We start from the raw sequence: 57,541 nt of genomic DNA, 5'->3' as shown, positions 1-57,541 counted from the left end.
CGGTGAAGATCCTGCCCGTTACGGCACCAACAAAGTGTCGCGCATCAAGCAGGTGGCGTCCGGCCGCTTTGGCGTAACCCCTGCCTACCTGGTTAACGCCGACGTGATCCAGATTAAGGTCGCTCAGGGTGCAAAACCGGGTGAAGGCGGTCAGCTGCCGGGTGATAAAGTCACCCCGTACATCGCCAAACTGCGCTACTCGGTGCCGGGCGTGACGCTGATTTCCCCGCCGCCGCACCACGATATCTACTCTATCGAGGATCTGGCGCAGCTCATTTTCGACCTGAAGCAGGTCAACCCGAAAGCGATGATCTCCGTGAAGCTGGTTTCCGAGCCGGGCGTCGGCACCATCGCCACCGGCGTGGCGAAAGCCTATGCGGATCTGATCACCATTGCCGGCTACGACGGCGGCACCGGCGCAAGCCCGCTCTCCTCCGTGAAATATGCGGGCTGCCCGTGGGAGCTTGGTCTGGTGGAAACCCAGCAGGCGCTGGTGGCTAACGGCCTGCGTCACAAGATCCGTTTGCAGGTGGACGGCGGTCTGAAAACCGGCCTCGACATCATCAAAGCGGCGATTCTGGGTGCGGAAAGCTTCGGCTTCGGTACCGGCCCGATGGTTGCGCTCGGCTGTAAATACCTGCGTATTTGCCACCTGAACAACTGCGCAACCGGCGTTGCAACCCAGGACGAGAAGCTGCGTAAGAATCACTATCACGGCCTGCCGTTCAAAGTGACTAACTACTTTGACTTCATCGCCCGTGAAACCCGCGAGCTGATGGCGCAGCTGGGCGTGAAGCGTCTGGTGGATCTGATTGGCCGTACCGACCTGCTGAAAGAGCTGGAAGGCTTCACCGCCAAGCAGCAGAAGCTGGAGCTGTCTAAGCTGCTGGAAACGGCTGAGCCGCATCCTGGCAAAGCGGTTTACTGCACCGAGAACAACCCGCCGTTCGACAACGGCGTGCTGAACGCGCAGCTGCTGCAACAGGCGAAGCCGTACGTGGACGAGAAGCAGAGCAAAACGTTCTGGTTTGATATCCGCAACACCGACCGTTCTGTCGGCGCGTCCCTCTCCGGCTACATCGCGCAAACGCACGGTGACCAGGGGCTGGCATCGGATCCGATTACCGCGCACTTCAGCGGTACCGCGGGCCAGAGCTTCGGCGTGTGGAACGCCGGCGGCGTTGAGTTATACCTGACCGGCGATGCCAACGACTACGTCGGCAAAGGCATGGCGGGCGGTCTGCTGGCGGTGCGTCCTCCGGTCGGTTCAGCCTTCCGCAGCCATGAAGCCAGCATCATCGGCAACACCTGTCTGTACGGTGCGACCGGCGGTCGTCTGTTTGCCGCGGGCCGTGCGGGCGAACGTTTTGCGGTGCGTAACTCCGGTGCCATCACCGTGGTGGAAGGCATTGGCGATAACGGCTGCGAATACATGACGGGCGGAATTGTGTGCGTCCTGGGTAAAACCGGCGTGAACTTTGGCGCCGGCATGACGGGCGGTTTTGCCTACGTGCTGGATGAAGACGGTGAGTTCCGCAAGCGCGTGAACCCGGAACTGGTGGAAGTGCTGGACGTTGATTCGCTGGCCATTCATGAAGAACACCTGCGCGGTTTGATTACCGAACACGTGCAGCATACCGGTTCTTCGCGCGGCGAAGAGATCCTGGCGAACTGGCCAGCGTTCTCTGCGAAATTCGCGCTGGTTAAGCCGAAGTCCAGCGATGTTAAAGCCCTGTTGGGTCACCGTAGTCGTAGCGCAGCAGAGCTGCGCGTGCAGGCGCAGTAAGGAATTCAGATGAGCCAGAACGTTTACCAGTTTATCGACCTGCAGCGTGTTGATCCGCCAAAGAAACCGCTGAAGATCCGTAAAATTGAATTTGTTGAAATCTATGAGCCGTTTTCAGAAGGCCAGGCCAAAGCACAGGCAGACCGCTGCCTGTCCTGCGGTAACCCTTACTGCGAATGGAAATGTCCGGTCCATAACTACATTCCGAACTGGCTGAAGCTGGCCAACGAAGGGCGTATTTTTGAAGCCGCCGAGCTGTCTCACCAGACCAATACACTGCCGGAAGTGTGCGGCCGCGTGTGTCCTCAGGATCGCCTGTGCGAAGGCTCCTGTACGCTGAACGACGAGTTTGGTGCGGTGACCATCGGCAACATCGAACGCTATATCAACGATAAAGCGTTCGAGATGGGCTGGCGTCCGGATATGACCGGCGTGCGTCAAACCGACAAGCGCGTGGCGATCGTCGGCGCGGGTCCGGCAGGCCTGGCCTGTGCGGACGTGCTGACACGCAACGGCGTGAAGGCGGTGGTTTTTGACCGTCATCCGGAAATCGGCGGTCTGCTGACCTTCGGCATCCCGGCCTTCAAACTGGAAAAAGAGGTGATGACCCGCCGCCGTGAAATCTTCACCGGCATGGGCATTGAGTTCAAACTCAACACCGAAGTGGGCCGCGACGTGCAGCTCGACGATCTGCTGAAGGATTACGACGCCGTGTTCCTGGGCGTGGGTACCTATCAGTCCATGCGCGGTGGTCTGGAGAACGAAGATGCGCCAGGCGTGTACGACGCGCTGCCGTTCCTGATTGCTAACACCAAACAGCTGATGGGCTACGGCGAAACTGCCGACGAGCCGTTTGTCAGCATGGAAGGTAAACGCGTTGTCGTGCTGGGCGGCGGTGATACCGCGATGGACTGCGTGCGTACGTCCATTCGTCAGAACGCGGCGCACGTCATCTGTGCTTACCGTCGTGACGAAGAGAACATGCCGGGCTCTAAGCGCGAAGTGAAAAACGCGCGTGAAGAGGGCGTGGAGTTCCAGTTCAACATCCAGCCTCTGGGCATTGAAGTGAACGCCAACGGAAAGGTGAGCGGCGTGAAGATGGCGCGCACCGAGATGGGTGCGCCGGATGCGAAAGGCCGTCGTCGCGCGGAGATCGTGGCTGGCTCTGAGCACGTGATCCCGGCCGACGCCGTGGTGATGGCGTTTGGTTTCCGCCCTCACAGCATGGAGTGGCTGGCGAAGCACAGCGTAGAGCTGGACTCACAGGGCCGCGTGATTGCGCCGGAAGGCAGCGACAACGCCTTCCAGACCAGCAACCCGAAAATCTTCGCCGGTGGCGATATCGTTCGCGGTTCAGACCTGGTGGTGACGGCAATTGCCGAGGGCCGCAAGGCGGCTGACGGGATCCTGAACTTCCTGGAAGTGTAATACCGGTTGAACATGCGGTTTATCATCACCGCATGTTCGCCCCCCCCTTCTTTCCCCCCTTCAATTCCAGGCTTATTCCTTCTGCCTGAGATTTATTACGAACCATGACATGATGAACCTTTATCAACGGTCCGTAACTCTCTTTAAATCGTGAACGCAATCGTATATCCACAACAAATAAATGGTTAAGTGTTGAAGCAGAAGTTCATATAACGCAGTAATAGAAGAGCGGCGTAATATCTGCGCCGTAAACAAAAGGGATTTGAAATAATGGTCAAAAAACATGCCTATGTAGAATATCGCCCTAAATCAACGAGTGAGGATGAAGACGTTATCCATCATGTGGTGATTGTTGACGGCAAAGAGATACATACAGAGAAAACGCAGGAAAAGGCTGCTGATTGGGCTTTGGAACAGGGTTATGCGGTTCATGTCGCCCGCGAGCGCCATCTTAAGGACTTAGATCAACCGCCTTTGTTCCGTGTATACCCCTAGGGCAATTAGATGTTCCTTGTAATACACCAAGGGATTAAAGCCTAAATATGCGCTATTTAAAAGCCCTTCGGGGCTTTTTATTATGTCTTTAACCGGAGTGATTCTTAGGGGCAAACACAATCGAAAATGTGACATTTATGTCCGGACATTTCGATAATAACATTCACTAACAGCATAGATATCTGAATTAACATTCACAGCTAATATCATTGCATTCTCAAATATGAAACGACAACTAGTGTCATCTAAATAACTTGTCTGATCCTGGGCCGGCACCTCTTTGCCGCTGATATATTGCTACTACATACGGAAATGAAGATATGAAATTCGATAAAATCGTCACCGGGCTACTCTTTGCCATTTTGTTTTTCAGCGTCGGTAATGCTGTCGCCAAAGCCAACGCGCTCTCCGATACTCAGGTTAAAAACGAAATTATTGCGGAGTCTATCGCTGATTATCCCGGCGTATGTGCTTGCCCTTTTAATCAGGCCCGAAATGGCAGTTCATGCGGGCGTCGCAGTGCATGGAGTAAGGCTGGTGGCTATTCCCCAATTTGTTACCAGAATGAAGTCACCGCTGAAATGATAAAAGAGTGGCGGGAACGTAACAGCTAACCGCTATAAGCAGAAAGCAAAACAGGCCCGTCGGGCCTGTTTGTTTATTTCACAACGCGCAGTGCGGGACGACCACCGCGCGGTGGCGGTTCATCATCGGGACCCTCGTCGTCGTCCTGACGATCGGGCTTGTCGCCATCAATCACAGACATTACCGGGTCGCTTTCGCGTTCATCGGATGCCTCATCGTCATTCAGGCTGGCAACCTCTTCATCATACGCCGCTTCCGGCTCGAACATGGTGCCTGCACCGTTTTCACGGGCGTAGATAGCCAGAACCGCAGCCAGCGGAACGGAAACCTGACGCGGCACGCCGCCGAAACGCGCATTAAAGCGCACTTCGTCGTTTGCCAGCTCCAGGTTACCCACTGCACGTGGCGCAATATTCAGTACAATCTGTCCGTCGCGTGCGTATTCCATTGGAACCTGCACGCCCGGCAACGTCACATCCACAACCAGGTGCGGCGTGAGCTGGTTATCCAGCAGCCATTCATAGAAGGCGCGCAGCAGATACGGACGGCGTGGGGTAAGTTGTGACATTTCCACAGTCATTAGCCTCGGCCGAGACGCATTTCACGTTCCGGTTCAGTTAAAGATGCCAGGAAAGAGTCGCGCTCAAATACGCGAGTCATATAGCCTTTCAGCTCTTTTGCGCCAGGGCCGCTGAACTCAACGCCCAGAATTGGCAGACGCCACAGCAGCGGGGCCAGATAGCAATCCACCAGGCTGAACTCGTCGCTCAGGAAGAACGGTTTCTGACCAAACACAGGGGCAATTGCCAGCAGCTCTTCACGCAGTTGCTTACGCGCAGCGTCGGCTTCAGAAGCGGAACCGCTGGTAATGACGTTCATCAGCGAATACCAGTCTTTTTCGATACGCTGCATGTACAGGCGGCTTTCACCACGTGCAACAGGGTAAACAGGCATCAGCGGCGGATGCGGGAAACGCTCATCCAGATATTCCATAATGATACGGGATTCCCACAGGGTCAGCTCGCGATCCACCAGCGTCGGTACGCTTTGGCTCGGGTTGAGATCGATCAGATCCTGAGGCGGGTTATCCTTTTCCACATGCTCGATCTCAAAACTGACACCCTTCTCGGCCAGCACGATACGAACCTGATGGCTATAAATGTCAGTAGGACCAGAAAACAGCGTCATTACCGAACGTTTGTTGGCAGCGACAGCCATGAAAACCTCCAGGTATATTCAGAATTTTTACTGCTACCAGCCCAACGGGGCCAGCCAGATGAAGTATCGCCCATCCCAGAGAAGACACATTGTTCAAGAATCGAACAAAAATCGAGTATTCACCGATATTTGGGCAGAAAATTGGATGATAGTTTACCAGATTTTGATGGCTTTGTGGTGAGGGGATGCCGGAAATGTGGAAAAAGAGAAGATATATGAAATGTTACTGTGGATAACCTGCGCATTATCCATAAAAAAACCCGCCGAAGCGGGTTTTTCGCCAATCGTTCTGCGTAAGCAGAATGGATTAACGTTTGGAGAACTGTGGACGACGACGTGCTTTACGCAGACCCACTTTCTTACGTTCAACCTGACGAGCGTCACGAGTAACGAAGCCAGCTTTACGCAGTTCAGAACGCAGGGACTCGTCGTACTCCATCAGAGCGCGGGTGATACCGTGACGGATCGCACCTGCCTGACCGGAGATACCACCACCTTTAACGGTGATGTACAGATCCAGTTTTTCTACCATATCAACCAGTTCCAGCGGCTGGCGAACTACCATGCGGGCAGTTTCGCGACCGAAGTATTGTTCCAGAGAACGCTGGTTGATTACGATTTTACCACTGCCCGGTTTGATGAAAACGCGAGCTGCGGAACTTTTGCGGCGACCAGTGCCGTAGTATTGATTTTCAGCCATTGCCTATAATCCCGATTAGATGTCAAGAACTTGCGGTTGCTGTGCCGCGTGGTTGTGCTCGTTGCCTGCGTAAACTTTCAGTTTACGGAACATAGCACGACCCAGCGGGCCTTTTGGCAGCATGCCTTTAACCGCGATTTCAATCACACGCTCAGGACGGCGGGCAATCATCTCTTCAAAGGTCGCTTCTTTGATACCACCGATGTGGCCGGTGTGATGGTAGTACACTTTGTCAGTACGCTTGTTGCCGGTAACAGCAACTTTGTCAGCGTTCAGAACGATGATGTAATCACCGGTATCAACGTGCGGAGTGTATTCCGCTTTATGCTTACCGCGCAGGCGACGAGCCAGTTCAGTAGCCAGACGGCCCAGAGTTTTACCGGTCGCGTCAACAACATACCAGTCGCGCTGTACGGTTTCTGGTTTAGCTGTAAAAGTTTTCATTAAAAGCTTACCCAAATAATAAGTTACACGTTGGTGAACACCCAAACGTTTAGTCAGTTGAGGTTCACACGACAAAGTCCGGCAAACCTACCCCTTCGAATAGCACATGCCGACACATAGAAAGTTTCGGGAAAAAAACCTTCTCGTAACGTGGGGTCGCAAGATTATAGAGAAGTTGAGGTCAAAGATCGACCCTTAAATGTGATTTGGAATGGGTTTTTCGGGAGGCGCGTTTGTGCGGTCTGGTGCCCTCACCCTCAGCCCCTCTCCTCGCGGGAGAGGGGCGCATTGATTAGGGCTTATGCTCACGCTTGAGATACTCTTCGCTCTGCATCTCTTGCAGGCGCGAGAGGCAGCGCTGGAACTCAAACTTCAGCCGCTCGCCCTGGTAGATCTCATATAAAGGCACCTCGGCGCTGACGACAAGCTTGACGTGGCGCTCGTAAAACTCGTCCACCAGCGCAATGAAGCGCCGCGCTTCGCTCTCCATCAGCCGCGTCATCACCGGCACATCCAGCATCATCACGGTGTGGAACAGGCGCGAAAGCGCAATATAGTCATGCTGGCTACGGGCATCCACGCAGAGCGTCGCAAAAGAGACTGCCAGCGTCTGGTTTTCTACGCCAAGGGTAGGTAACGGGCGATGGTTAATCTCCAGCGTCGGTGCGTTTTCGCGTTTTGCGCCCGCCAGCGCCAGCCAGAGTTTATCCATCTCGCGAGCGGTATCGGCGTTTAACGGCGAAAGCCACAGGTGCGCCTGCGTTAACGTGCGCAGACGATAATCGACACCGGCATCGACATTCATGATGTCGCAATGCTGTTTGATAGCATCAATAGCCGGCAGGAAACGCGCCCGCTGCAGGCCGTTGCGATAGAGTTCATCCGGCGGGATATTCGACGTGGCAACGAGCGTGATCCCGCGGGCAAACAGCGCTTTCATCAGCCCGCCTAACAGCATGGCGTCGGTAATGTCAGAAACAAAAAACTCATCGAAGCAGAGCACGTCCGTTTCCGCCTTGAACCTGTCAGCCACAATCTCCAGCGGATCGCTTTTGCCCTGCAGCGCTGTAAGCTCTTCATGCACCCGCAGCATAAAGCGATGGAAGTGGAGGCGCTGTTTACGCTCCCCCGGCAGGCTGAGATAAAACAGATCCATCAGCCAGGTTTTTCCGCGACCGACGCCGCCCCACATATATAAACCGCGCACCGGAGCCTGAGCCTGCGGCGCTTTTTTGCCGAGCAGTCGGCCAAACGCCGCTTTGAGCCCACCACTCTGTTCTACTTCAGCAGGTTTTGCCGTGAGCGCCTGATAAATCATCTCCAGACGGTTTACCGCCTCACGTTGAACGTCATCAGGCTGATGAGTACCCTCATTCAGGGCCAGTTGATATCGCGATGCAGGGGACAGGATTTGCATAATCTTATTGTTATTCCTTCAATTAATGCTCATCAGCAGGCGTGACTGATGAAAAAAAGGCCGTTCTACACTACGCGATGATACGTCAGGATTCCACTTCTGCGGAAATAGCGGTTATAGTGGCATTATCAGGCACAGGCAGGAGCCGAGCCAACACCCTACGGAACAACAAGACAACGGGAGAAGTTCATGACCTGGGAATATGCGCTAATCGGTTTAGTCGTCGGCATCGTGATCGGTGCTGTGGCCATGCGTTTCGGTAACCGCAAATTGCGTCAGCAGCAGTCACTGCAGTACGAACTGGAAAAGAATAAAGCAGAGCTGGAAGAGTATCGCGAAGAGCTGGTCAGCCACTTTGCCCGTAGCGCCGAGCTGCTGGACAACATGGCTACCGACTACCGTCAGCTGTATCAGCATATGGCGAAAAGCTCCAGCAGCCTGCTGCCGGAAATGACCGCGGAGACTAACCCGTTCCGCAACCGTCTGGCCGACTCAGAAGCGGGTAACGATCAGGCTCCGGTTCAGATGCCACGCGACTACTCTGACGGCGCGTCCGGCCTGCTGCGCGGTGGCGCAAAACGCGATTAATCGCACAACATAAATATATTTTACGGGCGCATCTCTTGCGCCCGTCCTTTCTTCCCGTCCCCAGCTATTATTTAGTCAAACACCTCATTGTTCAGCGGTATAAAATTCAATAACATCATCATGATTTTTGGCCGTTCTTCTTTCATTCCAGGATACGAGAGTCAGCATCAATGAAGAAAAAAAACCAGCTGTTGAGCGCTATAGCGTTAAGTGTCGGGTTATCTCTCTCGGCGTCCTTCCCTGCCGGTGCGGCGCTGCCTTCGCAGGTGCCGGGACAGGCAGCCACTCCCAGCCTCGCGCCGATGCTGGAAAAAGTGTTGCCCGCGGTCGTGAGCGTTCAGGTAGAAGGCACGGCGGTTCAAAGCCAGCGCGTACCGGAAGAACTGAAAAAATATTTTGGCGATGAGTCCCCCAACCAGCAGGCTCAGCCTTTTGAAGGCCTGGGCTCTGGCGTCATCATTGATGCGGCTAAAGGCTATATCCTGACCAACAATCATGTCATCAGCCAGGCCGATAAAATCAGCGTCCAGCTGAACGATGGTCGTGAATTTGATGCCAAACTGATTGGCGGCGATGATCAGAGCGACATCGCGCTATTGCAGGTGCAGAACCCGAGCAACCTGACCCAGATTGCCATTGCGGATTCCGACAAGCTGCGCGTCGGTGATTTTGCCGTCGCCGTGGGCAATCCCTTTGGTTTAGGTCAAACCGCCACCTCCGGCATAGTCTCGGCGCTGGGACGCAGTGGCCTGAATCTGGAAGGTCTGGAAAACTTCATCCAGACCGATGCCTCAATCAACCGGGGCAACTCCGGCGGGGCATTACTCAACCTTAACGGCGAGCTGATTGGCATTAACACGGCAATTCTGGCTCCGGGCGGCGGCAGCATTGGGATTGGCTTTGCGATCCCGAGCAATATGGCTAAAACGCTGGCACAGCAGCTAATCCAGTTCGGCGAAGTCAAACGTGGACTGCTGGGTATTAAAGGCATGGAGATGAGCGCGGATATCGCGAAAGCGTTCAATATCAACGTGCAGCGCGGTGCGTTTGTCAGTGAAGTGCTGCCAAACTCCGGCTCGGCAAAAGCAGGCATAAAATCGGGCGATGTGATCGTCAGCCTTAACGACAAGCCGCTGAGCAGCTTTGCTGAACTGCGTTCGCGTATCGCCACCACCGAACCGGGGGCCAAAGTGAAGCTGGGCCTGATCCGTGACGGTAAGCCGCTGAACGTCGAAGTGACGCTGGATAAAAGCACCTCGTCCTCTGCCAGCGCGGAGCTTATCGCCCCGGCGCTGCAAGGGGCAACGCTAAGCGATGGGCAGTTGAAAGACGGTACGAAAGGCATTCGCCTGGACACCGTCGAGAAGAGCAGCCCTGCCGCGCAGGCCGGATTGCATCAGGAAGATGTCATCATTGGCGTGAACCGCAATCGCGTGCAGTCCATTGCCGAACTGCGCAAGGTGCTGGAGAGCAAACCGGCGGTCATTGCCCTGCAGGTCATGCGTGGCAATGAGTCTATCTACATTCTGTTGCGCTAAGCATTTGCGATCCCGGACATCACCGCTGCGTGTGATGTCCGGATAACTCATGTTATGCTGCAAATCGTTCCTTTTTTCACGACACGCGCATCATGCTTTTAAAGCTCTTACGTTCCATTGTCATCGGTTTGATTGTCGCAGGCCTGCTGCTACTGGCGATGCCGTCTTTGCGTCAGTTTAATAAGCTGTCTGCCCCCCAGTTCGACAGCACGGATGAAACGCCGGCGACCTATAACCAGGCCGTTCGCCGTGCCGCCCCTGCCGTGGTTAACGTTTATAACCGCGGCCTCAACAGCTCAGCACATAACCAGCTTGAGATCCGCACCCTTGGCTCCGGGGTGATTATGGACGAGCGCGGCTACATTATTACGAACAAACACGTGATCAACGATGCCGACCAGATCATCGTCGCCCTGCAGGATGGCCGCGTGTTTGAGGCGTTGCTTGTGGGTTCAGACAGCCTGACCGATCTGGCCGTGCTGAAGATTAACGCCACGGGCGGATTGCCGGTCATTCCGATCAACCGTAAACGTACGCCGCACATCGGCGATGTGGTGCTGGCGATCGGTAACCCGTACAACCTGGGCCAGACCATCACGCAGGGAATTATCAGCGCGACCGGTCGAATCGGCCTCAACCCGTCAGGACGGCAGAACTTCCTGCAGACGGATGCATCAATCAACCACGGCAACTCCGGCGGCGCGCTGGTCAACTCGCTGGGCGAACTGATGGGCATCAACACCCTCTCGTTCGATAAAAGCAACGACGGCGAGACGCCGGAAGGGATCGGCTTTGCTATTCCGTTCCAGCTGGCGACCAAGATTATGGATAAGCTGATCCGCGACGGACGCGTGATCCGCGGCTATATCGGTATCGGCGGGCGCGAAATTGCGCCAATGCATACTCAGGGCGGCGGTATCGATCAGATTCAGGGCATCGTCGTCAACGAGGTGGCACCGGGTGGCCCGGCGGCTAACGCGGGGATTCAGGTTAATGATGTCATCGTGTCGGTCAACGGCACGCCGGCAGTCTCTGCGCTGGAGACGATGGACCAGGTGGCCGAAATTCGCCCTGGCTCGATCATCCCTGTGGAAATCATGCGCAACGATAAGAAAATGACGCTGCACGTGACGATTCAGGAATACCCGGCAACAAATTAGCCCCATAAAAAAACCGAAGCACTAACTGGCTTCGGTTTTTTTGCCGGGTGGCGCTAACGCTTACCCGGCCTACGGGAGACTCTTCGTTTTACTTGTTAACGAACTCTTCACCCAGAGTGATATCTTTCTTCAGCGTGTCCAGCATGCCTTCCATCGCGTTTCGCTCAAACGCGCTCAGCGTACCGATAGGCTTACGCTCTTCAATACCGTTTTTGCCCAGCAGCAGCGGCTGAGAGAAGAAGCGGGCATGTTCGCCGTCGCCTTCAACGTAAGCACATTCAACAACGCCTTTCTCGCCCTGCAGGGCGCGAACCAGTGACAGACCGAAACGTGCAGCCGCCTGGCCCATAGACAGGGTTGCAGAACCGCCACCCGCCTTCGCTTCCACCACTTCGGTGCCCGCGTTCTGGATTCGTTTGGTCAGGTCAGCCACTTCCTGCTCGGTGAAGCTCACGCCCGGGATCTGCGACAGCAGAGGCAGAATAGTCACGCCAGAGTGGCCGCCGATAACCGGCACTTCCACTTCTGTTGGCTGTTTGCCTTTCAGCTCAGCAACGAAGGTGTTGGAGCGGATGATATCCAGCGTGGTCACGCCGAACAGTTTGTTTTTGTCGTACACACCTGCTTTCTTCAGCACTTCGGCTGCGATAGCAACGGTGGTGTTCACCGGGTTAGTGATGATACCGATGCATGCTTTCGGGCACACTTCAGCGATCTGCTGCACCAGGTTTTTCACGATGCCCGCGTTGACGTTGAACAGGTCTGAACGATCCATGCCTGGCTTACGCGCCACGCCTGCAGAAATCAGGACCACGTCAGCACCCTGCAGCGCAGGACGCGCATCTTCACCGGAGAAGCCTTTGATTTTTACAGCGGTCGGGATGTGGCTCAGGTCAACCGCCACGCCTGGGGTTACCGGAGCAATATCGTACAGGGAGAGTTCTGAGCCTGAAGGCAGTTGGGTTTTCAGTAGTAGGGCAAGCGCCTGGCCGATACCACCAGCAGCGCCGAGGACTGCGACTTTCATCCTAAACTCCTTATTATGGTTAACTTAAGTATCTGTAAATCCGTTGCCGCGACCTTAAATCAGCATGTCTTTAATTACAATTTTCGAAGCTAAAGAATTTGAGGTCACACGACTTTATCTCTCACCAGAAAGCTATCTGACGACAGATGGCAACGAATTAAGAGGTGGTTACAATACACCCTGCCACGCCACCAAAACAACATCATTTTGATAACATTTAATTTACTTTTAAGCTTATTTGCGCGGCGTGACCCAGGCATGTTTTCTGATAACGAAATCTGATAAAATCACTCCCTTTCATAACATTATTTCAGCCTGCCGTTGAGCAGATAATTTGCATAAAAATTCATCCACATGCATAATAATGTTGTTTCTTTCGTCATATTCCGGGTGACTTATGCGAAGCTCGTCTAAGCAAGAAGAATTGGTAAAAGCGTTTAAGGCGCTACTTAAAGAAGAGAAATTCAGTTCTCAGGGAGAAATTGTTCAGGCGCTGCAGGAACAAGGCTTCGATAACATCAACCAGTCGAAAGTCTCCCGCATGTTAACCAAGTTTGGCGCGGTGCGTACCCGCAACGCCAAGATGGAGATGGTCTATTGCCTGCCGGCTGAACTTGGCGTGCCGACCACCTCCAGCCCGCTCAAGAATTTGGTTCTGGATATCGACTATAACGACGCCGTTGTGGTCATCCACACAAGCCCGGGTGCCGCGCAGCTGATTGCCCGCATGCTGGACTCGTTAGGTAAAACAGAGGGTATTCTCGGCACCATTGCCGGTGATGACACCATCTTTACCACCCCGGCTAGCGGTTTCTCCGTGAAGGATCTCCACGAAGCGATTCTGGTTCTGTTCGAACAGGAACTGTAATGCGCCCTCCCCCGTAGCGCCGCTGCGGGGATCATTCTGCTCTCGCATCATTTCCCCCTTTATTTCACTGCCCTTGCTTTGACGATTAGTGCTTTTTACCACTCATTAACATTCATCCAGTGAATAGCAATCCCGCAAATCGCACAAAAAATCAAAATGCATTATCCCTATGATTTTCTTATAAATACCAACACAAATTGCTCATAAAACACCCAACATTATGCAATTAGGTTATAAAAAAAAGCGTGTTTAACACGTAATAACAATGGAAACCATTAGTCTGGTATTAATTTTTTACGTTATTAGTGTATACTTGATTTTGTGATGAGGGTCACGAAACAAGACCCCACTAAAAAATTCGACGAGGTAAGAATCATGAAAATCAAAACTACTGTAGCGGCGCTGAGCGTCCTGTCTGTCCTGTCCTTCGGTGCTTTCGCGGCTGACGCTATTAATGCTGACCAGGCGCAATCCCGTGAGGCAATCGGTACGGTTTCTGTCGGCGCTGTTGGCACGTCTCCAATGGACATGCATGAGATGCTGAACAAAAAAGCGGAAGAAAAAGGTGCGTCATCCTATCGCATTATCGAAGCGCGTTCCGGTGACCACTGGCACGCCACCGCCGAGCTGTACAAATAAGTTTAAGTAATCACTGAAGACATAACTCTCCACTCAACGGCACCAGGCATAAAAATAGCAGTTCAACCCTTCTCGCCGTTGAGCAAAAAACCTGTTCAGGAGTAAAGACTATGAAAACCAAATTGATCATCGCAACCCTGGGTCTGGCATCCGCTCTCTCTTTCGGCGCAAGCGCAGCCGTACAGCAAGTGAATGCCGATCAGGCACAAAATCTGCAGCCAATGGGCAGCGTCTCCGTGACGTCAGTCACCGGCTCCCCGATGGACATTCGTCAGGAACTTGCCGCCAAAGCTGAAAAAGCAGGCGCCAGCAGCTATCGCGTCACCGAACTGAATCAGGGTGACCACTGGCACGCCACGGCTGAACTGTATAAATAAACCCTCGTCGTATCTCATCATACGACTTGCCCCTGGCCTCGTGGTCAGGGGCTTTTTTCATTTAATGCCGCGCGTTAAAGCGAAGCTGTCCTTCAAGCTCTTCCTCCGCTTCATCGAAGAGTAATATCAGCGCGCCGAAACGTCTGCGCAGCTTATCGGGCAGATGGATGAACTCAATCTCCAGCGGTAGCGGCAGCATGCTGCCGGTGACCACGTCCCACAGCGTATCCAGATTGGTCACGCTTTCCCGTTCAAGATCAAACGCCCGGATAAATTCCCGATAAAAGTCTTCCTGACTGTCGATTTCGTCAAAATCAAAAGTATAGGTTTTCATTGCCAGCCACCCAGTCCAGGCGGGCGGCAGATGCCGCCCAGTCTATTATAATCCCCCGATATGCAGGGTTTTAACTTCCAGATACTCTTCCAGCCCCAGCACGGATCCCTCACGTCCAAGACCGGACTCTTTTACGCCGCCGAAAGGCCCCAGCTCGGTGGAAACGGCGCACTCGTTAATGCCAATCATCCCGCTCTCAATGGCCTGTGAAACGCGGAAAACCCGGGAAAGGTTCTGGGTGTAGAAATAAGCGGCCAGCCCGTAAGGCGTGTTATTCGCACGCTGGATAACTTCATCTTCCGAGGTGAAGCGGAAACACGCCGCAACCGGACCAAACGTCTCTTCTTCTGCCAGCTTCATGCCTTCGTGACAGTCGCCCAGCACGGTTGGCATCCAGAAATTACCGCCCAGCGGATGGGGTTTGCCGCCCGCCAGCACGGTCGCCCCTCGTGCGACAGCATCTTCAACATGCTCACGGACCTTGTCGACCGCGGCGGATTCAATCAGCGGCCCGACGACGACGCCGTCCTCAAGGCCATTCCCCACCTTAAGGGCATTAACCGCATCTGCGAGCTTATTCACAAACTTGTCGTAGACGGTTTCCTGAATGTAGAAGCGGTTCACGCTGACGCAGACCTGCCCGGCATTGCGGAATTTATTGGCGATCGCGCCTTTTACCGCAGCCTCGATGTCGGCATCCTCAAAGACGATATACGGAGCATTTCCCCCCAGCTCCATCGAGACTTTTTTCATGGTTTCTGCGGCGTTGCGCACCAGCGTTTTGCCGACGGAGGTCGAACCGGTAAAGGAGATTTTACGCACGTCGTGGCTGGCCATGATCGCATCGCTGATTTCATGGGTATTTCCGGCCACCGCGTTGAGCACACCGTCGGGCACGCCCGCCTGTTTTGCCAGCGTCAGCAGCGCAAAGGCGCTGAGCGGCGTGTTATTGGCCGGTTTGATGACACCGGTACACCCGGCTGCCAGCGCCGGGCCTAGCTTGCGGGTGAGCATCGCCATCGGGAAGTTCCACGGCGTGATGGCCGCGACCACGCCGATGGGTTCACGGGTCGCCAGAATGCGCGAGCCGGGCTTGATTGGCGGAATAATCTCACCGTTCGCGCGCTTGGCCTCTTCGGCAAACCACTGGATAAAGCTGGCGGCATACTCCACTTCCCCTTCCGCCTCTTTCAGGGGCTTGCCCTGCTCGGTGGTCATTAGCCGCCCGAGCCAGCTTTTATTTTCAATAATCAGTTCGTACCAGCGGTACAGAATCGCCGAACGCTCTTTCGCGGTTTTGGCACGCCATGCCGGGAAGGCTTTGGTGGCCGCTGCGATCGCTTCTTCGGTTTGCGCTTTACCCGTTTTCGCAACTTTAGCGATGACCTCACCGGTCGCGGGGTTCAGCACATCAAACGTTGTGTTCAGCGTTTTCCAGATGCCGTCGACCAGATAGCCGGTCTGAAAAAGGGTGTTGTCCTGAAGCGCCTGAGTCGTCATGTGTCCTCCCTTCCTGAATGTAAGTACGTGCTGGAATAAGTATAGCCACAAAAAAACCGGCGCTTTTGGCGTCGGTTTTTTACTTCAGTCAGTTATCCGTGAGGGCATTCTGGTAGCGATGCAGCATAAACACCAGCCGCCCTACCGGCTCGGTCACCTGTGGAGGCGCTTGCCAGTGCTTGAGCTTTTCCTGATAAATATCCAGTTCTTCAAGCAGTTGGGTAAAGTAACGACGGCGTTTGTCGTCACTGCTGGCGGAAAGCACATGGTCGGCGGTACGACGCAGCTGACGGTGGAAGGCCGAGAGATCGTCGTTGATCGGCACCGGCGCGTTGCGCAGACGCTGGTGCGCGATGATCATGGTTAACGCCAGGCGGAACTTCGCTATGTCGCCCGGGAACTTGTTCAGCAGTAAAAACAGCTGCTGGTAGAGCGCGGGCAGGTGGTTCTCTTTACGACGCGCGGTATTGGTAGTCATCGACGACACGGCAGCCGATACAAACTGGTTCAGCAATACGCGCCCCGTCCGCGCCTGCGAGTTATCCCGGACCAGCAGAATCACCATCATCGCCAGGAAGCAGCCCACCAGCTGACCCAGCGCGCTGTCGAGGAACTGGCTGAAGTGGAAGGTCATCGGGTTATCCAGCACGATGATGTTAATCGTACTCGCCAGCGCCCCCAGCGATCCCAGGCGGCGCTTTTGCACTTCAATGCCGATAAAGAACGCCATCACCGCCAGGCTAATACAGAGCAGCAGCATGCTCTGCTGCGTCGACGGGATGATGACCAGGAAATAGAGCGCGCCTATCGGCAGCGCGGCGATGGTGCCGTAGAGGAAATCAATGGCGACCATGCGCGGGTTAGGCAGACGCATCGCCAGTGCGGTCACGACGGCAATCATCACCATCGCGCCGCTGCCGGACGTCCAGCCCGTCCACAGCCAGAACAGCGTGCCGAGCATACAGGCAAGCGTGGTACGCCAGAAGTTGACCATCGCGTGATGGCGCTCGGCAGACTCCGCCTTGATCACCACTTCGCCCTGGAGCACCTCTTCTTCCGCCGCGCTGATTTTGGTGTTACCGATCACGCCGCGCTTAAGCAGCAGATAGCGCGTTGCGGCCCCAACCCAGGTGTAGATCGTCACCGGCGTCTCGCGCTCCCCGGTCCAGGCAATCACCCGGCGCATGCGCTTAAGCTGCTTATGCACGTCCTGTACGGTCTCTACCGGCTCGGCAAACAGCTCACGGAACGTGTCGGTGACCGCTTCCGGGCGGGTGTTCTGGATAAGATAGGTTTCGCACGCCTGGGTAATCAGCGTTAAGGAGACGGTATTCAGGGCTTTAAGGCGACGATTCGCCCGCGCCCAGCGAGACGACTCCATATTGAGGTTGCTGCGCATCCCTTCCAGCGCCTGCGTACGACGAACCAGCCCGCTCCAGGCTTTATCCACCTCTTCGCTGTCGCCGTGTTTAATGCACAGCTGCATCAGCTGGTACTGGGCAACGATCAGCGCGTCCAGCTCGCGATCCACCTCTTGCTTGATCGAGCGCGGGGAGAAAAGCAGGTCAGCCACGATCGCGCAGACAATACCAATCACAATCTCGCTGCAGCGCTCCACGGCAAACTGCGGCGCGAGCAGCGGTTCGCTTTGGATGGTGATGACAATGATCAGCGCGGTATAGCCCGCCAGCCCCCAGGCGTATGAGTTCTCCACTTTTACCAGAGACGAGACCCAGGTGCAGAAGCCCGCCCAGATGCAGCACACCATTAGCATCAGCAGCGGCGTGCGGATCATCAGAATAATAATGGTCAGCGCCGCGAAACAGCCGATAAACGTCCCGATGATACGTAGCATCCCGCGATAGCGGATCGCACCAGAGTAGGGTTCTCCACCCGCGGCGAAGGCAGGGCCCGCCGCGACAATCGCGGCGGTCAGCACCGCCCAGCGAGGGGTTTCAAGCTGGAAGTGGAAGCCAACGAACAGCGCCAGCACGATGGCGCACGCCAGCTTCACGGCGAAGCGAATGTGCTGACTGGCGATGGAAAAGATACCCATGGCGTTTAACCAAACTCGCGCAGGCGATGGGCAATTTTACGGAAGAGGGAGTCCTGGCTGGCATCCCGATCTTTTTCTCCGGTGATCACCACCGTCGCCGTGGTACCCGCTGGCCACAGGTTGCCCTGCTGCTCATCCAGATGAATACGTACCGGCACGCGTTGCGCCAGACGCACCCACTCCAGGTTAGAATCCACCGTCGCCATCCCTTTGGCATCGTTAGAGCTGCTGGAGTTGGTTACCCCTGCGGCGACGCTATCGACGGTACCTTTAAAGACGCGGTTGCTGCCAAGCGGCGTGACTTCTGCGCGATAACCCGGACGAACACCCTCCAGCTTGGTCTCTTCCATATAGGCGAGCACGTAGAAGGAGTTCTGTTTAACCAGCGCCACGGCGGTTGAGCCACGGGTGATAAACTCCCCGGCATAGACGTTCAGGTTGGTCACCCAGCCATCGGCCGGCGCGCGGATCACGGTACGCTCCAGGTCGAGCTTCGCCAGATCGCGCGTTGCCTGCGCTTTCGCTAACTGGTGCAGCACGGTTTGCAGCACGTTGTTGGACTGGTCAATCTCTTCGCGGGACATGGCCTGAACGCCAAGCTGGTTACGACGGCCTGCCTCACGGCGTTTCTCTGCGGCCAGCGCCTGGTAATAGGCCACGTCTGCTTCTGCTTCCTCCAGCGCCTTCTGGTAACGAGGCTGGTCGATGGTGAACAGGACCTGATCTTTCTTCACCAGCTGGTTATCGTGAACGTTAACCGCCGTGATAAGGCCGGCCACGTCGGGGGCAATTGCCACCACATCGGCGCTAAAGCGCGCGTCACGCGTCCACGGTGATTCGGTGTAATAAACCCAGGCGCGAAAAATAGCGATGAACGCGAGGATAACCAGCGCCATGGTAATGGCGGTGCGGGAGATTTTTCTTGTTAGCGTTTTCACATCAACCTCAGACAAACATGCGCGATATCAGGTAAAACAGGCAGCAATACAGCGCGGTATTGAACAATGCAGGGTGCCAGACGAAATCGTAGATCCCGGTCGGGACCAGCACCTTGCGCACCAGCCAGAAGATCGCCAGTGATAAAAGAAGCTCGAAAAATATCGGTGGGAACGACAGACCGAACACCACGATAACGGGAAACAGACTCATGTTGACCTTGATAAGAGAGAGTGCAGGCTTCAGAATTTTTTAGCGCACGCCATCGCAGGAGAGCTAGAAACGCAGGGCGAGAATGGCGCAGCCGTTATGTAATTAATAATATATTAACGTAACTGTTATGCTGTTATCTATCATATGTGATCTAAATCACTTTTAAGCCAGAGTGAACAATGGAACGTTTAAAACGCATGTCCGTCTTCGCCAAAGTGGTTGAACTCGGCTCATTTACCGCCGCTGCGCGCCAGCTTCAGATGAGCGTCTCATCCATCAGCCAGACGGTGTCCAAACTGGAAGATGAGCTTCAGGTTAAGCTGCTCAACCGCAGCACCCGCAGCATCGGGTTGACGGAAGCCGGTAAAATTTACTATCAGGGCTGTCGCCGCATGCTGCATGAAGTGCAGGATGTGCACGAGCAACTCTATGCCTTTAACAACACGCCCATCGGCACGCTGCGTATAGGGTGTTCTTCAACTATGGCACAAAATGTTCTCGCTGCCATGACGGCGGACATGCTGAAAGAGTACCCTGGGCTTACCGTCAATCTGGTGACGGGCATCCCTGCCCCAGACCTGATCGCCGATGGTTTAGACGTGGTGATCCGCGTTGGTGCGTTGCAGGACTCCAGCCTGTTCTCGCGTCGCCTCGGGAGCATGCCGATGGTGGTCTGTGCCTCGAAGAGCTATCTGGCGCAGTACGGTGTGCCGGAGAAACCTGCCGATCTCGCTAACCACTCCTGGCTGGAGTACAGCGTCCGCCCCGATAATGAATTTGAGCTGATTGCTCCGGAAGGGATCTCCACCAGGCTGCTGCCGGAAGGCCGGTTCGTCACCAACGATCCGATGACCATTTCGCGCTGGCTGGTGGCCGGCGCCGGGATCGCCTACGTGCCGCTGATGTGGGTGATCAATGAGATCAACAGCGGCGTGCTGGAGATCCTCTTCCCGCGCTATCAGTCCGATCCACGCCCGGTCTACGCCCTATATACCGAGAAGGACAAGCTGCCCCTCAAAGTACAGGTGTGTATTAACTATCTGACCGACTATTTTGTCGACGTAGCAGAGCTGTTTCAGGGAATGCGGGGAAGAAGAAAGGAATAAGTAATTAATTTCTGAAATATCCGCGCCATTAATATTTCAGGATGAAGCCGGCCTTCATCCAGGAATATTCTTTAGCTTCTATCAGGAATAGAGAATTGACACTGCCGCCGCCTGCCCTTTACCTTATAAACAGTCTGGCATTCAGACTGTTATTATTTTGTTGCTGATTTGAATAATAAAATGTATTCCGCAGGATGACGTTAAACAAGGAAACGAAATGAATCTATTTGAACAAACACCGCCGTCACGCAGGCGCTACGGACTCGCCGCGTTCATTGGCTTAATTGCAGGAATTGTCTCCGCGTTTGTCAAATGGGGAGCCGAGGTACCACTCCCGCCACGCAGTCCCACCGATTTATTTACCGGCGCATGCGGCCCTGAGCAATTAATAAGAGCCGCAGGCCAGATAGATTGCTCCCGCAATTTTTTAAATCCACCCTATGTTTTTTTACGCGACTGGCTGGGCGTAGTTGATCCTAACGCAGCAGTTTATACCTTTGCCGGACATATATTTAACTGGGTCGGCGTAACGCATATTATTTTCTCAATCGTCTTCGCGGTTGGGTATTGTGTCGTTGCTGAAGTCTTCCCGAAAATTAAACTCTGGCAGGGTTTGCTGGCGGGTGCATTGGCACAGCTTTTTGTTCACATGCTCTCCTTCCCGCTGATGGGGCTGACGCCACCGCTGTTTGATCTGCCCTGGTATGAACACGTGTCAGAGATCGTGGGTCATCTGGTCTGGTTCTGGTCGATCGAAATCATTCGACGTGACTTGCGTAACCGCATTACTCACGAGCCGGATCCGGAGATCCCGCTGGGTAACTTACGTTAAAAAAATGGCGCTACATCTGTAGCGCCATTTTTTATGTTTGCTCAGGTCAGGCCGTGCCGCCCACCGTCAGATTATCCACTTTCAACGTTGGCTGACCCACGCCAACCGGCAGGCTCTGGCCTTCTTTACCGCAAACACCCACGCCGTTATCCAGCTTCAGATCGTTACCAACCATGGAAATCTGCTGCATCGCTTCAATGCCGGAGCCAATCAGCGTCGCGCCCTTCACCGCTTTGGTCACTTTGCCCTTCTCAATCAGGTACGCTTCTGAAGTCGAGAAGACAAACTTACCGGAGGTGATATCCACCTGGCCGCCACCAAAGTTTGGCGCAAAGATACCGTAATCCACGGATTCGATAATCTCCTGCGGCGTGGATTTGCCCGGCAGCATATAGGTGTTGGTCATGCGCGGCATCGGCAGGTGCGCGTAAGATTCACGGCGGCCGTTACCCGTTGGCGCTACGCCCATCAGGCGCGCGTTGAGTTTGTCCTGCATGTAGCCTTTCAGCACGCCGTTTTCGATCAGCATGTTGTACTGGCCTGGCGTACCTTCATCGTCGATAGAAATCGAGCCGCGGCGGTCAAGCATGGTGCCATCATCTACTACGGTGCAAAGCTCAGAGGAGACGAGCTGTCCGATCTGGCCGCTGAACACGGACGTCCCACGACGGTTAAAATCGCCTTCCAGACCGTGGCCCACCGCTTCGTGCAGCAGCACGCCCGGCCAGCCTGCGCCCAGCACCACCGGGAATGTCCCGGCCGGCGCCGCAACAGCATTAAGATTCACCAGCGCCATGCGCACGGCTTCTTTAGCCCACGCGTCAGCGCGCGCTTCGCCGTCAACATCACCCAGGAACCAGTCATAGCCGAAACGACCGCCGCCGCCGCTTGAGCCGCGCTCGCGTTTGCCGTTGTCATCGACCTGCACGCTGATGGAGAGACGCACCAGCGGACGCACATCGGCCGCCAGCGTACCGTCCGTTGCCGCCACCAGAATCAGTTCATACACACCGCTCAGGCTGGCGGAGACTTCCTGAACACGTTTGTCGGCAGCGCGGGCCACTTTGTCCACGCGGCGCAGGATGTCCAGCTTCTCTTCACGGCTCATGCTCTGCAGCGGGTCGATGCTGGTATAAAGCGCGGAGTGCTGCACTTCACCCAGGGTTTTCACGCGACCGTCGCCGGCATCGCGCACAATGGTACGCGCGGCCTGAGCGCTCTGCTCAAGCGCGGCCAGGCTAATCTGGTCGGCATAGGCAAAACCGGTTTTTTCGCCGCTGATGGCGCGCACGCCGACGCCCTGGTCAATGTTATATGAGCCATCTTTGATGATGCTGTCTTCTAAAACCCAGGATTCGTGATAGCTCGACTGGAAATAGAGATCGCCGTAGTCGAGACGGCGTTCGGTCAGTTGACCAAGAATGGAGAACAGGTCCTGATGGCTCAGGCCGTTCGCTGCGAGCAAATGTTCACTTACCAGGTTCAGACTCATCGTATTGCTACTCGTTCGTTGCCGCCCGTGGCGGTATAAAGATCGTATTTATTGAGAGTGAGGCAATTACCAGCCCACGTCAAATCATTGCTGTGCATCTTTGCGCGGCTGGCGCAGCACCTCGTTAATCTGCGGTTTATCCACCGGACCGGTAATGCGGTAGCGCAGAATGGAGACCTTGCTCCACAGCGGCCCCAGCACTTTACTGGCGGCAAACACCGCCGCACCGACAATCGGGTTAACCACAAAGGCCGCCGCCACGCCCACGCTGGCGGAAATTTCCGGCGCCACCACGGCTTCCATATCCAGTTCGCGACGCACGAGGTTGACTGAGCCTTTCATGGCGATGTCCGCTTCCAGCCCATCCACCAGCGTGTCGTCCGTGTGCAGAACGCCGTCCTTGATCCACGCCGTACTGCGGATGGAATCGTAATAGAAACCTTCGCTGAAGGTGTCGCTGAAATCGAAGCGCAGCTTGCGAAGCAGCGCATCAAAACTCAGCAGACGCAGGATCTGCCCGGCGCGCCCCGTGCTCACGTCGGCGATCTCACCTTTGCCAAAGTGTGTTTTCAGAATACCGTTCAGTGACGCTTCGTCCGGTGTCCACGGCGCGGCACGCCAGTGAAGATCGTAATTAACGTTAAACGAGGAGCCGCGCAGCGGCGTGCTGATGCCAAAGAAGTTGGCTGCCGCATCCAGCTTGTTGCCTTTAATGTCGCCCTTCAGAGACGTGCGCTGCTCGCCCGGGTTATTCACCCACTCTCCACCCGCCGTCATGCGGCCAAAGCCGGTGTCGATCAATCCGCCGGAGAGCTTGAGCGTATTCCCCTGGATGGCAAAATCACCGTCGATACGGCCATATTTTTGCCCCCACAGCCAGCACTCCGCGCAGCGCAGCTGCAGATCGGGCCAGCCGCTAAAATCGACGCGGGTAGTATTACTCAGCGGCGATGTATTCGCCGGTTTATCTTTACTCGCAGCAGCCGGGTTGTAGTAGAGATAGCGGATCGCTGCCTGCCACGGCGCGTTATTGCGCATGGTCAGCGTGCCGTTGATCTCCCGGCCCTGCGCCTCCACTTTTGAGCCGTTAGCGGTTGGCTGGGAGACAATGCTCAGATTGTTCCACTGCTGTCCGCCCAGCATCAGCGACGGTGTGCGTACGGTAATGGTCTGGGGGAACTGGGCGGCCTCATCAACGTTTTGCCCAACGCCTTTCTGGAACAGCGCCAGCCACTCCGCGCCGTCCATCGGCGGGAGATTCAGCTCAACGCCCGCATGCTCAGGCAACGGCGGCGTGGTTTTGCTGTCCGTCGTCCAGATGGCTTTGTCGAGGGTAAGCTTGCGGTTAAGCAGCCAGCGGCTGTTAAAGTGGTTTGTTCCGCCCGCGCTTCCGGTCAGCGCGAAGCTGTCCAGATTGCCATCCACGTTAAGCTTCACCGGCAGCGGCTGTCCCGCCTGTTTATCCAGCGGCGCAGGCAGCTGGCTTTGAAGATTCTTCAGGTCACCCGTAATGTCGACCTTATAGTGTGCACCCGCGTGATAAGGCAGGTCGATTGCCACTTTGCCCTGCCAGGCGACCGCGCCCGCTACTGACGCCTCAATCGGCTTCGGCAGGACGTCCATACGCGACGGCTGCCAGTTGCCGTCCAGATTAACGGCCACCTGATAAGCCTTTTGCCCCTCGGCTGTTGAGAAGTCGATATTCACCGGCTGATTAAACCAGCTGGCGGTCAGCGGCTCGCTTTTCAAATTACCGTTCACAAAGCTGAACTGTCCGCTGAGGTCTTTCAGGGTGCTATCAAGCGGTTTAATGTACAGGCTGTTGTTCTTCAGACGGACGTCACCTTTGGCGGTGGTCATTTCACCGTCCAGCGGGATATCAAGATGTAAGCGAGCATTCACATCGCCATCGAGCTGGAGCTGCTGAAGGGTCGCCGCCAGCGACTCTTTGAGTGGCGTCTCCTCAAAGTACGGCCCCACCGCTTTCCCCGGGCCGTTGATGTCGGCATCAATCAGCAGCTTCTCTTTTGAGTAGTCCGGGATGTTGGCCGTCAGGTTGCTGGCCGTTACGCCTCCCAGCGCAACGCTGTCCGCCTTCATCCATAATCCGTCGTTGAGGAAGTTAAGCTCGATATCCAGGTTTTTCAGCGCGGGCCAGCCCGGCTGGAACGCGAAGGTGGCGTCGTGCAGCGGCACCAGCACCTGGAACTGCCCCTCATTATGTTTGTACGGGAAAAGATGCGGGTTACCGCCGTAGACCAGCGTGGCGTTTTCCGCCTGACCGCCCTGAATTGCGCCGCTCAGATAGTCGACCAGCGCTTTACCCATCAGATTTTCCGGGAAATAGCGCCAGGCCTGAGAACCGTCATCGGTACTGATCCCGGCCAGAATGCCCAGCCACGGTTCGTCACCCTGCGGCTGTAAATAGCGGAAGTCACCCCGCGCGTGTACCGCTTTGGCTTTGACGTCGATATGGCGACCATCAAGCTGGAAGCCCTTATCGTTACGGAGCCAGTTAAGCACCGCGCTGCCCTGCTCAATTTCCAGCGGCGCGCGGAAGACCGTCTCGTAAGGCATTTTTGCGTTGTGCATATCAGCCGTGAGCCTGCCGTTCTCCACGCTGCCTTCCAGCTTGCCGCTGAAATGCTCCGCGCCCGGCAGCATCTTCCACTGCTTCCAGGCAAGATCTTTCCATGTTGCCTGGAAACGGGTTTTTTCCGTCGCCTGAAGCGGGATATCCAGCGCCAGAGAATCAATTTTTCCGCTCGGCTGCGTTGCCAGCCAGATCTCGCCCAGGTCCGGAGAGAGCTTTGCCGCCATGGAGCGCAGGCCTTCAATGGCCGCCAAATCCAGGTTACTGGCGCGGATGCGCAGCTCATCGCTGCGTTTACTCGCCGCGCCGCCCACGTCCTGCTCCGGCATCCAGGCCAGCGTCAGCGCACCGCGCGGCCACGGCTTGCCGTCCATCGTGATGCGCGTATCCGGGATGGCGAACTGCCAGCCCTCTTTTTCCTGCGTCACGTGCGCGGTGAGGTTATCGACGGAAAGCTGATGCTGCTGTCTTTCACCCTTCCAGCTCGCGCCCCCTTGCTTCAGCCAGATATCGCCGCTGGCAAATTTCCCTTTCGTCAGGGTCATCCAGCCCTCAAGGCTGAAACGGGCGGTTTCCAGCTGCATGTTTTGCTGCAGCCAGTCGCCGAGCCAGGGCTTTACATCCACATCGTCGGCCTGCAGCCACACTTTGCCGTTGTTTAACAGGCCGTCATCGTCACGCAAGTCCATACGCACCTGCATGACGCCGTGCTGGCCGTTCAGGCTGGAAAGATTGACCTGCCCCTCGGCGCGGTGTCGATCCTTGCCGTTAAGCCAGGTCAGCTGCGGGATCGCCAGTTCGGCGCGCTGGCCAGAAAGGGTAATAAAGCTCACTTCGCTGTCGCGCAGATCGAAATGATCGAACTGGCGGAGGAAGAGATCGCTGAAGCGGTTGGCTTCCAGGCCCTGATTGTTATCACCGCCCGTCAGCGGCGTATTGGTCAGAAACTGGAGTTGATAAAAGGTGAGATCGCGAAACTGCCAGCGCAGATGCAACAGGCTTTGCCAGACGTCCAGCGCCAGGGTTACGCGTTTGATTTTGAGATGACCGCCATCTTTCAGGCTGGCGTTGATGTCACGGACATCCAGCGTCGGGCCAAAATTCTGCCAGCTGGCGCTAACCTGGCTTACGTCGACCGGCACGCCGGTAGTGGATTCGATTTTCGCCAGCAGCTGCGGACGCCAGCTGTCCAGATGCGGTAAAACGAGGCGTAGCCCGCTCACGAGCAACGCGACAATCACGACCAGCGTTGCCCCTGTAAGCACTAAAATCCCCGGCAATCGCCTCACGCATCTCTCCTTGTCAGCTTTCGTCACGCAGCGTACTGCGTTTTACATCATTACGACGTCAAACTGCTCCTGGTTATAGAGCGGTTCAATTTGTACTTTTACCTGTTTGCCGACAAAGATTTCCACTTCCGCCAGCGCGTGCGACTCTTCGCCTTTCAGGGCTTCAGCCACCGCAGGGGAAGCATAGACCAGAAAACGGTCTGAGTCGTAGGCATGATGGACACGGACAATTTCACGCATGATCTCGTAGCAGACCGTCTCCACCGTCTTTACCGTTCCGCGTCCATGGCAGGTTGGACACTCATTACACAGGACATGTTCCACGCTTTCGCGGGTCCGTTTCCGGGTCATTTCCACCAGGCCGAGCTGCGAGAAGCCATTGATGCTGGTCTTCACGCGATCTTTACTCAGCGCCTGCTCCAGCGAGTGCAGCACACGACGACGATGGTCTTCATTACTCATATCGATAAAGTCGATGATGATAATGCCGCCGAGGTTGCGCAAACGAAGCTGACGCGCAATCGCCTGCGTGGCTTCGATGTTGGTGTTGAAGATGGTGTCGTCCAGATTGCGATGACCGACAAACGCGCCGGTGTTGATATCGACGGTGGTCATCGCTTCGGTCTGATCGATGATCAGATAGCCGCCGGACTTCAGTTCGACCTTGCGTTCTAGCGCTCGCTGGATCTCGTTTTCGACATCATAGAGATCGAAGATCGGCTGACGCCCGGTGTAATGCTCCAGCAGGCCCGGCATTTCCGGGATGTATTCAGCGGTAAACTCCAGCAGCGCTTCATACGTCAGGCGAGAGTCCACGCGAATGCGGTCGAGTTGGGCATCGGCAAAGTCACGCAGCACGCGCTGCGCAAGCGCCAGCTCACCGTACAGCTGGTAGCGAGTCTGGTTGCGTTTTTTACGCTCCATCACTTTGGTCCAGACGCGCTTCAGGTAAGCCGCATCCGACGCCAGGTCTTCTTCGCTGATCCCTTCTGCAGCGGTACGGATAATAAACCCGCCCTGTTCATCGCAGTAGGCGCTGACCACTTTCTTCAGCCGCTCGCGCTCGCTTTCGCTCTCAATACGCTGCGAAACGCCCACGTGCGACGCGCCGGGCATAAAGACCAGATAGCGGGAAGGTAAGGTAATGTCGGTGGTCAGACGGGCACCTTTGGTGCCAAGGGGATCTTTCACCACCTGCACCATTAAGTCCTGGCCCTGACGCACCAGCTCGGAAATGTCGCGCACGGCAAACTGCTTTTGCTCTTCGCCCGCGACGCACTCGGTGTGCGGCATGATGTCGGAGGCATGTAAAAATGCCGCCTTATCCAGTCCAATATCTACAAAAGCCGCCTGCATACCCGGCAGTACACGACTGACACGACCTTTGTAGATATTGCCTACTATTCCGCGCCGCGCTTCACGCTCAATATGAATTTCCTGAAGAATGCCACCGTCAATATAGGCCACACGGGTTTCCGATGGCGTTACGTTTACCAACAATTCAGCCGTCATAATTATCCCTTCCCTCACGCAGTGAGTTAAAATTGCTCAGCAACTCATACGTTTCCACCAGCGGTAAGCCGACTACGGCGTGATAGCTGCCATTAATCTTCCTGACAAAACAGCCACCCAACCCTTGAATACCGTATGCACCTGCTTTATCCATCGGTTCACCGCTGGCAATATAAGCGGCGATCTCGTCGTCGGTAATCACTCTGAACGTGACATCCGTAACCACCAGGCAATCCAGCACGTGCTGGCTGTCCGCCAGCGCGACGGCCGTCATCACCTGGTGCGTTTGCCCGGACATCTTGCGCAGCATGCGCGCCGCATGGCCGGCGTCATGCGGTTTCTCGAGGACTTCACCGTTAAGGATAACGATGGTATCTGCTCCCAGCACGGGCAGATCGCGCGGCACACAGGCCACGCCCGCCTGCGCTTTCTCGCGTGCCAGGCGAGACACGTACTGCTGAGCACTTTCGCCCTCAGCACGTTTTTCTTCAATGCCGGTCACGATGCGTTCAAAAGAGACCCCTAACTGCGTCAGGAGTTCCTGACGGCGCGGGGAGCCGGAAGCAAGATACAGAGACGTCATAGAAACCTTTTATTGCACAGCAAACTGCTGGCGAACCTTACGCATCAGCAGGAATAGCCACGGCCAGAGCACACCGTTTACTACACTACTCCAGAACACTTCCGGTCGGAAAGAGACGTTGATCACTAAAAACTCTGCCCAGAAAACAACGATATCCGCAGCAAGCGACAACAGCATCACGACCAGGGCCTGTTGCCAGAGCGCGAGGTTACGGAAGAGCTGGAATTTCAGTGCGACGAGGTACGCAATAATGCTCATGGACAGGGCGCGCACGCCCAGCGTAGAGCCACTAATGAGATCCAGTATGGCACCCATCACAAAACCCGTGCCGACATTTACGCGATGCGGCAGGGCAAGGATCCAGTAAAGTAAAATGAGCAAGACCCAGTTTGGCCGGAAAACGAGAATGTTATCCGGCCAGGGCATAATCTGCAGCAACAGTGCAATGAGGAACGAGAGCCAGATGACCCAGCGTCCCTGGCTACGATAGCTTGCCACTACTGCCCTCCCGAAGAGAGTTTAGGCGGTGGCGGCGCATCAGGCTGCGGCTGCGTTAACCCTGTTGCCGGCGCAGGCACGGGCGCAGGCGGCCCCATAGAGTCCGCTGGCGGAAGAACCTGCGGCATCATCTGCATCAGGCGTTCGTTCGCCACGCGATGCACCTCTTCAGGCGTCATCGGGTTAGCACCGTTACGATCGGCACCCCAGAGCAGCAGCAGATAGCGCAGACGCTGTAAACCGGCGGTTGGACGGGCCTGAATCACGGTGTATGCACGCTGCGTATCCAGCTTAACCGAAGAGACCACCGCAACCGGATAACCTTCAGGGAAGCGTCCACCGAGACCGGACGTCACCAGCACGTCGCCGACACGGATGTCCGTGTTAGCAGGCAGATGTTCCAGCTGCAGATCGTCCGTGCAGCCGTTACCGGCCGCAATCACGCGGATATCGTTACGCAGGACCTGGATCGGCAGTGCGTGGGTGGCGTCGCAAATCAGCAGCACGCGGCTGGTCAGTTTGGCGACGGCAACAACCTGGCCTACTACGCCCTTATCACTGATGACGGGCTGACCTTCATACACCCCGTTCACGCTCCCTTTATCGATCACAACCTGATCGCTGTAAGGGTCGTTCACGGTGGAGATCACCTGGGTAACCATCTTCTGCTCGTCCTGACGCAGCGGCGAGCCGAGCAGTTCACGCAGACGCGCGTTTTCCTGCTTGTATTGCCCCAGCATCAGCAGTTCGCTGTTTTTCAGCAGCAGTTCCTGGCGTAATGCCCGGTTTTCAAGTTCGAGCTGGTCTCGTGAAGACAGCGTTTGAGAAACGGAGTCGAGCAGTTCACGGGGACCATTTGATATAAAGTAGAAAGGACTGACGGCGGTATCCATGTACGTTCGGATCTGGCTGAACGTACCGAGGCGGCTATCGGCAATAATGACGCCAAGCGCAACCAGAACCGCCAGAATGAGGCGAAACTGTAGCGATGGGCCACGGCTAAAAATTGGCTTCATAGGCTATGCGTATTCTCGTGTCAGAGAGAAAGGGTAGCGATTCGCTACCCTTTCACCATGACTACTCTTCGCTGAACAAGTCGCCGCCGTGCATGTCGATCATTTCCAGCGCCTTGCCACCACCGCGGGCGACGCAAGTCAGTGGATCTTCTGCAACTACGACAGGAATACCTGTCTCTTCCATCAACAGGCGGTCGAGGTTACGCAGCAGCGCACCACCACCGGTCAGAACCATACCGCGCTCGGAGATGTCGGACGCCAGTTCTGGTGGGCACTGCTCCAGCGCAACCATTACCGCGCTCACGATGCCCGTCAGTGGTTCCTGCAGTGCTTCCAGAATTTCGTTGGAGTTCAGGGTAAAGCCGCGTGGAACACCTTCCGCCAGGTTACGGCCACGCACTTCGATCTCACGCACTTCATCGCCCGGATACGCAGAACCGATTTCGTGTTTGATACGCTCTGCGGTGGCTTCACCGATCAGAGAGCCGTAATTACGGCGCACGTAATTGATGATGGCTTCATCGAAGCGGTCACCACCGATACGTACGGAGGAGGAGTACACCACGCCGTTCAGTGAGATAACGGCCACTTCAGTGGTACCACCACCGATATCCACCACCATAGAACCGGTGGCTTCAGAAACTGGCAGACCCGCACCGATTGCCGCAGCCATTGGCTCTTCAATCAGGAACACTTCACGTGCGCCTGCACCCTGGGCAGATTCACGGATTGCGCGACGTTCTACCTGGGTTGCGCCAACCGGCACACACACCAGAACACGCGGGCTTGGGCGCATGAAGCTGTTGCTGTGAACCTGCTTGATGAAGTGCTGAAGCATTTTTTCAGTCACGAAGAAATCAGCGATAACGCCGTCTTTCATTGGGCGAATAGCGGCGATGTTGCCAGGGGTACGACCCAGCATCTGCTTCGCGTCATGACCCACTGCGGCCACGCTTTTCGGCGAGCCTGCACGATCCTGACGAATGGCCACAACAGAAGGCTCATTCAATACGATGCCTTGTCCTTTTACATAAATAAGGGTATTCGCGGTACCCAGGTCAATGGACAGGTCATTGGAAAACATGCCACGAAATTTTTTCAACATACTAAGGGATAATCCTGAAAGCTGGGGCGGAAAACAAAATCCGCTTACTTTACCAACCACACGCAGCAGCGACAAGGCGCAAAAATCATCTGCAACGGTGAAAATTTGTGCAGTACGTTTCCTGTTGTTACAAATTCATCCCCTGACTCCCTCAGGGCTGAGTAAACAGTCGTGTTCCTCACTGATTTTTGTAACCCATTAAAGGTCGTTCACTGGCTTTTTGCTCGACATACTCAAAGCTACAGGCGCGATATTCTACGTGAAAACAACGTAAACGGCAGGTCAAACAGAGTATCTTTGCAAATATTTTTTCACGTTGGTGTCAAGCGGCTGAGAGGCGGCAAAAAAATCGCCCTGACCGCCCGTCACTCCGCGCTCTGTTAACATCTGCCATTCGCCTCTGGAGCGCACGCCTGCGGCAAATACCTGTGTTCGCGTTCCCTTACACGCTTCAACCAGACTCTGAACCAGCAGCTGGTTTTCCGTGCGCTTCTCAATATTCCTTACCAGCCCCGGATGTAGCTTTAATAGCTCCACATCCAGCTCCTTGATCCAGTTGGTACTGACCAGCGTTAAACCCGCCTGCGTTACCGCGACACGGGCACCGAGCGCGTTGATCAAACGGACCACCGGACGCAACCGGCTGATGTGTTGACCCACATCCGCCTCAGCAAGTTCAAAAATAATGCGTTTGCGTTGCGATTTTTCGCATTGCATTAATGTATCACGCAGCCAGCGCTGAAAACGCGGGCGTATTAATGACTCAACGGTAACCTGTAACGCCAGATTCTCTTCAGGCCAGAATGATAAAAATGGAATCAAGCGTGTAATTTGCTGGCGGTCATACTCTTCGGAGAGCCCAAATTGCAGAACCATCGGCAGATATTCTGCAGAAATAACCTCTTCCGTCCCGTCGAAAATACGGCACATCAATTCCCGGTGGTGGACAAAACCGTTCTTCATGACCGCCGGTTTTTGATAAATACGCGGCCCGCCGCGACTCAGCATTTGCTCAATCAAAGTACGCCAGCGCACGTTTCCACGCCCTTTTTCAGGCAGCGAATCATCATAGACCGCCCATCCGTTTGCCCCCTGAAGCACGGCGTTGCGGGTGGCCGCTTCCGCATGCTCCATCACCTGCTCTGTCGACTGTCCGCCGCGCCAGGCGCAAATCCCCATATGGACCATATCGTCTCTGTCGAGCATTTTGCTCTGCGGCAGCGCGTCGACGGCCTTAAGTAGCTGGCTGGCAATGCTTTCTGATTCCTTCAACGTGCGATGCGGCAGCAATACGGCAAAGTCGCTGCGGTGGTAGCGGGCCAGCAGCGCCCCCGGATAGCGCATAATAAAGGTGGAGAGCAGGTTGATCAGCGTAAAGAGATTTTCTTCCGCCGCCCGCTGCCCCCATGTGTCGCGCAGCAGATCGAAATCGGGCAGGCGAATCATCATCACCACCCCGTGCGTGCCCACTTTTTCCGGGTCGTCGAGCAGCGTGGCGAGTTGATTGTCAAAGAAAAGGCGGTTGTTAAGGCCGGTTTTATTATCCTGCGCGGCATAAGAGCGGATCAGCGTATCCATTCGGCTGCGCTGGTCGCTGGCAAACTGGATCTCTGAGAGCAGCGTATCCAGCGCGCTGCTGGCGCGTGAGGGCCATTCATGGACCGAGCCGCGAACCTGCGGGCCGCGTTCACCGTTCAGGATGCGCACGGAGCGAATCTCCAGCAGTTCCTGGCCTGAAAGCTGGCGGCGCAGCCAGCGGACCGCGAGAAAAATCAGCAAAATAATGAAGGCGACGGCAACAGTGAGCGGCGCGGTGGTCATCATAGAACGGAAATAGCTGGCCATCGGATCGAGGTAGACCATGTGTATGGTCATCCCCGGATTTTTGAGGGAGTGCACCGTTACTTCCCGATACTGGCTCACCACGCCCGCAGGTCGATAGCTGTCCTGTCGTTTATGGCTTAAAACCGGATGCTTTCCCTGCTGGATGTCGATCTGAATAATATCAACCGGCACCATCAACTCATCCAGCTCCCGGGATAGCTCAGGAAGTGGAGTGGTCAGCAGACGCGTATCAATGACCGACGCAACGGACTGCACCCGGTTGACCAGTTTGTCCTGAATGGCGTTATAAAAGCTCAGAGAGCAACCAAGAAGCGTGACAAAGATGGTAAGCCCCGTCAGCAGGGTGATAAAAGCCGAGAACTTCGTCGTTAATCGCATCCTTGAGATTACTCCGTGGGTTGATGGGGTAGCGAGTAAGCGCTAACTTGCATTTCAAATGCGGCATACTACCAAACCTGGCGTATCTGGCAATTTATTGCGTTAAATCGGCATTGCTTTACCCTGAGCGAGTATAGTCTTCAGGAACTCTTTTCCAATCATCTGAGCCGTGAGGACCCCGTATGCAGGCTTTAATCTTAGAACAGCAGGACGGCAAAACGCTTGCCTCAGTACAGGCCGTAGAAGAGACTCGCCTGCCGGAAGGCGACGTCACCGTCGACATCGACTGGTCCAGTTTAAATTATAAAGATGCGCTGGCGATCACCGGCAAGGGTAAAATCATCCGAAATTTCCCTATGGTGCCGGGTATTGATTTTGCTGGCCGGGTTCATAGCAGCGAAGATCCCCGTTTTCATGCGGGCCAGCAGGTGCTGCTCACCGGCTGGGGCGTGGGCGAAAATCACTGGGGCGGGCTGGCAACGCAGGCGCGCGTGAAGGGCGACTGGCTGGTGCCTATGCCGAAAGGCATAGATGGCCGCAAAGCGATGATCGTTGGTACCGCAGGCTTTACCGCCATGCTGTGCGTGATGGCGCTGGAAGAGGCGGGTGTTCGCCCCGAGTCGGGTGAAATTGTTGTGACCGGGGCCAGCGGTGGCGTGGGCAGCACGGCGGTCACACTGCTGCACAAGCTGGGTTATCAGGTTGCGGCGGTTTCCGGCCGTGAAAGCACGCACGATTATCTGCGCCAGCTCGGCGCCAGCCGTATTCTTGGCCGCGATGAGTTTGCCGAGACCCGCCCGCTGGAAAAACAGGTCTGGGCAGGTGCAGTGGATACCGTCGGTGACAAGGTGCTGGCAAAAGTCCTGGCGCAGATGAACTACGGCGGCTGCGTGGCAGCCTGCGGCCTGGCGGGCGGATTCGCCCTGCCAACGACCGTCATGCCATTTATTCTGCGTAACGTCCGCCTGCAGGGCGTGGATTCCGTGATGACGCCTGCGGCTCGCCGTGCAGAGGCATGGGAGCGTCTGGTGCGCGATTTGCCGGAATCGTTCTATACCCAGAGCGCTACCGAAATTACGCTCAGCCAGGCACCTGAATATGCCAGTAAGATCATGGATAACCAGTTCCACGGCCGCGCGCTGGTGAAAATCGCCTAATCTTCAAATTTTCGTGACATATTCGCGCTAACGCTTCTCCTCCGTCATGCTTAGAAAAACGCATGACGGAGGATGCCATGAAAAACCGAAAACTGACGGAAGCCGACGTAACGTCTGAGTCTGTCTTTATGTTACAGCGCCGCCAGATCCTGAAAATGCTTGGCATCAGCGCCACGGCACTGACGCTCTCTCCAGCGGCACACGCCGACCTGCTCGACTGGTTTAAAGGCAACGATCGCCCTAAGGCGCCTTCCGGTGCCCCGCTTACCTTTACCAAACCCGCCGAATGGCAAAACACGCTGGCGCTCACGCCGGAAGATAAAGTCACCGGCTACAACAACTTCTACGAATTTGGTCTGGATAAAGCCGATCCTGCCGCCAATGCCGGCAGCATGAAAACCGATCCGTGGACGCTGAAAATCGACGGTGAAGTGGCAAAACCTCTGACGCTGGACCATCACGATCTGACCACCCGCTTCCCGCTTGAAGAGCGTATCTATCGCATGCGCTGCGTAGAGGCCTGGTCGATGGTGGTGCCCTGGGTAGGCTTCCCGCTGCATAAGCTACTGGCGATGGTTGAACCCACCAGCAACGCAAAATACGTCGCCTTCCAGACGCGCTACGCCCCGGACGAGATGCCGGGCCAGAAAGACCGGTTCATCGGCGGCGGGCTGGAGTATCCCTACGTTGAAGGGTTACGTCTTGACGAAGCCATGCATCCCCTTACCCTCCTGACCGTCGGCGTTTACGGCAAGGCGCTTCCGCCGCAGAACGGTGCCCCCATCCGTTTAACCGTGCCGTGGAAATACGGTTTCAAAGGGATTAAATCGATCGTCAGCATTAAGTTGACCCGCGAACGTCCGCCGACGACATGGAACCTGGCGGCGCCGGGTGAATACGGCTTCTTCGCCAACGTGAACCCGCATGTGGATCATCCCCGCTGGTCGCAGGCGACGGAACGCTTTATTGGCTCCGGCGGCGCGCTGGACGTGAAGCGCCAGCCCACGCTGCTGTTTAACGGGTATGCGGATGAAGTGGCGTCCCTTTACCGTGGCCTCAATTTACGGGAGAACTTCTGAGTGCGTTTAACGGCAAAGCAGATTACCTGGCTGAAAGTGCTGCTGCATTTAGCCGGGATACTTCCTTTTATCTGGCTGTTCTGGGCGGCCAGCCAGGGCCTCTTTAGCGCCGATCCGGCAAAGGATATCCAGCATTTTACCGGTCGGATGGCTCTGAAATTTTTGCTGGCCACCTTGCTCGTCTCGCCGCTGGCGCGCTACGCTAAACAGCCATTATTGATACGCACCCGTCGGCTTTTGGGGCTATGGTGTTTTGCCTGGGCGACCCTGCACCTCACCAGTTACGCCCTGCTGGAACTGGGAATTAACAATCTGACACTGCTTGGCCGCGAGCTGGTAACACGCCCTTACCTGATGCTGGGCATTGTTAGCTGGCTGATCCTGCTGGCGTTAGCGCTGACATCCACGCAATATGCGCAGAGAAAGCTGGGACGTCGCTGGCAGTTGCTGCACAACTTCGTCTATCTTGTCGCGATCCTCGCCCCCATTCATTATCTGTGGTCGGTGAAGATCCTCTCTCCGCAGCCGGTTTTTTACGCGCTGGCAGCCGTGGCGCTTTTAGCATGGCGTTACAAGAAGTTCCGCCAGTGGTTGCGATAGTTCGCGAAACTGTGCGTTTTCCCGCAGATTACCTCTCAACCGCAAATCTTTTTTGGATTGCGGTTGATAATCTTCCCTGATAAGACCAGTATTTAGCTGCCAAATGCTACGAAATCGTTATAATGTGCGACCTTGGTTCGCCTGACAGCGGTTTTAGGCCTCTGAAAAGGTGACATTTGCGCTTCGACGGTATATTTTGTTTTTTACCCGAAAATCGCAGGAGATAGCGGCATAATGACTGATAAGTTCCACATCTTAGTTTTAAACGGACCGAACCTGAACATGCTCGGCACCCGTGAGCCAGAGAAGTACGGCACGCTGACATTGAGCGAAATTGTTAACCGTCTGAGCACGGAAGCAGCCTCGCTGAATGTGGATTTGGATCATTTTCAGTCAAACGCGGAGTACGCAATCATCGACCGTATTCATCAGGCTAAAGACACTGTGGACTATATCCTGATCAATCCGGCCGCGTTTACGCACACCAGTGTTGCTATCCGCGACGCACTGCTCGCGGTGAGTATCCCGTTTATCGAGATCCACCTGAGTAACGTGCACGCCCGAGAGCCGTTCCGCCACCATTCGTATCTGTCGGATATCGCTGCTGGCGTTATCTGCGGACTGGGCGCAGACGGCTATTCATACGCTTTACAGACAGCGGTAAAACGCTTGTCACAATCACACTAAACAAGAGTACGGAACCCACTCATGGATATTCGTAAGATTAAAAAACTGATCGAGCTGGTTGAAGAATCAGGCATCTCCGAACTGGAAATTTCTGAAGGCGAAGAGTCTGTACGCATCAGCCGTGCAGCCCCAGCCGCTAGCTTCCCGGTAATGCAGCAAGCTTACGCTGCGCCAGTGCAGCAGCCTGCGCTTTCCGCAGCCGTTGCGCCAGCAGCAGCTGAAGCCGCACCTGCCGCTGCAGCAGAAATCAGTGGTCACATCGTACGTTCCCCAATGGTTGGTACTTTCTACCGCACCCCGAGCCCGGACGCGAAGGCGTTCATCGAAGTGGGTCAGAAAGTCAACGTAGGCGATACCCTGTGCATCGTTGAAGCGATGAAAATGATGAACCAGATCGAAGCTGACAAGTCAGGTACTGTGAAAGCGATTCTGGTCGAAAGTGGTCAGCCGGTTGAATTTGACGAGCCGCTGGTCGTCATCGAGTAACGAGGCGAACATGCTGGATAAAATTGTTATCGCCAACCGTGGCGAGATTGCACTGCGTATTCTTCGTGCCTGTAAAGAACTGGGCATCAAGACCGTGGCCGTGCACTCAAGCGCGGATCGCGATTTAAAACACGTATTGCTGGCGGATGAGACGGTCTGTATTGGCCCGGCTCCGTCCGTAAAAAGCTATCTGAACATCCCGGCTATCATCAGCGCCGCTGAAATCACCGGCGCGGTGGCAATTCATCCGGGTTACGGCTTCCTCTCTGAGAACGCCAACTTTGCTGAGCAGGTTGAACGCTCTGGCTTTATCTTCATCGGTCCGAAAGCCGACACCATTCGCCTGATGGGCGACAAAGTGTCTGCAATCACCGCAATGAAAAAAGCCGGTGTCCCAACCGTGCCAGGCTCTGACGGCCCTCTGACCGACGACATGGATGCTAACCGTGCTCATGCTAAACGCATTGGCTACCCGGTTATCATCAAGGCGTCCGGCGGCGGCGGCGGTCGCGGTATGCGCGTTGTGCGCAGCGATGCTGAACTGGCGCAGTCCATCTCCATGACCAAAGCGGAAGCGAAAGCGGCTTTCAGCAATGACATGGTGTACATGGAAAAATACCTGGAAAACCCACGCCACATCGAAATTCAGGTGCTGGCTGACGGTCAGGGTAACGCGATCTATCTGGCAGAACGTGACTGCTCCATGCAGCGTCGTCACCAGAAAGTGGTCGAAGAAGCGCCAGCGCCGGGCATTACCCCGGAACTGCGTCGCTACATCGGCGAGCGTTGCGCCAAAGCGTGCGTTGATATCGGCTATCGCGGGGCGGGTACCTTTGAGTTCCTGTTCGAAAACGGCGAGTTCTACTTCATTGAGATGAACACCCGTATTCAGGTTGAACACCCGGTTACCGAAATGATCACCGGCGTTGACCTGATCAAAGAGCAGCTGCGTATCGCAGCCGGTCAGCCTCTGTCCATCAAGCAGGAAGAAGTAGTGGTGAAAGGCCATGCGGTAGAGTGCCGTATCAACGCCGAAGACCCGAACACCTTCCTGCCAAGCCCGGGTAAAATCACGCGTTTCCACGCGCCGGGTGGTTTTGGCGTGCGCTGGGAGTCTCATATCTACGCCGGTTACACCGTACCGCCGTACTATGACTCAATGATCGGCAAGCTCATCTGCTACGGCGAAAACCGTGACGTGGCGATTGCCCGCATGAAGAACGCCCTGCAGGAGCTGATCATCGACGGTATTAAAACCAACGTTGATCTGCAGATGCGTATCATGAGCGACGAGCACTTCCAGAATGGTGGAACCAATATCCACTACCTGGAGAAAAAACTCGGCCTGAACGAGAAGTAAGAGAGCTGTGTTGCTAAAAGGCCGGATTATCCGGCCTTTTTTTATTTCTGGGGATCGCAAAGCCCCATCATGTACAATCCCCGCTTTCTGCATCCACAAGGGACAAAAAATGGACAAACGTTTTGTTCAGGCCCATAAAGAAGCGCGCTGGGCGCTGTGGCTGACCCTTCTCTATCTTGCTGCATGGTTAGTGACTGCTTACTTACATGACTCCGCTATTGGCATCACCGGCCTGCCGCACTGGTTCGAAATGGCCTGCCTGCTGGTACCGCTGGTGTTTATCCTGCTGTGCTGGGCAATGGTGAAATTTATCTACCGGGATATTCCGCTGGAGGACGATGATGCAGCTTGAAGTCATTCTGCCGCTTGTCGCATACCTGCTGGTCGTGTTTGGTTTATCCATTTACGCCATGCGCAAAAGAACGACCGGTGCTTTTCTTAACGAGTATTTCCTCGGCAGCCGTTCGATGGGCGGCGTTGTGCTGGCAATGACGCTGACCGCGACCTATATCAGCGCCAGCTCGTTTATTGGCGGCCCCGGTGCGGCCTACAAGTACGGGTTAGGCTGGGTACTGCTGGCTATGATCCAGCTGCCTGCCGTCTGGCTCTCCCTCGGTATTCTTGGTAAGAAATTTGCCATTCTGGCGCGCCGCTATAATGCCGTCACGCTCAACGACATGCTGTTTGCCCGTTACCAGAGCCGCTTACTGGTGTGGCTGGCGAGCTTAAGCCTGCTGGTGGCCTTTATTGGCGCGATGACCGTACAGTTTATCGGCGGGGCACGCCTGCTGGAAACGGCGGCCGGGATCCCTTACGAGACAGGCCTGCTTATCTTCGGGGTAAGCATCGCGTTCTATACCGCGTTTGGCGGGTTCCGCGCCAGCGTGCTGAACGATACGCTGCAGGGAATGGTCATGCTCATCGGTACGATTGTTCTGCTGGTGGGGATTGTTCATGCCGCGGGTGGACTCACTCATGCGGTGGAAACCCTGGAAGCGATTGACCCGAAACTGATTTCACCGCAGGGCGCGGATGATATCCTCTCGCCGACCTTTATGACCTCGTTCTGGGTGTTAGTCTGCTTCGGGGTGATTGGTCTGCCGCATACCGCCGTGCGCTGTATCTCCTATAAAGACAGTAAAGCCGTTCACAAGGGCATCATCATCGGGACGATTGTGGTCGCGGTCCTGATGTTTGGTATGCATCTGGCAGGTGCATTAGGGCGCGCGGTGATCCCCGACCTTACCGTGCCGGATCTGGTGATCCCGACGCTGATGGTTAAAGTGCTGCCGCCCTTCGCCGCCGGAATTTTCCTCGCAGCGCCAATGGCCGCCATTATGTCGACCATTAACGCCCAGTTACTGCAAAGTTCCGCTACGATCATTAAAGATCTCTATCTGAACCTGCGCCCTGAGCAGGTTGAAAATGAACGTCGCCTGAAGCGGATGTCTGCCGTCATTACGCTGGTGTTAGGAGCTTTGCTGATGTTAGCTGCATGGCGTCCGCCGGAGATGATTATCTGGCTGAACCTGCTTGCGTTTGGTGGGCTTGAAGCCGTTTTCCTGTGGCCGCTGGTATTAGGTCTTTACTGGGAACGCGCGAACGCTGCAGGCGCGCTGAGCGCGATGATTGTTGGCGGTGTGCTGTATGCCATCCTTGCGACATTTAAGATTCAGTATCTGGGCTTCCATCCGATTGTGCCTTCGTTACTGCTAAGTTTACTGGCGTTTGTGGTGGGGAACCGTTTCGGTCAGCCCGCCCCACAACCCGCTATGATTTCTACTGATAAATAAAGAGTTTTGCCATGCCGTGGATCCAACTAAAACTGAACACAACCGGCGCGAACGCCGAAGAGCTAAGCGATGCGCTGATGGAAGCCGGCTCTGTCTCCATCACCTTTCAGGACACGCACGACACGCCGGTCTTTGAACCGCTGCCGGGCGAAACGCGCCTGTGGGGTGATACCGACGTGATCGGCCTGTTCGATGCCGAAACCGACATGAAAGAGGTGGTGGCGATTCTGGAAAACCATCCGCTGCTGGGCGCAGGCTTCGCGCATAAAATCGAACAGCTGGAAGACAAAGACTGGGAACGCGAGTGGATGGACAACTTCCACCCGATGCAGTTCGGCAAACGTCTGTGGATCTGCCCAAGCTGGCGCGAGGTTCCCGATGAAAACGCGGTGAACGTGATGCTTGACCCAGGCCTGGCGTTTGGCACCGGCACCCATCCAACCACGTCTTTGTGCCTGCAGTGGCTGGATGGTCTCGATCTGGACGGTAAGACGGTGATCGACTTCGGCTGCGGTTCCGGGATCCTCGCGATTGCCGCCCTGAAACTGGGCGCGGCGAAAGCCATCGGGATCGATATCGATCCGCAGGCCATTCAGGCTAGCCGCGATAATGCCGAGCGTAACGGCGTGTCCGATCGTCTGGAGCTCTACCTGCCGGAAGCGCAGCCAGAAGCCATGAAAGCCGATGTGGTGGTCGCAAACATTCTCGCGGGCCCACTGCGTGAACTGGCGCCATTAATCAGCGTGCTGCCGGTTGAGGGTGGCCTGCTGGGACTTTCCGGCATTCTGGCAAGTCAGGCGGAGAGCGTTTGCGAAGCCTACGCCGATCTCTTTGCGCTCGACCCGGTTGTAGAGAAAGAAGAGTGGTGCCGCATTACCGGTCGTAAAAAATAAGTATTTGGCGTGGTCCTCTGACCACGCCTTTTCTCCTCAATATTCCTCCCGCCCCTGGCCTGCCTCCGGTAAAATAACTCCACAAATCACACTGATAAATTTTGATTTGGATAATAAAAATTCACGGGATGAATATTATGAAACACGTTTATAGCAAGGCAGCGCTGTTAGCGCTGAGCATGATCTCGGCTTCAGCATGCGCATCACACTGGAGCTACAAAGGAGAAAGTTCACCGGAGCACTGGGGTGAACTGGATGAAGCGTACAAGGCCTGTAACAGTGGAATGAACCAGTCTCCCATTGATATTGATTCAACCGCTAACGCCCATCTCTCCCCGCTACAAACGCACTACGTTGACGGCCCTGTGACGCTGACAAACAATGGCCATACCATTCAGGCAAGCGAGCAGGCCGACACTCGCGACACTATCACGCTGGATAAGCAAACCTGGACATTACAGCAGTTCCACTTCCACGCGCCGAGCGAAAACACCGTACACGGCAAGCATTACGCGATGGAAATGCACCTTGTGCATAAAAATGCGAAGGGGGAACTGGCGGTGGTCGCGGTCATGTTCGACAAAGGGGCAGAGAACCGTGAACTTGATAAACTGTGGGACGTTATGCCTCAGCAGGCTGAGCTGAACGTCTCCATCAAGCAGGAGCTCAACCTGAATAAGCTGCTGCCGGAAGATAAAACGTACTGGCGCTTTAGCGGCTCGCTGACAACGCCACCGTGTTCAGAAGGCGTCACCTGGATCGTGCTTAAGCATCCTCTGACGGTCTCCGCCGGTCAGCTCGAGAAATTCACCCACACAATGCATCACGATAATAACCGGCCGGTACAGTCCCTCCATGGTCGTGTTATCCTCGAATAACGTCTATTTTTTGCCCTGAGATCATGTTCTAAAATGCGACGCAGATCGCAAAGAAGTGGGGAAATCTGCTGTTAAAAACAGCAGATTATCCCGCTCATCTGTCGCATTTATTCAGAAATGATGAGAAGTTACGGGAAATTGTAAGCGCACATAAAATAGCCATCAGCGCATAACCCAATGATTTCAATAATGAATAATTTTAAACGAAAAGATTGCGCGGCGATTCCTTGATCTACAACAGTGGATTGTTCAAAGTTTGGCCTTTCATCTCGTGCAAAAAATGCGTAATATACGCCGCCTTGCAGTCACAGTATGGTCATTTCTTAACTCATGCGCATCGGACACCACCAGCTTAGAAATCGCCTGATCGCAGCCCCAATGGCAGGTATTACCGACCGGCCGTTCAGGACGCTGTGCTATGAGATGGGAGCCGGTTTAACCGTATCCGAGATGATGTCGTCTAACCCGCAGGTTTGGGAAAGCGATAAATCCCGCCTTCGGATGGTGCACATTGATGAACCAGGTATTCGCACCGTGCAAATTGCCGGAAGCGTGCCTGAAGAGATGGCAGATGCCGCGCGTATTAACGTGGAAAGTGGTGCCCAGATTATTGATATCAATATGGGTTGCCCGGCCAAAAAGGTGAATCGCAAGCTTGCAGGTTCAGCCCTTCTGCAATACCCCGACCAGGTGAAAGCTATCCTGACGGCGGTTGTCAGCGCAGTGGACGTTCCTGTTACGTTGAAGATTCGCACGGGTTGGTCGCCGGAACACCGTAACTGTGTAGAGATTGCCCAACTGGCCGAAGATTGTGGTATTCAGGCCCTGACCATCCACGGACGCACTCGCGCCTGTTTGTTCAATGGTGAAGCTGAATACGACAGCATTCGGGCAGTTAAGCAGAAGGTTTCCATTCCGATTATCGCGAATGGCGACATAACTGACCCGCGTAAAGCCAGGGCTGTACTCGACTATACGGGAGCTGATGCTCTGATGATAGGACGTGCAGCTCAGGGAAGACCCTGGATCTTCCGGGAAATCCAGCATTATCTGGACACTGGGGAGCTGCTTGCCCCACTGCCTCTGGCAGAGGTAAAGCGCTTGCTTTGTTCGCATGTTCGGGAACTGCATGACCACTACGGTCAGGCAAAAGGGTACCGAATTGCGCGTAAACACGTCTCCTGGTATCTCCAGGAGCACGCTCCAGATGACCAGTTTCGGCGCACATTCAACGCCATTGAGGATGCCAGCGAACAGCTGGAGGCGTTGGAGGCATACTTCGAAAATCTTGCGTAATGAAATAAAGAGCTGACAGAACTATGTTCGAACAACGCGTAAATTCTGACGTACTGACCGTTTCTACCGTTAACTCTCAGGATCAGGTAACTCAAAAGCCCCTGCGTGACTCGGTTAAACAGGCACTGAAGAACTATTTTGCTCAACTGAATGGTCAGGATGTTAATGACCTGTATGAGCTGGTACTGGCTGAAGTTGAACAGCCACTGTTGGACATGGTGATGCAATACACCCGCGGTAACCAGACCCGCGCTGCGCTGATGATGGGTATCAACCGTGGTACTCTGCGTAAGAAACTGAAAAAATATGGCATGAACTGATACTAATCAGTTAAATGCTTGTTTAAAAAGGCGCTACCTGGCATGGGGATGCGCCTTTTTTATTGTCTTATTCTTTCACCGTCAACGCTTTGTAAACCTTTGCTTATCCCGCTTTTAAACCGCTTCTTTTCGTGTATATTTCCACCACTTCAGTGGCTCTCTTCTCGCGGAATGACACAATGATTCGTAAATACTGGTGGCTGGTCGTCTTTGCAATCTCCGTTTTTCTATTCGATGCCCTCCTGATGCAGTGGATTGAACTGATGAGCACCGAAACCGACAAGTGCCGCAATATGAACTCCGTCAATCCGCTGAAATTAGTGAACTGTTCAGAACTCGATTAACACCCTGCCGTCACCAACCTCCCCGTATTACCCACTAAAAACGGGGATTTAAATCCCTTTGAGCCGTTACCTGACGGTGATAATGTCTCGCCCTTCTCAACCTCTCCTGCGTAACGTCATACTCGAGTAGAACCGACCATGCTGGTTAGCCAATACAACCCTATCCTTGTAGCCCTCTCCTTTGCTGTTGCCATCCTTGCTGCTTACACCGCGCTGAATATGGCTGCACGCGTCGCCGGAAGTCAGGGCGTCGCAGCGCGCATCTGGCTGGCGGGAGGCGGTGTTGCGATGGGTATTGGCATATGGGCAATGCACTTTATCGGCATGCTGGCGATGGATCTCTCCATGAGCATGAGCTACAACGCGACCCTGACGATTTTATCTATGGTCATCGCCGTGGGGTCGTCACTGTTTGCGCTATGGCTCGTCAGCTGTGAACAGCTGCGCATGCGCCGCCTGCTCCCCGGCGCTCTGGTGATGGGAATCGGCATTGTTGCCATGCATTACACCGGTATGGCGGCGCTGGAGGTGAGGCCGGGGATCGTTTGGGACACGCTGTGGGTGGCCATTTCGGTCGTGATTGCGCTTGCCGCTTCGCTTGCAGCATTGTGGCTGACCTTCCGCCTGCGTCACGAAGCCGCTCAGGTGGTGCTGATGCGCCTGGGTGCCGCCATCACGATGGGAATTGCTATCGCCGGTATGCACTACGCCGGGATGAAGGCCGCGCAGTTTCCAATGTCCACCATGGTTCACCATCAGGGTATTAACGGCAGCTGGCTGGCCGTGCTGGTCAGCCTCGTCGCGCTCTCTATTCTTGGGATCACCCTGCTGGTGTCGATGCTGGATGCCCGCCTGCAGGCACGAACCGCCCTTCTGGCCTCGTCGCTGGCAGAAGCGAACCGGGAACTTGCGCAGCTGGCGCTGCACGATACGCTGACGCGTCTGCCCAACCGTATCCTGCTGGAGGACCGGCTCGATCAGGCCATCAGCAAAGCTGACCGTGAAGGTACCCATTTCGCCCTGATGTTCATGGATCTCGACGGTTTTAAAGCCATCAATGACGCCTACGGCCATGATGTCGGTGACAGGCTGCTGGTCGCCGTTACGCAGCGTCTACTGCATCTCCTGAAGGGCCAGTTTACCCTTGCACGCATTGGCGGCGATGAGTTTGTTCTGCTGGCTGAGGGAGAAGGTCCGGACGATGCGGCCTCGCTGGCAAATTCGCTGGTGCGGGCGATCGATAGCCCGTTCACTCTCGACCCCTACGAACTGGTGGTAACGCTTAGCATTGGTATCGCCCTGTACCCTCACGACGGCAAAACCGAACGTGAGCTGATGTTTAACGCCGACGCGGCGATGTATCACACCAAGCATATGGGCCGAAACGGCTATCACTTTTTCCAGCCCTCCATGAACACTCTGGCGCAGACCCATCTTCAGTTAATGAACGATCTGTGGATGGCCGTCGATCGTAATGAACTGCGCCTGCTTTATCAGCCAAAGTTTCACGCGCCCGCGGGCCCTCTCCTCGGGTTTGAAGCGCTGCTGCGCTGGCAGCATCCGAAGCAGGGTTTACTGACGCCGGATCTTTTCCTGCCGCTGGCGGAAAAAACCGGGCTTATCATCCCTATTGGTAACTGGGTGCTCAATGAAGCCTGTCGCCAGCTGAGAGAATGGCATCTGCAGGGGCATCGAAACTGGTCAATGGCAGTAAACCTGTCGACGCTGCAGTTCGAACAGGCCTCGCTGGTTAAAACAGTGCTCGACTGCCTGGAGCGTCATCACGTCCCGCCGGAAATGTTGATCCTGGAAGTCACGGAAACTACGGCGATGAGCAACCCCGATGAGAGCGTGCGGGTGCTGACAGAGCTGACGGATGCTGGGGTGAAAGCCTCGATTGATGATTTTGGGACCGGATATTCGAGCCTGCTGTATCTCAAGCGTTTACCGGCCTGTGAACTGAAGATAGACAGAGCGTTTGTGAAAGAGTTAAGCGGTGAAAGCGAGGATGCCACCATTGTCTCTGCGATTGTGGCCCTCGCGAAAACGCTTAACCTGAAAGTCGTGGCCGAAGGTGTGGAAACCGAAGCGCAGCAAGCCTTTTTGACGGAGCTGGGCTGTAATACCTTACAGGGTTATCTGTTAGGTAAACCCGCCAGCGTGCAGACCATCGAGGCGCTTTGTGCACGGGGTGAAATGTTGCCAGGCGCTGAGCCGTAATCATTATGAGGCGACACGCGCAAGAGAGGGAGTGTCGCCAGAATACTGTCGACCAGGGCTGGCGCCTGCTGATAAAGATTAAAACTGTCGGTATTCATTAACCAGTTTTTAATGATGCCGCTAAAAAAACCGTGGAATACGATCATGGTCAGCTCAACGTTCACCTGCGACGAAATGATGTTTCGAGAAATACATTTCTCCAGCGTAACGCGCAAAGAATCATAATTGAACCCAATACGTTTCCGAATTTCATCCTCTGAAATCATATCGCTAGTAAATTCACATTTATGATACAAAATTTGTAATAGCGCACATTGACGGGGTTCGCGTGCGATATACTGAAGCGCAGTAATGAATTGCTCACGAAGTATTAACAACGGATCATCATTTTCGGAGAGAGAAAGCCTGTCGCGAATGATGTCACGTAGCGGTAATTGCTGTTCCCAAATGGCATTAAATATCTCTGCTTTACTGGTAAAGTGCCAGTAGATAGCACCACGCGTAACCTTTGCGGCATCGGCGATATCCGTCAGCGTCGTGCTGGCTACGCCTCGCGTCGCAAACTGCCCGATAGCCGCCTCAATCAACTGCTGTCGGGTTTGTTGAGCCTCTTCTTTCTTTTTACGCGCCATTGACAGCTACTCTTTACTCGCAGGGTATATACATAACATCAGGTTCGGATGGCTGGAAGTATTCACTAAAAGCCGTTTTAATTTTTCACAAAAAAAGTCAATTTACTTAATCTATAAACAATCTAAATACATGCTCGGAATTAAATTCACGAAATGGATAAATTTACCGGTTAAGCTCTATTAGCCTGATTTAGCGGGCAGAAGTATAGCCGTATTTTCTACGGGACTGATTCTGATTTTCCTCTCAGGCCTCGTCATTCGCACTTATAAATTAAAAAACATTAAATACCCTCATTATTATACGCAGCTACATTTTATTTTTTCCCTCTGCCCCACTACCGATCTACGGCAAACATCGGTTAATGGGTATTTAAAGGAACAGTCATGACGAATCATTTCAGACGTTTACCCTTAGCCGGTTTCATTGTCTGCGCTGTACTGCTCACTGGATGCGATGGCCAGGAAAATCAACAACAACATGCACAGGCGCCTCAGGTCAGCGTCCATATCGTGAAAAGTGCGCCGCTGGCCGTCACAACTGAACTCCCGGGCAGAACAGATGCGTTCCGCGTTGCGGAGGTTCGTCCACAGGTTAGCGGTATCATTCTGCGTCGCAACTTCACGGAAGGTAGCGATGTAAAAGCTGGGGACTCACTTTATCAAATTGATCCTTCGACCTATCAGGCGGCTTACGACAGCGCGAAAGGCGAGCTGGCAAAGGCGCAGGCGGCGGCCAATATTGCACACCTGACGGTGAAACGTTATCTCCCACTGGTGGGAACACAGTATGTCAGTAAACAAGAGTATGACCAGGCCGTGGCTACGGCCCAGCAGGCAGATGCCAGCGTTGTCGCCGCAAAAGCGGGCGTTGAAAGCGCACGTATCAACCTTGCGTATACCAAAGTAACGTCCCCTGTCGATGGCCGCATCGGCAAATCCAGCGTGACGGAAGGGGCGCTCGTGACGAACGGGCAGGCCGCAGCGCTGGCGACGGTCCAGCAGCTTGATCCGATTTATGTCGATGTGACCCAGTCGAGCAATGAATTTATGCGCCTGAAGCAGACGAGCCTGCAAAAAGGCGACACGGCCAGCAGCGTTGAGCTGCTGATGGAGAATGGTCAGCCCTATCCGCTGAAAGGCACCCTGCAGTTCTCCGACGTTACGGTGGATGAAAGCACCGGCTCAATCACGCTGCGCGCCATTTTCCCGAATCCTCAACACCTGCTGTTACCGGGGATGTTCGTTCGCGCCCGCATTGATGAAGGCACACAGCCAGATGCCATTCTGGTTCCGCAGCAGGGCGTGACCCGAACGCCGCGAGGCGACGCAACCGTGCTGGTGGTTAATGATAAAAACCAGGTTGAATCACGTACCGTCGTTGCGCCTCAGGCCATTGGCGACCGCTGGCTGGTGACGGAAGGGCTGAAAAACGGTGACCGCGTGATTGTCAGCGGATTACAAAAAGTCAGACCAGGGGCTACCGTCGTCGCCACGCCAGATACCACCACGACTCCCGCCAGTTAAGGAACGACGACATGGCTAATTTCTTTATTCAAAGGCCGGTTTTCGCCTGGGTACTTGCCATCATTTTGATGATTGCAGGCGGGCTGGCCATTCTCAAACTGCCCGTCGCCCAGTATCCGACGATTGCTCCGCCAGCCGTGGCGATTTCTGCGACCTACCCCGGCGCTGATGCCCAGACGGTGCAGGATACCGTGACCCAGGTTATCGAACAGAACATGAACGGTATCGACAACCTGATGTACATGTCTTCCACCAGCGATTCAGCAGGTAATGTCACCATCACACTGACCTTCGAGTCAGGAACGGATCCGGACATCGCCCAGGTGCAGGTGCAGAACAAGCTGCAGCTCGCCATGCCGCTGCTGCCGCAAGAGGTACAGCAGCAAGGGATTGGCGTTGAGAAATCCAGCAGCAGCTTCCTGCTGGTCGCTGGTTTTGTTTCGGACAACAAAAACCTCACTCAGGATGATATCTCCGACTATGTCGCCTCGAACGTCAAAGATGCTATCAGCCGAACGACGGGTGTCGGCGACGTTCAGCTGTTTGGCGCCCAGTATGCGATGCGCATCTGGCTCGACAGCAACGCGATGAATAAATACCAGCTGACGCCGCTGGATATTATCAACCAACTGAAAACGCAGAACGACCAGATAGCGGCAGGTCAGTTGGGCGGTACGCCGTCTGTGCCCGGACAGCAGTTGAATGCCTCCATCATCGCGCAAACTCGCCTGAAATCACCGGAAGAGTTTGGCCGCGTGACGCTCAAGGTGAACCAGGACGGTTCGATGGTTCACCTGAAGGATGTCGCTCGCATTGAGCTCGGCGGCGAAAACTACAATATGGTGACCAAAATCAACGGGCAGGCCGCAACCGGCCTGGGGATTAAGCTAGCAACCGGGGCAAACGCGCTGGATACCGCGGCAGCCATCAAGAGCAAACTGGCGCAACTGCAACAGTTCTTCCCGCAGGGGTTGAAGGTCGTCTATCCCTATGACACCACGCCTTTTGTGAAAATTTCTATTCATGAAGTGGTGAAGACCCTGTTTGAAGCGATCGTTCTGGTCTTCCTGGTCATGTATCTGTTCCTGCAAAACCTGCGCGCGACGCTCATTCCGACTATCGCGGTGCCGGTGGTTCTGCTGGGTACCTTCGCGGTTCTTGCGGCGTTCGGTTTCTCCATCAACACCCTGACGATGTTCGGGATGGTACTGGCGATAGGGCTACTCGTTGATGACGCCATCGTGGTGGTCGAGAACGTTGAGCGCGTGATGGTAGAGGACAAGCTGCCGCCGAAAGAGGCCACGCAGAAGTCGATGGAGCAGATCCAGGGCGCGCTGGTGGGGATCGCGATGGTTCTCTCGGCGGTCTTTGTCCCGATGGCCTTTTTTGGTGGCTCGACGGGCGCCATCTATCGCCAGTTCTCGCTGACTATCGTTTCCGCCATGGCCCTCTCCGTGCTGGTTGCGCTGATCCTGACGCCCGCACTCTGCGCAACGCTGCTTAAGCCCGTTTCTGGCGATCATCATGAGAAGAAAGGGGGGTTCTTTGGCTGGTTCAATGCGCTCTTTGATAAGAGCGTGGAGCACTACAGCAACAGCGTAAGCGGTATTTTGCGTAAGACCGGCCGCTATCTGGTGGTGTACGTCATTATTGTCGGTGGGATGGCGGTGCTGTTCCTGCGCTTACCTACCTCCTTCCTGCCTGAAGAGGATCAGGGGGTATTTATGACGATGGTTCAACTCCCGGCGGGTGCGACCCAGACGCGTACTCAGCAGGTTCTCGACCAGGTTCAGGACTACTATCTGACCCAAGAGAAAGCGAACGTTGAATCCGTCTTTACCGTTAACGGCTTTAGCTTTAGCGGTCAGGGCCAGAACTCCGGTATCGCCTTCGTCAGCCTGAAGCCCTGGGAAGAACGTTCCGGGGAGAAAAATAGCGTTGAGGCCATCGTGGGCCGAGCGACAAAAGCGTTCAGCCAGATTAAAGACGGCCTTGTATTTCCGTTTAACCTGCCTGCCATTATCGAACTGGGAACCGCAACGGGCTTCGACTTTGAACTTATCGATCAGGCAAACCTGGGGCATACCCAGCTGACGCAGGCGCGTAATCAGCTGCTCGGCATGGTGAAAGAGCACCCTGACCTGCTGGTTCGCGTGCGTCCTAACGGCCTGGAGGATACACCGCAGTTCAAACTGGATGTCGATCAGGAGAAAGCGCAGGCGCTGGGGATTAGCATTTCTGACGTCAACCAGACGATATCGACGGCGTTGGGTGGTACCTATGTGAATGACTTTATCGATCATGGCCGCGTGAAAAAAGTTTACGTCCAGGCGGATGCGAAATTCCGAATGTTGCCGGGGGACATCAACAATCTCTACGTGCGCAGCGCGAATGGGGAAATGGTGCCGTTCTCATCCTTTAGCAGCGCTCACTGGGTTTACGGTTCTCCTCGTCTGGAACGCTATAACGGCATGCCGTCCATGGAGATCCTCGGTGAGTCGGCCCCAGGGAAAAGTACCGGTGAGGCCATGGTGATGATGGAAAGCCTGGCGGCAAAACTGCCTTCCGGTATCGGCTATGACTGGACGGGAATGTCTTATCAGGAACGCCTTTCCGGTAACCAGGCGCCTGCACTGTACGCCATTTCACTGATCGTGGTGTTCCTGTGCCTGGCTGCACTGTATGAAAGCTGGTCCATACCCTTCTCTGTCATGCTGGTTGTGCCGTTAGGCGTCATCGGGGCTCTTTTCGCAGCGTCGCTGCGCGGGTTAAACAATGACGTCTATTTCCAGGTCGGCCTGCTGACGACGATTGGGTTATCGGCGAAAAACGCCATCCTGATCGTCGAATTTGCTAAGGACCTGATGGATAAAGAAGGTAAAGGTATCATTGAGGCCACGCTGGAAGCCTCAAGAATGCGCCTTCGCCCGATCCTGATGACCTCCCTGGCCTTCATTCTTGGCGTCATGCCGCTGGTAATTAGCACCGGAGCCGGGAGCGGCGCGCAAAACGCCGTCGGTACGGGTGTGATGGGAGGCATGCTTTCCGCAACGCTTCTGGCTATTTTCTTTGTGCCCGTTTTCTTTGTGGTTGTCCGGAGACGGTTTACCAACCATAAGGATTAACGTATCCCTGAAGGCACCGTTTGGTGCCTTTTTTATTTTAATATAAACAATGGATTAGTCATTATTGAATCGCAAATTAAAAATTCATGAGTTTGCATTAAGTAAAAGCGCCCTCTTGCGACTCCATAATCTCTCCATAAATTCATCCAGAAAACGCTTTTTCTCCATGATTTTTACAAACTACATAATTTGAGATTATTCCACGTGTAACGGGAACTTACCCTGGTGGTAAAATAATCTCCAGTTCGTTAATAGCTCTCCTGGCTATGTAGCGAATAAGAAATAATATTGAGGTAACATCATGAAAAGATTCATTTCCGTTGCACTTCTCGCTGCGCTGCTTGCTGGTTGCGCGCACGACTCTCCTTGTGTACCGGTTTACGATGATCAGGGCCGACTGGTTCATACCAATACCTGTATGAAAGGCACCACCCAGGACAACTGGGAAACAGCGGGTGCCATCGCCGGCGGCGCTGCCGCAGTAGCGGGTTTAACGTTAGGTATTGTTGCCCTGACGAAGTAACATCTGTCAGAAAGCACGGCTCCGGCCGCGCTTTTGCTTTCAATGAGTGCACCATTTTCTAATAAATAAAAAAGTTCCGCATTTATTCTTATATTTCATTTCAACCAACCGCTAACAACACCTTTTTCTTATCTCTGATGATTTTCATACATTAATACTATTGAATACTCTGCCAATATTCACCTAAGAAACTATCTCTTCTTTTTATTTCATCCCGGTAAAAACTTTTGCTCCAATTTGTGGCACAGGTTGTAATTTCGCACTGTTTCGGGGCGCTCATTTTATTTAAGCCTGTCTACACTCTGCATTAAGCGTTCAGTTTTCTCTTATCTCGCTGAACTCAAAACTGGCATTACGTTTGCTTTATAAACGTTGGCCAATGCCACAGACAGGTTAAGCGCTTAAAAACGCTTCTATAACAATAAATTTCGCCACACAGGATCCATTATGAAAAAGACGATGATAGCCAGCCTGACCGTTGCAGGCATGTTGTTTGCCATAGCCGGTCAAGCCCATGCGGGAACGACGCTGGATGCCGTTAAAAAGAAAGGTTTTGTTCAATGCGGTATCAGCGACGGTCTGCCTGGCTTCTCTTATGCCGATGCGAACGGCAAATTTACCGGTATTGATGTGGATGTCTGCCGTGGCGTCGCAGCAGCGGTTTTTGGTGATGACAGCAAAGTAAAATACACCCCGCTGACGGCGAAAGAGCGCTTTACGGCGCTGCAGTCCGGCGAGGTTGACATGCTCTCGCGTAACACCACCTGGACCTCCTCCCGCGATGCAGGTATGGGGATGTCATTTACGGGCGTGACCTATTATGACGGCATCGGCTTTCTGACCCACAATAAAGCGGGCCTGAAAAGCGCCAAAGAACTGGATGGCGCCACCGTGTGTATCCAGGCGGGTACCGATACCGAGCTGAACGTCGCGGATTATTTCAAAGCAAATAAGATGAAATATACCCCTGTGACTTTCGACCGCTCGGATGAATCAGCCAAAGCGCTGGAATCCGGTCGCTGCGACACCCTGGCCTCTGACCAGTCACAGCTGTATGCCTTACGCATTAAGCTGAGCAATCCGGCGGAATGGATTGTCCTGCCTGAAGTTATCTCCAAAGAACCTCTCGGACCGGTTGTGCGTCGTGGCGATGAAGACTGGTTCTCTATCGTTCGCTGGACGCTGTTTGCCATGCTGAATGCAGAAGAGATGGGCATCAACTCGAAAAATGTTGATGAGAAAGCGGCGAATCCTTCCACCCCGGATATGGCGCACCTGCTCGGTAAAGAAGGTGATTTCGGCAAGGATCTGAAGCTGGATAACAAGTGGGCTTACAACATCATCAAACAGGTGGGTAACTACGCTGAGATCTTCGAGCGTAACGTGGGATCGGAAAGCCCGCTGAAGATCAAACGCGGCCAGAACAATCTCTGGAATAACGGCGGTATTCAGTACGCGCCACCAGTACGTTAAGTCATAGCTGTAACGGGCACTGCTCGGGCAGTGCCCACTCCAGAGTCATGGTTACTGAGGTTTCTTTATGTCCCATCGCCGCTCAGCCGTAAAAGGATCGCTATCCTTTTCTCATCCCGCGGTCCGCGCCTGGCTATTCCAGATTATTGCTATTGTTGCGGTTGTTCTTATCGCCGTGTATCTCATCCATAACACCATCACTAACCTGAATAATCGCGGTATCACCTCCGGTTTTGCGTTTCTGGATCGCAGCGCGGGCTTTGGGATTGTTCAGCACCTTATCGACTATCAGGAGGGTGACACGTACGGACGCGTGTTTGTGGTCGGTTTACTGAATACGCTGTTGGTATCGGCACTTTGTATTGTCTTCGCGTCCATCCTGGGCTTCTTTATTGGGCTGGCGCGTCTTTCTGAAAACTGGCTGCTGCGAAAGCTTTCCACCATCTATATTGAGACGTTTCGCAACATCCCACCGCTGCTGCAGATCTTCTTCTGGTATTTCGCGGTGCTGCGTAATCTTCCCGGTCCCCGCCAGGCCGTCGATGCGTTTGAGCTGTTTTTCCTGAGTAATCGTGGGTTATACATTCCCTCTCCGCAGGTGGCCGAAGGGATTTACTCCTTTATCGTCGCCATTATTGTTGCGCTCGCGATTTCCGTCGGCCTGTTCCGCTATAACCGTAAGCATCAGATTAAAACCGGACAGCTTCGTAAAACATGGCCAGTTGCCGCTGCGCTGATTGCTGGCTTACCGTTAGTTGCTCACTGGCTTTTTGGTGCAGCCTTGCACTGGGATATTCCTCACCTACGCGGGTTCAACTTCCAGGGTGGTATGGTGTTAATTCCTGAACTGGCAGCACTCACGCTGGCGCTTTCAATTTATACCTCCGCGTTTATTGCGGAAATCATCCGCTCCGGGATCCAGGCCGTGCCTTACGGGCAGCACGAGGCGGCACGTTCACTCGGTTTGCCGAATACCGTGACGCTTCGCCAGGTCATTATTCCGCAGGCTTTACGGGTGATCATTCCGCCCCTGACCAGCCAGTATCTCAACATTGTCAAAAACTCATCGCTGGCAGCTGCCATTGGTTATCCGGATATGGTGTCTCTCTTCGCCGGAACCGTGCTTAACCAGACCGGACAGGCCATAGAAACCATTGCCATCACCATGTCCGTCTATCTAATCATCAGTCTGGCCATTTCGTTGCTGATGAACCTTTATAACCGTCGTATAGCACTGGTCGAGCGCTAAGGATCTATGATGACAAAAGCGATACTGTCGCACTCCTCGCCCCCTGCCAGCTCGACGGGTGGACGTTTTATTCTCTGGGCACGCAAGAATCTCTTCTCCAGCTGGAGTAATAGCCTGCTGACGATTGTCTGCCTGTGGCTCATGTGGGAATTGCTCCCTCCGCTGCTGAACTGGGCGGTTATACAGGCCAACTGGGTCGGTTCAACCCGAGCTGATTGCACAAAAGCCGGCGCTTGCTGGGTGTTTATTCATGAGCGCTTCGGTCAGTTCATGTATGGATTGTATCCGCACGAACAGCGTTGGCGGATTAATCTGGCGCTGGTTATCGGCCTGCTCTCTGTTGCAGTCATGTTCTGGAAAAAGCTGCCTCACCGTGGACGCTATATTGCCGTCTGGGCGGTGGTTTATCCGATTATTGTCTGGGTGCTGCTGTATGGCGGTTTTCTGGGGCTGGAACGCGTTGAAACACGCCAGTGGGGTGGTCTGACGCTGACATTGATTATCGCTTCAGTAGGGATCGCCGGCGCGCTACCGTTGGGCATTTTACTCGCCCTGGGTCGCCGTTCAAAAATGCCGGTCGTACGCGTGCTCTCCGTTATCTTTATTGAGTTCTGGCGCGGCGTACCGCTTATCACCGTACTGTTTATGTCGTCGGTCATGCTGCCACTGTTTATGGCGGAAGGTACAACGATCGACAAGCTGATCCGTGCCCTGGTCGGAGTGATTCTCTTCCAGTCCGCCTATGTCGCTGAAGTTGTACGCGGTGGCCTGCAGGCATTGCCTAAAGGCCAGTACGAAGCGGCGGAGTCGCTGGCGCTCGGTTACTGGAAAACGCAGGGGCTGGTGATCCTTCCGCAAGCGCTCAAGCTGGTTATCCCTGGGCTGGTCAATACGATCATTGCTCTCTTTAAAGATACCAGCCTGGTGATCATCATCGGATTGTTCGATCTCTTTAGCAGCGTGCAGCAGGCAACCGTTGACCCTGTCTGGCTGGGTATGTCCACCGAGGGATATGTCTTTGCCGCTCTGATCTACTGGATCTTTTGTTTTAGCATGTCGCGCTATAGCCAGCATCTGGAAAAGCGCTTTAACACCGGGCGTACACCGCACTGAGGAAATTATGAGCCAAATGACTATGACAACCGCCAACGCGATGATTACGCTGGAAAACGTCAATAAATGGTATGGACAGTTTCATGTCCTGAAGGACATCAATCTTAAGGTAAAGCAGGGCGAACGCATCGTCCTTTGCGGCCCTTCCGGTTCAGGTAAATCCACAACCATTCGCTGTATTAACCATCTTGAAGAGCATCAACAAGGGCGCATTGTGGTTGATGGTATTGAACTGAATGAAGATATCCGCAATATCGAACGCGTGCGGCAGGAAGTGGGAATGGTATTTCAGCACTTTAATCTGTTTCCACACCTGACCGTCCTGCAGAACTGTACGCTTGCGCCGATTTGGGTGCGAAAGATGCCGAAACAGGAGGCGGAGGCGCTGGCGATGCACTACCTTGAACGCGTACGCATCGCGGAGCATGCCAATAAGTTTCCTGGTCAGATCTCGGGCGGGCAACAGCAGCGCGTGGCTATCGCCCGTTCGCTGTGCATGAAACCCAAAATCATGCTGTTTGACGAACCAACATCTGCGCTGGATCCGGAAATGGTGAAGGAGGTTCTGGATACCATGATTGGGCTGGCCCAATCCGGCATGACCATGCTGTGCGTCACGCATGAGATGGGATTCGCGAGAACCGTGGCCGACCGGGTGATCTTTATGGACCGCGGCGAGATTGTTGAGCAGGCACCGCCGGATGAGTTCTTTGCGCATCCGAAGTCAGAACGTACGCGAGCATTTTTATCGCAGGTAATACATTAGTCGTTTGCTCTGCCGGGTGGCGGCTTCGCCTTACCCGGCCTACCGTTTTTCCGGCGCATAAACGCAAAAAGGCCATCCTTTCGGATGGCCTTTTCACTTATTTGATGTCTGGCAGTTCCCTACTCTCACATGGGGAGACCCCACACTACCATCGGCGCTACGGCGTTTCACTTCTGAGTTCGGCATGGGGTCAGGTGGGACCACCGCGCTAAAGCCGCCAGACAAATTCTTTTACTTCTTGCCGAACTTTAACCTAAGTATAAAGTGGTGCTGATACCCAGAGTCGAACTGGGGACCTCACCCTTACCAAGGGTGCGCTCTACCAACTGAGCCATATCAGCACGCTAAATTTGATGCCTGGCAGTTCCCTACTCTCACATGGGGAGACCCCACACTACCATCGGCGCTACGGCGTTTCACTTCTGAGTTCGGCATGGGGTCAGGTGGGACCACCGCGCTAAAGCC

53 protein-coding genes, 1 tRNA gene and 2 rRNA genes (1 of these 56 cut by a window edge) are annotated in these 57,541 nt (G+C 54.7%); 33 read left to right on the top strand and 23 right to left on the bottom strand.

The features are described from left to right. From gltB to ACTJI7_RS16890, 4 genes are all read left to right on the top strand, one after another. On the top strand, window positions 1-1,786 hold the 3' portion of the coding sequence (gene gltB / locus ACTJI7_RS16905; RefSeq protein ID WP_047367043.1) for a glutamate synthase large subunit. The gene continues 2,675 nt to the left of window position 1, outside the view; only the last 1,786 of its 4,461 coding nucleotides appear in the window; the start codon falls outside the window, past its left edge; the stop codon is at window positions 1,784-1,786. A 9-nt stretch (window positions 1,787-1,795) separates the two neighbouring features. After that, a complete protein-coding gene (gltD, locus tag ACTJI7_RS16900) occupies window positions 1,796-3,214 on the top strand; it encodes a glutamate synthase subunit GltD (protein ID WP_063155272.1) in 1,419 nt (472 codons plus the stop codon). 270 nt (window positions 3,215-3,484) lie between these two features. Next, window positions 3,485-3,709, top strand: coding sequence for a hypothetical protein (locus ACTJI7_RS16895; protein ID WP_032644922.1), 225 nt, complete (start codon window positions 3,485-3,487; stop codon window positions 3,707-3,709). Window positions 3,710-4,029: 320 nt separating this feature from the next. Then, window positions 4,030-4,323, top strand: coding sequence for a hypothetical protein (locus ACTJI7_RS16890; protein ID WP_063438551.1), 294 nt, complete (start codon window positions 4,030-4,032; stop codon window positions 4,321-4,323). Between the two features lie 44 nt (window positions 4,324-4,367). Here the strand turns inward: ACTJI7_RS16890 and sspB are convergent, their stop codons facing one another. From sspB to zapE, 5 genes are all read right to left on the bottom strand, one after another. Next, window positions 4,368-4,868, bottom strand: a complete 501-nt coding sequence (gene sspB, locus ACTJI7_RS16885; protein WP_028014588.1) for a ClpXP protease specificity-enhancing factor — start codon at window positions 4,866-4,868, stop codon at window positions 4,368-4,370. Between the two features lie 5 nt (window positions 4,869-4,873). Next, window positions 4,874-5,512 (bottom strand): stringent starvation protein SspA, encoded by a 639-nt coding sequence (sspA, locus tag ACTJI7_RS16880; protein WP_028014589.1) that lies wholly within the window; start codon window positions 5,510-5,512, stop codon window positions 4,874-4,876. A gap of 307 nt (window positions 5,513-5,819) precedes the next feature. Beyond that, complete coding sequence (gene rpsI / locus ACTJI7_RS16875; protein WP_003860436.1) at window positions 5,820-6,212, bottom strand: 30S ribosomal protein S9; 393 nt, start codon at window positions 6,210-6,212, stop codon at window positions 5,820-5,822. 15 nt (window positions 6,213-6,227) lie between these two features. Continuing rightward, a complete protein-coding gene (gene rplM / locus ACTJI7_RS16870; protein ID WP_006178824.1) occupies window positions 6,228-6,656 on the bottom strand; it encodes a 50S ribosomal protein L13 in 429 nt (142 codons plus the stop codon). Between the two features lie 292 nt (window positions 6,657-6,948). After that, window positions 6,949-8,073 carry a cell division protein ZapE gene (gene zapE / locus ACTJI7_RS16865; protein ID WP_126345797.1) on the bottom strand — a complete coding sequence of 375 codons (1,125 nt, stop codon included), beginning with the start codon at window positions 8,071-8,073 and terminating at the stop codon, window positions 6,949-6,951. Between the two features lie 189 nt (window positions 8,074-8,262). Here zapE and zapG point away from each other — a divergent pair, with 189 nt between their 5' ends. The 3 genes from zapG (at window position 8,263) to degS (ending at window position 11,359) form a co-directional block, all read left to right on the top strand. Beyond that, window positions 8,263-8,661, top strand: a complete 399-nt coding sequence (zapG, locus tag ACTJI7_RS16860; RefSeq protein ID WP_010436126.1) for a Z-ring associated protein ZapG — start codon at window positions 8,263-8,265, stop codon at window positions 8,659-8,661. Between the two features lie 170 nt (window positions 8,662-8,831). Next, entirely contained in the window at window positions 8,832-10,199 is a 1,368-nt protein-coding gene (gene degQ, locus ACTJI7_RS16855) for a serine endoprotease DegQ (RefSeq protein WP_041907839.1), read from the top strand. 92 nt (window positions 10,200-10,291) lie between these two features. After that, window positions 10,292-11,359, top strand: a complete 1,068-nt coding sequence (degS, locus tag ACTJI7_RS16850; RefSeq protein ID WP_028014593.1) for an outer membrane-stress sensor serine endopeptidase DegS — start codon at window positions 10,292-10,294, stop codon at window positions 11,357-11,359. Window positions 11,360-11,447: 88 nt separating this feature from the next. Here the strand turns inward: degS and mdh are convergent, their stop codons facing one another. Further along, complete coding sequence (mdh, locus tag ACTJI7_RS16845; RefSeq protein WP_150145159.1) at window positions 11,448-12,386, bottom strand: malate dehydrogenase; 939 nt, start codon at window positions 12,384-12,386, stop codon at window positions 11,448-11,450. A gap of 397 nt (window positions 12,387-12,783) precedes the next feature. Between mdh and argR the strand changes: the two genes are divergently transcribed. From argR to yhcN (ACTJI7_RS16830), 3 genes are all read left to right on the top strand, one after another. Beyond that, on the top strand, window positions 12,784-13,254 hold the full coding sequence (gene argR, locus ACTJI7_RS16840) for a transcriptional regulator ArgR (protein ID WP_008502836.1): 471 nt from the start codon (window positions 12,784-12,786) through the stop codon (window positions 13,252-13,254). 375 nt (window positions 13,255-13,629) lie between these two features. Beyond that, entirely contained in the window at window positions 13,630-13,893 is a 264-nt protein-coding gene (gene yhcN / locus ACTJI7_RS16835; RefSeq protein WP_014885423.1) for a peroxide/acid stress response protein YhcN, read from the top strand. A gap of 110 nt (window positions 13,894-14,003) precedes the next feature. Further along, window positions 14,004-14,270, top strand: coding sequence for a peroxide/acid stress response protein YhcN (yhcN, locus tag ACTJI7_RS16830; protein ID WP_028014595.1), 267 nt, complete (start codon window positions 14,004-14,006; stop codon window positions 14,268-14,270). A 61-nt stretch (window positions 14,271-14,331) separates the two neighbouring features. Here the strand turns inward: yhcN (ACTJI7_RS16830) and ACTJI7_RS16825 are convergent, their stop codons facing one another. The 5 genes from ACTJI7_RS16825 to aaeX all read right to left on the bottom strand — a co-directional run bounded on the left by ACTJI7_RS16825 (window position 14,332) and on the right by aaeX (window position 19,309). After that, window positions 14,332-14,604 (bottom strand): barstar family protein, encoded by a 273-nt coding sequence (locus ACTJI7_RS16825; protein ID WP_028014596.1) that lies wholly within the window; start codon window positions 14,602-14,604, stop codon window positions 14,332-14,334. Between the two features lie 45 nt (window positions 14,605-14,649). Beyond that, entirely contained in the window at window positions 14,650-16,104 is a 1,455-nt protein-coding gene (locus ACTJI7_RS16820) for an NAD-dependent succinate-semialdehyde dehydrogenase (protein ID WP_440670448.1), read from the bottom strand. A gap of 88 nt (window positions 16,105-16,192) precedes the next feature. Then, window positions 16,193-18,160, bottom strand: coding sequence for a p-hydroxybenzoic acid efflux pump subunit AaeB (gene aaeB / locus ACTJI7_RS16815; RefSeq protein ID WP_047364742.1), 1,968 nt, complete (start codon window positions 18,158-18,160; stop codon window positions 16,193-16,195). Window positions 18,161-18,165: 5 nt separating this feature from the next. Beyond that, complete coding sequence (gene aaeA, locus ACTJI7_RS16810; protein ID WP_028014599.1) at window positions 18,166-19,098, bottom strand: p-hydroxybenzoic acid efflux pump subunit AaeA; 933 nt, start codon at window positions 19,096-19,098, stop codon at window positions 18,166-18,168. Between the two features lie 7 nt (window positions 19,099-19,105). Further along, entirely contained in the window at window positions 19,106-19,309 is a 204-nt protein-coding gene (gene aaeX / locus ACTJI7_RS16805) for a p-hydroxybenzoic acid efflux pump operon protein AaeX (protein WP_003860416.1), read from the bottom strand. A 179-nt stretch (window positions 19,310-19,488) separates the two neighbouring features. Here aaeX and aaeR point away from each other — a divergent pair, with 179 nt between their 5' ends. After that, window positions 19,489-20,415 (top strand): HTH-type transcriptional activator AaeR, encoded by a 927-nt coding sequence (aaeR, locus tag ACTJI7_RS16800; protein ID WP_028014600.1) that lies wholly within the window; start codon window positions 19,489-19,491, stop codon window positions 20,413-20,415. A 217-nt stretch (window positions 20,416-20,632) separates the two neighbouring features. Next, window positions 20,633-21,247 carry a YagU family protein gene (locus ACTJI7_RS16795; protein ID WP_032644925.1) on the top strand — a complete coding sequence of 205 codons (615 nt, stop codon included), beginning with the start codon at window positions 20,633-20,635 and terminating at the stop codon, window positions 21,245-21,247. A 46-nt stretch (window positions 21,248-21,293) separates the two neighbouring features. Here ACTJI7_RS16795 and tldD read toward each other — a convergent pair whose 3' ends face one another. From tldD to csrD, 8 genes are all read right to left on the bottom strand, one after another. Next, window positions 21,294-22,739, bottom strand: coding sequence for a metalloprotease TldD (gene tldD, locus ACTJI7_RS16790; RefSeq protein WP_063155268.1), 1,446 nt, complete (start codon window positions 22,737-22,739; stop codon window positions 21,294-21,296). 84 nt (window positions 22,740-22,823) lie between these two features. Next, window positions 22,824-26,621, bottom strand: a complete 3,798-nt coding sequence (gene yhdP / locus ACTJI7_RS16785) for an AsmA2 domain-containing protein YhdP (protein WP_047367035.1) — start codon at window positions 26,619-26,621, stop codon at window positions 22,824-22,826. Between the two features lie 42 nt (window positions 26,622-26,663). Continuing rightward, entirely contained in the window at window positions 26,664-28,133 is a 1,470-nt protein-coding gene (gene rng / locus ACTJI7_RS16780; protein ID WP_008502847.1) for a ribonuclease G, read from the bottom strand. Further along, window positions 28,123-28,716: a Maf family protein gene (locus ACTJI7_RS16775; protein WP_041907832.1), complete on the bottom strand. Its 594-nt coding sequence runs from the start codon at window positions 28,714-28,716 to the stop codon at window positions 28,123-28,125. Before ACTJI7_RS16775 ends, rng begins: the two co-directional genes overlap by 11 nt. A 9-nt stretch (window positions 28,717-28,725) precedes the next feature. Beyond that, window positions 28,726-29,214: a rod shape-determining protein MreD gene (gene mreD, locus ACTJI7_RS16770; RefSeq protein ID WP_008502849.1), complete on the bottom strand. Its 489-nt coding sequence runs from the start codon at window positions 29,212-29,214 to the stop codon at window positions 28,726-28,728. Beyond that, window positions 29,214-30,230 (bottom strand): rod shape-determining protein MreC, encoded by a 1,017-nt coding sequence (mreC, locus tag ACTJI7_RS16765; RefSeq protein ID WP_028014605.1) that lies wholly within the window; start codon window positions 30,228-30,230, stop codon window positions 29,214-29,216. The genes mreD and mreC overlap by 1 nt, the downstream gene beginning before the upstream one ends. Before the next feature lie 61 nt (window positions 30,231-30,291). Next, entirely contained in the window at window positions 30,292-31,335 is a 1,044-nt protein-coding gene (mreB, locus tag ACTJI7_RS16760) for a rod shape-determining protein MreB (protein ID WP_000913396.1), read from the bottom strand. Between the two features lie 282 nt (window positions 31,336-31,617). Then, entirely contained in the window at window positions 31,618-33,558 is a 1,941-nt protein-coding gene (gene csrD / locus ACTJI7_RS16755) for an RNase E specificity factor CsrD (RefSeq protein ID WP_063155267.1), read from the bottom strand. 182 nt (window positions 33,559-33,740) lie between these two features. Here csrD and acuI point away from each other — a divergent pair, with 182 nt between their 5' ends. From acuI to ACTJI7_RS16685, 14 genes are all read left to right on the top strand, one after another. Continuing rightward, window positions 33,741-34,715 (top strand): acrylyl-CoA reductase (NADPH), encoded by a 975-nt coding sequence (acuI, locus tag ACTJI7_RS16750; protein ID WP_041907830.1) that lies wholly within the window; start codon window positions 33,741-33,743, stop codon window positions 34,713-34,715. A 77-nt stretch (window positions 34,716-34,792) separates the two neighbouring features. Continuing rightward, window positions 34,793-35,794, top strand: coding sequence for a protein-methionine-sulfoxide reductase catalytic subunit MsrP (msrP, locus tag ACTJI7_RS16745; RefSeq protein ID WP_028014608.1), 1,002 nt, complete (start codon window positions 34,793-34,795; stop codon window positions 35,792-35,794). Further along, window positions 35,795-36,394: a protein-methionine-sulfoxide reductase heme-binding subunit MsrQ gene (gene msrQ, locus ACTJI7_RS16740; RefSeq protein WP_063155266.1), complete on the top strand. Its 600-nt coding sequence runs from the start codon at window positions 35,795-35,797 to the stop codon at window positions 36,392-36,394. A 234-nt stretch (window positions 36,395-36,628) separates the two neighbouring features. Further along, a complete protein-coding gene (gene aroQ / locus ACTJI7_RS16735; protein ID WP_028014610.1) occupies window positions 36,629-37,081 on the top strand; it encodes a type II 3-dehydroquinate dehydratase in 453 nt (150 codons plus the stop codon). A 21-nt stretch (window positions 37,082-37,102) separates the two neighbouring features. Further along, window positions 37,103-37,567 (top strand): acetyl-CoA carboxylase biotin carboxyl carrier protein, encoded by a 465-nt coding sequence (gene accB / locus ACTJI7_RS16730; protein ID WP_008502856.1) that lies wholly within the window; start codon window positions 37,103-37,105, stop codon window positions 37,565-37,567. A gap of 10 nt (window positions 37,568-37,577) precedes the next feature. Further along, window positions 37,578-38,927 carry an acetyl-CoA carboxylase biotin carboxylase subunit gene (gene accC, locus ACTJI7_RS16725; RefSeq protein ID WP_003860388.1) on the top strand — a complete coding sequence of 450 codons (1,350 nt, stop codon included), beginning with the start codon at window positions 37,578-37,580 and terminating at the stop codon, window positions 38,925-38,927. Window positions 38,928-39,036: 109 nt separating this feature from the next. Continuing rightward, entirely contained in the window at window positions 39,037-39,279 is a 243-nt protein-coding gene (locus ACTJI7_RS16720; RefSeq protein ID WP_440670443.1) for a YhdT family protein, read from the top strand. Beyond that, window positions 39,269-40,720: a sodium/pantothenate symporter gene (gene panF, locus ACTJI7_RS16715; RefSeq protein ID WP_440670509.1), complete on the top strand. Its 1,452-nt coding sequence runs from the start codon at window positions 39,269-39,271 to the stop codon at window positions 40,718-40,720. The genes ACTJI7_RS16720 and panF overlap by 11 nt, the downstream gene beginning before the upstream one ends. 11 nt (window positions 40,721-40,731) lie before the next feature. After that, window positions 40,732-41,613 (top strand): 50S ribosomal protein L11 methyltransferase, encoded by an 882-nt coding sequence (gene prmA, locus ACTJI7_RS16710; protein WP_041907816.1) that lies wholly within the window; start codon window positions 40,732-40,734, stop codon window positions 41,611-41,613. A gap of 137 nt (window positions 41,614-41,750) precedes the next feature. Further along, on the top strand, window positions 41,751-42,491 hold the full coding sequence (locus ACTJI7_RS16705; RefSeq protein ID WP_088204335.1) for a carbonic anhydrase: 741 nt from the start codon (window positions 41,751-41,753) through the stop codon (window positions 42,489-42,491). Between the two features lie 330 nt (window positions 42,492-42,821). Beyond that, complete coding sequence (gene dusB, locus ACTJI7_RS16700; protein WP_193532843.1) at window positions 42,822-43,787, top strand: tRNA dihydrouridine synthase DusB; 966 nt, start codon at window positions 42,822-42,824, stop codon at window positions 43,785-43,787. Window positions 43,788-43,810: 23 nt separating this feature from the next. Beyond that, window positions 43,811-44,107 carry a DNA-binding transcriptional regulator Fis gene (fis, locus tag ACTJI7_RS16695; RefSeq protein ID WP_000462905.1) on the top strand — a complete coding sequence of 99 codons (297 nt, stop codon included), beginning with the start codon at window positions 43,811-43,813 and terminating at the stop codon, window positions 44,105-44,107. Window positions 44,108-44,286: 179 nt separating this feature from the next. Continuing rightward, complete coding sequence (locus tag ACTJI7_RS16690) at window positions 44,287-44,451, top strand: DUF2556 family protein (RefSeq protein ID WP_014885446.1); 165 nt, start codon at window positions 44,287-44,289, stop codon at window positions 44,449-44,451. 138 nt (window positions 44,452-44,589) lie between these two features. Beyond that, window positions 44,590-46,671: a putative bifunctional diguanylate cyclase/phosphodiesterase gene (locus ACTJI7_RS16685; protein ID WP_440670440.1), complete on the top strand. Its 2,082-nt coding sequence runs from the start codon at window positions 44,590-44,592 to the stop codon at window positions 46,669-46,671. On the opposite strand, the gene envR is transcribed toward ACTJI7_RS16685, so the two are convergent. Continuing rightward, window positions 46,587-47,303, bottom strand: a complete 717-nt coding sequence (gene envR, locus ACTJI7_RS16680; protein ID WP_063155260.1) for an acrEF/envCD operon transcriptional regulator — start codon at window positions 47,301-47,303, stop codon at window positions 46,587-46,589. The two genes, ACTJI7_RS16685 and envR, sit on opposite strands and share 85 nt — an antisense overlap. Before the next feature lie 384 nt (window positions 47,304-47,687). Here envR and ACTJI7_RS16675 point away from each other — a divergent pair, with 384 nt between their 5' ends. The 7 genes from ACTJI7_RS16675 to ACTJI7_RS16645 all read left to right on the top strand — a co-directional run bounded on the left by ACTJI7_RS16675 (window position 47,688) and on the right by ACTJI7_RS16645 (window position 57,076). Continuing rightward, a complete protein-coding gene (locus ACTJI7_RS16675; protein ID WP_063155259.1) occupies window positions 47,688-48,827 on the top strand; it encodes an efflux RND transporter periplasmic adaptor subunit in 1,140 nt (379 codons plus the stop codon). Between the two features lie 11 nt (window positions 48,828-48,838). Next, window positions 48,839-51,952 carry an efflux RND transporter permease subunit gene (locus ACTJI7_RS16670; protein ID WP_045630750.1) on the top strand — a complete coding sequence of 1,038 codons (3,114 nt, stop codon included), beginning with the start codon at window positions 48,839-48,841 and terminating at the stop codon, window positions 51,950-51,952. 301 nt (window positions 51,953-52,253) lie between these two features. After that, complete coding sequence (locus ACTJI7_RS16665; protein ID WP_008502867.1) at window positions 52,254-52,475, top strand: lipoprotein; 222 nt, start codon at window positions 52,254-52,256, stop codon at window positions 52,473-52,475. A 447-nt stretch (window positions 52,476-52,922) separates the two neighbouring features. Next, complete coding sequence (locus ACTJI7_RS16660; RefSeq protein ID WP_047367025.1) at window positions 52,923-53,948, top strand: amino acid ABC transporter substrate-binding protein; 1,026 nt, start codon at window positions 52,923-52,925, stop codon at window positions 53,946-53,948. Window positions 53,949-54,015: 67 nt separating this feature from the next. Beyond that, a complete protein-coding gene (locus ACTJI7_RS16655) occupies window positions 54,016-55,197 on the top strand; it encodes an amino acid ABC transporter permease (RefSeq protein ID WP_063155258.1) in 1,182 nt (393 codons plus the stop codon). Window positions 55,198-55,206: 9 nt separating this feature from the next. Then, window positions 55,207-56,310 carry an amino acid ABC transporter permease gene (locus ACTJI7_RS16650; RefSeq protein WP_063155257.1) on the top strand — a complete coding sequence of 368 codons (1,104 nt, stop codon included), beginning with the start codon at window positions 55,207-55,209 and terminating at the stop codon, window positions 56,308-56,310. 7 nt (window positions 56,311-56,317) lie between these two features. Next, on the top strand, window positions 56,318-57,076 hold the full coding sequence (locus ACTJI7_RS16645) for an amino acid ABC transporter ATP-binding protein (RefSeq protein WP_041907797.1): 759 nt from the start codon (window positions 56,318-56,320) through the stop codon (window positions 57,074-57,076). A gap of 106 nt (window positions 57,077-57,182) precedes the next feature. Here ACTJI7_RS16645 and rrf (ACTJI7_RS16640) read toward each other — a convergent pair. The 3 genes from rrf (ACTJI7_RS16640) to rrf (ACTJI7_RS16630) form a co-directional block, all read right to left on the bottom strand. After that, a 5S ribosomal RNA gene (rrf, locus tag ACTJI7_RS16640) occupies window positions 57,183-57,298 on the bottom strand. A gap of 43 nt (window positions 57,299-57,341) precedes the next feature. Continuing rightward, window positions 57,342-57,417: transfer RNA gene (locus tag ACTJI7_RS16635), tRNA-Thr, on the bottom strand. Window positions 57,418-57,431: 14 nt separating this feature from the next. Further along, a 5S ribosomal RNA gene (gene rrf, locus ACTJI7_RS16630) occupies window positions 57,432-57,541 on the bottom strand; the annotation flags it as partial.

Origin of the sequence: Enterobacter sp. 22499, from assembly GCF_052044815.1 — a bacterium.
Classification (GTDB): Bacteria; Pseudomonadota; Gammaproteobacteria; order Enterobacterales; family Enterobacteriaceae; genus Enterobacter; species Enterobacter bugandensis.
This window is presented reverse-complemented; position numbering and strand designations above follow the sequence as displayed.

Bases quoted from the DNA above. Each gene is read 5' to 3' on its own strand.
- accC (WP_003860388.1), top strand. From the start codon at position 37,578: ATGCTGGATAAAATTGTTATCGCCAACCGTGGCGAGATTGCACTGCGT.
- sspA (WP_028014589.1), bottom strand. From the start codon at position 5,512: ATGGCTGTCGCTGCCAACAAACGTTCGGTAATGACGCTGTTTTCTGGT.
- rpsI (WP_003860436.1), bottom strand. From the start codon at position 6,212: ATGGCTGAAAATCAATACTACGGCACTGGTCGCCGCAAAAGTTCCGCA.
- aroQ (WP_028014610.1), top strand. From the start codon at position 36,629: ATGACTGATAAGTTCCACATCTTAGTTTTAAACGGACCGAACCTGAAC.
- ACTJI7_RS16795 (WP_032644925.1), top strand. From the start codon at position 20,633: ATGAATCTATTTGAACAAACACCGCCGTCACGCAGGCGCTACGGACTC.
- degS (WP_028014593.1), top strand. From the start codon at position 10,292: ATGCTTTTAAAGCTCTTACGTTCCATTGTCATCGGTTTGATTGTCGCA.
- ACTJI7_RS16720 (WP_440670443.1), top strand. From the start codon at position 39,037: ATGGACAAACGTTTTGTTCAGGCCCATAAAGAAGCGCGCTGGGCGCTG.
- gltD (WP_063155272.1), top strand. From the start codon at position 1,796: ATGAGCCAGAACGTTTACCAGTTTATCGACCTGCAGCGTGTTGATCCG.
- ACTJI7_RS16650 (WP_063155257.1), top strand. From the start codon at position 55,207: ATGACAAAAGCGATACTGTCGCACTCCTCGCCCCCTGCCAGCTCGACG.
- csrD (WP_063155267.1), bottom strand. From the start codon at position 33,558: ATGCGATTAACGACGAAGTTCTCGGCTTTTATCACCCTGCTGACGGGG.
- rng (WP_008502847.1), bottom strand. From the start codon at position 28,133: ATGACGGCTGAATTGTTGGTAAACGTAACGCCATCGGAAACCCGTGTG.
- ACTJI7_RS16825 (WP_028014596.1), bottom strand. From the start codon at position 14,604: ATGAAAACCTATACTTTTGATTTTGACGAAATCGACAGTCAGGAAGAC.
- fis (WP_000462905.1), top strand. From the start codon at position 43,811: ATGTTCGAACAACGCGTAAATTCTGACGTACTGACCGTTTCTACCGTT.
- zapE (WP_126345797.1), bottom strand. From the start codon at position 8,073: ATGCAAATCCTGTCCCCTGCATCGCGATATCAACTGGCCCTGAATGAG.
- ACTJI7_RS16820 (WP_440670448.1), bottom strand. From the start codon at position 16,104: ATGACGACTCAGGCGCTTCAGGACAACACCCTTTTTCAGACCGGCTAT.
- mreB (WP_000913396.1), bottom strand. From the start codon at position 31,335: ATGTTGAAAAAATTTCGTGGCATGTTTTCCAATGACCTGTCCATTGAC.
- ACTJI7_RS16665 (WP_008502867.1), top strand. From the start codon at position 52,254: ATGAAAAGATTCATTTCCGTTGCACTTCTCGCTGCGCTGCTTGCTGGT.
- ACTJI7_RS16890 (WP_063438551.1), top strand. From the start codon at position 4,030: ATGAAATTCGATAAAATCGTCACCGGGCTACTCTTTGCCATTTTGTTT.
- argR (WP_008502836.1), top strand. From the start codon at position 12,784: ATGCGAAGCTCGTCTAAGCAAGAAGAATTGGTAAAAGCGTTTAAGGCG.
- ACTJI7_RS16895 (WP_032644922.1), top strand. From the start codon at position 3,485: ATGGTCAAAAAACATGCCTATGTAGAATATCGCCCTAAATCAACGAGT.
- aaeX (WP_003860416.1), bottom strand. From the start codon at position 19,309: ATGAGTCTGTTTCCCGTTATCGTGGTGTTCGGTCTGTCGTTCCCACCG.
- ACTJI7_RS16670 (WP_045630750.1), top strand. From the start codon at position 48,839: ATGGCTAATTTCTTTATTCAAAGGCCGGTTTTCGCCTGGGTACTTGCC.
- aaeB (WP_047364742.1), bottom strand. From the start codon at position 18,160: ATGGGTATCTTTTCCATCGCCAGTCAGCACATTCGCTTCGCCGTGAAG.
- tldD (WP_063155268.1), bottom strand. From the start codon at position 22,739: ATGAGTCTGAACCTGGTAAGTGAACATTTGCTCGCAGCGAACGGCCTG.
- prmA (WP_041907816.1), top strand. From the start codon at position 40,732: ATGCCGTGGATCCAACTAAAACTGAACACAACCGGCGCGAACGCCGAA.
- yhcN (WP_028014595.1), top strand. From the start codon at position 14,004: ATGAAAACCAAATTGATCATCGCAACCCTGGGTCTGGCATCCGCTCTC.
- zapG (WP_010436126.1), top strand. From the start codon at position 8,263: ATGACCTGGGAATATGCGCTAATCGGTTTAGTCGTCGGCATCGTGATC.
- accB (WP_008502856.1), top strand. From the start codon at position 37,103: ATGGATATTCGTAAGATTAAAAAACTGATCGAGCTGGTTGAAGAATCA.
- mreC (WP_028014605.1), bottom strand. From the start codon at position 30,230: ATGAAGCCAATTTTTAGCCGTGGCCCATCGCTACAGTTTCGCCTCATT.
- panF (WP_440670509.1), top strand. From the start codon at position 39,269: ATGCAGCTTGAAGTCATTCTGCCGCTTGTCGCATACCTGCTGGTCGTG.
- aaeR (WP_028014600.1), top strand. From the start codon at position 19,489: ATGGAACGTTTAAAACGCATGTCCGTCTTCGCCAAAGTGGTTGAACTC.
- dusB (WP_193532843.1), top strand. From the start codon at position 42,822: ATGCGCATCGGACACCACCAGCTTAGAAATCGCCTGATCGCAGCCCCA.
- rplM (WP_006178824.1), bottom strand. From the start codon at position 6,656: ATGAAAACTTTTACAGCTAAACCAGAAACCGTACAGCGCGACTGGTAT.
- ACTJI7_RS16660 (WP_047367025.1), top strand. From the start codon at position 52,923: ATGAAAAAGACGATGATAGCCAGCCTGACCGTTGCAGGCATGTTGTTT.
- ACTJI7_RS16675 (WP_063155259.1), top strand. From the start codon at position 47,688: ATGACGAATCATTTCAGACGTTTACCCTTAGCCGGTTTCATTGTCTGC.
- ACTJI7_RS16645 (WP_041907797.1), top strand. From the start codon at position 56,318: ATGAGCCAAATGACTATGACAACCGCCAACGCGATGATTACGCTGGAA.
- ACTJI7_RS16685 (WP_440670440.1), top strand. From the start codon at position 44,590: ATGCTGGTTAGCCAATACAACCCTATCCTTGTAGCCCTCTCCTTTGCT.
- mdh (WP_150145159.1), bottom strand. From the start codon at position 12,386: ATGAAAGTCGCAGTCCTCGGCGCTGCTGGTGGTATCGGCCAGGCGCTT.
- ACTJI7_RS16775 (WP_041907832.1), bottom strand. From the start codon at position 28,716: ATGACGTCTCTGTATCTTGCTTCCGGCTCCCCGCGCCGTCAGGAACTC.
- yhcN (WP_014885423.1), top strand. From the start codon at position 13,630: ATGAAAATCAAAACTACTGTAGCGGCGCTGAGCGTCCTGTCTGTCCTG.
- msrP (WP_028014608.1), top strand. From the start codon at position 34,793: ATGAAAAACCGAAAACTGACGGAAGCCGACGTAACGTCTGAGTCTGTC.
- ACTJI7_RS16690 (WP_014885446.1), top strand. From the start codon at position 44,287: ATGATTCGTAAATACTGGTGGCTGGTCGTCTTTGCAATCTCCGTTTTT.
- ACTJI7_RS16705 (WP_088204335.1), top strand. From the start codon at position 41,751: ATGAAACACGTTTATAGCAAGGCAGCGCTGTTAGCGCTGAGCATGATC.
- degQ (WP_041907839.1), top strand. From the start codon at position 8,832: ATGAAGAAAAAAAACCAGCTGTTGAGCGCTATAGCGTTAAGTGTCGGG.
- envR (WP_063155260.1), bottom strand. From the start codon at position 47,303: ATGGCGCGTAAAAAGAAAGAAGAGGCTCAACAAACCCGACAGCAGTTG.
- ACTJI7_RS16655 (WP_063155258.1), top strand. From the start codon at position 54,016: ATGTCCCATCGCCGCTCAGCCGTAAAAGGATCGCTATCCTTTTCTCAT.
- acuI (WP_041907830.1), top strand. From the start codon at position 33,741: ATGCAGGCTTTAATCTTAGAACAGCAGGACGGCAAAACGCTTGCCTCA.